Raw genomic sequence first — 56050 nt, forward strand, 5'->3', positions numbered from 1 at the left:
GTCGGTCTGTTCATGCAACCCAGCTACCATGCTGGATTCACGAGATGAGTCCCTCACAGGATTTGTGCAACAGAGCCCCGGCAAAGTAATCTTGAAGTACCCGGCTATTTGATCAAACCGACGAAATCACGGGGTGCTCGGGTCCCGATTAGGCAAGATGCAAAGGGGGGCGATGTCTGACGATAATCTTTTTCCGGCTTATACCTATTGTTGAAAAATTTCGACGATGCGCCGGACAAGGCAGATCAGGATCTTGCAACGACGGCTGTTTTATATAAACCCCGGAATTATGCTTTAAATATCAAATCGAAAAGACTAGGTGCCTGGCATCTTCGGGATGAACCATCGGCAGGCATATAAACATTGCCAATTCGAAACAGATTGCCGATCAGTCGATCATGCCCAACCTGCTGGATGGTGTTCTATTGCCTCCTTCCCGGGTCGCGCATGATGCCTGACACAGGACCGGCGCATCGACCTTGATGTGATTGGGACGGGCCGGCGCCATGGCGGAACAGCCCGAACAGATCACCGACAGTTGAAGCATGGCACCCCAGGGGTCTTGCCGACCGGCAGCCGCTCTTGATCGCCTACTTTTTTCCTTGCCGGACGCGCACGGCGAGGGGCGGCTTGACGCTGTCTTGACCGGACCGGCGCTCAGGGGCAATCTGGAGACCGTTGCCGAGCGATGTTTTTTTGCGCGTCACAGGAACATGTCCGGGTGGTCATGGTTACGGGTTGCATCCTGGTCGTGCTGCGGGCCTGTCGTCCGCGGTTTTTCCCGCTGCCTTCCACCATCGGTCCCGGAACCGAAATATATGGAATATTTTCAATTCATATTCAACAGTTCGCCGTCGCCCCCTTGCAGCTAATTAATTGCCAAATTCTTAATCGGGGTTTTTAATCGGTGATATGTCTCGGAGGGAAAGCTCATGTCTCGTGACCCCGCCTACAAGCAGTTGCTGACCTTGATCAATGCACGCAGCCAGCAATGGCTGCGCAACCAGATCGAGCTTCTGCCCCTGCTGTCCGAACCGGCTGATCCCCATCTGCCCGATCTGGCCGATATTGCCGTTGCCGCGCATATATGCACCGGCCTGCGCGGCAGCCCGGCACCGCTTCAGACCTTCATCCGCAGCCGCGTCACGCCCGATTTCACGCGTGATTTCATCGCCAGCCTTCGGGAACGGTCCCAGGCCGACTTCCGGTCCGGCGCCGCGCTTCTTTGCCTTTCGCCGCAGGCGGGGACGATGCGGATCAGCTTGCCCGCCATGTCGCCGAGCGAACGCCTGGCCCTGTCCAGCGACCCGAACACCGCTTTTTTTGCCGAGGCCGAGGCGGCTCTGCGCAGCCCGATCCCCGAGGAGCGCCTGACCGAGCAGGACATCGACGGCTATGCCCATGTTCTGATGCTGTGTTACCGTTTCGGGGCCGAGCGTCCGCGCTTTGCCGATGTCCGCACCTATGGCGAGGCCTTTGCGACCTGCCTGCGCCTGGCCGACTGGGCCGCCCGGAAGGGTCTGCTGATGCCCTTGGCGCAGATGTGTTATTGCCTGTGCCTGATCGACCCGGACCACGACGTTGCGCCGCTGCTGGCCGACGTGATCGCAAGCCAGCGCCCGGACGGATCCTTCCCCGCCCGGATCGGCTTCGGCACCGCCGACCAGGATCGGGCGGCGCTGCGCCCGACCCTTGCCGCGCTTGTGGCCCTGCACATGGCCGTTCACCGGCGCTGGCACAATCCCCGGCCAAGCCTGCCGTTGGCGGCCTAGAACAGTCCCTCGATCTGGCCCAGGCCGTTCAGGCCGATGGTTTCGGCTGCCGGATGGCGGGGCAGGCCCGGCATGGTCATGATCTGGCCGCAGATGGCGACGACAAAGCCCGCGCCCGCGTTCAGGCGGACCTCTCGGACCGGGATGACATGGCCTTCCGGCGCGCCGCGCAGGTCGGGGTCGGTCGAAAAGGAATACTGCGTCTTCGCGATGCAGACCGGCAGGCGGCCATGGCCTTGTTCCTCCCACAGATCCAGCTGGGCGCGGATGCCGGGCAGGGCCTCGACATGCGCGGCGCGGTGGATGCGGGTGCAGATCGTTTCGATCTTCTGCCACAAGGGCATCGAGTCGGGGTAAAGGGTGTGGAAATCGGCCTCGCCGCCTTCCACCAGCCCGACGACCTGCCGGGCCAGTTCCTCGGCCCCCGCGCCGCCCTTGGCCCAATGGTGGCACGGGATCGCGGCGGTGCCGTGGCGGGCGCAGTAATCCTGAAGCGCCGCGATCTCGGCGGGGGTGTCGCCCGCGAAGTGATTGACGGCCACCGCCAGCGGCAGGCCGAAGCCGCGCAGGTTTTCGATGTGGCGCCCCAGGTTCGCGCAGCCGCGCGTCACGGCGGCCACATTCTCGGCCGCCAGATCCTCCTTGGCGACGCCGCCGTTCATCTTCAGCGCGCGGATCGTCGCCACCAGCACGGCGGCGGCAGGCGACAGGCCCGCCAGGCGGCACTTGATGTCCAGGAACTTCTCGGCCCCCAGGTCGGCGCCGAAGCCCGCCTCGGTCACGACATAGTCGGACAGGCGCAGCGCGGTATCGGTGGCGATCACGCTGTTGCAGCCATGCGCGATATTGGCGAAGGGGCCGCCATGAACCAGGGCCGGGTTGTTTTCCAGCGTCTGGACCAGGTTCGGCTGCAAGGCGTCGCGCAGCAGCACGGTCATGGCGCCGTCGGCCTTAAGATCGCGGGCCGTGACCGGGCGGCGGTCGCGGCCATAGGCCACGACAATGCGGCCAAGGCGGGCGTGCAGGTCGTCGAGGTCGCGTGCCAGGCACAGGATCGCCATGACTTCGGACGCGACCGTGATGTCGAAGCCCGTCTGGCGCGTGAACCCGTTCGAGGCGCCCCCCAACCCCACGACGATGTCGCGGAGCGCGCGGTCATTCATGTCCATCACGCGCCGCCAGGTGATGCGGCGCGTGTCGATGTCCAGGGCGTTGCCCCAATAAATGTGGTTGTCGATCATTGCGGCCAGCAGATTGTGGGCCGCCGTGATCGCGTGGAAATCGCCGGTGAAGTGGAGGTTCATTTCCTCCATGGGCACGATCTGGGCATGGCCGCCCCCGGCCGCGCCGCCCTTCATGCCGAAATTGGGGCCGAGGCTCGCCTCTCGGATGCAGACGGTGGCGCGCTTGCCGATGCGGTTCAGCGCGTCGCCCAGGCCGACGGTGGTGGTGGTCTTGCCTTCGCCCGCAGGGGTGGGGTTGATGGCCGTCACCAGCACCAGATGGCCGCGCGGCCGGCCGGCCAGTCCGGCCACCGCGTCATGCGCGATCTTGGCCTTGTCCGGCCCGTATCGCAGGATGTCGTTTTCGCCCAGACCCAGCCTGGCGGCGATGTCGGCGATGGGCAGCTTGCGGGCGGCGCGGGCGATCTGGATGTCGGTCGTCATATGGCAGGGCATGGCCCGGCGGGCCTGGCCTGTCAACACGGGGCTTGCGCGGGCCGGACCAAAGGGTCAGTCGTTGCGCACAAGTTCGGCCCGGACAGCGGCGCGCAACTCGGGCAGCAGGCCGGATGCGAACCAGGGGTTGCGTTTCAGCCAGCCGGTGTTGCGCCAGGACGGGTGGGGCAGGGGAAAGACCGCCGGCGCATGTTGGCGCCAGGATGCCACCGCCGCGGTCACGTCCCGCAGGCCAAGATGCCAGCGGATCGCGTGGCCGCCGACCAGCAGCGTCAGCCGGGGGCGCAACCGTTCCATGACCTGCTTGCGCCAGGTCTGCGCGCAAAGCGGCGGCGGGGGCAGATCCGACCCGCGCGCGTCATAGCCCGGAAAGCAAAAGGCCATGGGCACGATGGCGATGCGGTCCAGGTCATAGAAGACGGACGGGTCCACGCCCATCCAGTCGCGCAGCCGGTCGCCGGACCGATCGGTGAAGGGCCGCCCGCTGTGATGCACCCGCATCCCGGGCGCCTGGCCCACCACCAGGATGCGCGCGGCTGGCCGGAACCAGACCACGGGGCGAGGGACGTGGGCGGTGGCCGTGGCGGCAAAGCGTTCCTCGCAAAGGCGGCAGGCGCGGATCGACTGTTCAAGCGGGTTCATGGGGAACAGATAGTGAAAATGCGCCGTGTTTGAAGGGTGACAAACCGGCGCGGGGCAGGCATTACCGCAAGGGGAAAACTGGACAGTCCGCTCGCCCGGGACTAGTGTCGCCTGCGCCGGGCGATCCTGCCCCGAGGGCCGTGCGGCGGCAGGGATGACTGATGCTGGAATTCGACAATGTTTCGAAATCCTTCTGGACGGGAATGCGCCGCAAGGTGATCCTCGATCAGGCTTCGTTCCGGGTCCAGCTTGGCAATTCCCTGGGTATCCTCGCGCCCAACGGCACCGGCAAGACGACGCTGATCAACATGATGTGCGGGCTGGAGAAGCCGGACGAAGGCACGATCCGCCGCACCTGCCGCATTTCCTTTCCCCTGGGCTTCATGGGGGGCGTCGTCACGAAGCATTCCGCGAACGAGAACGCGCGATACATCGCCCGCATCTATGGCCTCGACCCCGATTACGTGTCGGCCTTCACGCGCTGGCTGACGGACATCGACGAATATTTCGACATGCCCGTGGGCACCTATTCGGCGGGAATGCGGCAGCGGTTCACCTTCTCGCTGCTGCTGGCGCTGGAATTCGACATCTACCTGATCGACGAAGGCATGCCGCAGACGACCGACGTGGAATTCAACCGCAAGGCGGGCGCGGTTCTGTATGACCGGCTGAAGACCGCAACCGTGGTGATCGTGTCCCACCAGCCCGCCACGATCGAGAAGTTCTGCCGGTCCGCCGCCATCCTGCGGAACGGACGGCTGTATTCCTTCGAATCCCTTGCTGAGGCGAAACAGTATTATGACTACACCGCCTAAGGTCCGCCGGTATCACGCTTCGGCTGCCGAATCCGTGCGGCCCGACATGGGCGGCGAAGCCGCCTGTCCGGGGGGGCAGCCCTTTTCGGACAGCAGCATCCGCATCTCGGTCCGCAAGAAGGCCGAGCCGCCGGGCACGCCGCCGCAGAACGATGACCGCGAACGCTTCATGCGCACCGATCCGGTCGACGAGGGTTTGTTGTCCCAGGTCAAACCGCCCGATCCGCCCATGCCCGCGTCCGGGACGGACCTGAGCGGGCAGTTGGCGGCGATCCGCGCCGAAAACCTGTCCGAGCGGCAGCTGCGCATCGCCCGCCGGATCGCCGCCCTGCACCAGATCGAGGTCGCCTCGGACGAGGAGGCGGTGCTTCGCCTGCGCCAGCGGGGCATCGACCCTTCGCACCGCGCGGCCCTGGGACAGATCCTGTCCAGCGAGGGCAGCCGCGCGCAGGCCAGGCCGGCGGCGAACACGCCGGCGGTGATGCCGAAAAAGCCCGCCGCGCCCGCGCCCCGCCCGGCAACCGAGGTCGGGCCGGCCAAGCCCGACCTGCCCTCGCGCGAGGTTCTGACCGAGGAAAAGCGCGCGGCCGAGATCTTTCGCATCCAGCGCGACATCGCCAGACGCAGGCGCCGGCGGATGTTCCTGCTGGGGATGCGGCTGCTGGCCTTCGTGATCCTGCCGACCGTCCTGGCGGGCTGGTATTACTTCCGCGTGGCCACGCCGCTTTATGCAACGGTGTCGCAGTTCCGCATCCAGTCGGCGGAAGGGCAGGGGTCTTCGGGCGGCGGCGGATTGGGGGGCCTGCTGTCGGGATCGCAGCTTGCCACCAACACCGACTCTGTCGCGGTGCAAAGCTATCTGACATCGCGCGACGCGATGCTGCGGCTGGACGCGGACAAGGCCTTCCGGGCGGCTTACCAGGATCCCGGCATCGACCCGGTCAAGCGTCTGCCCTCTGACGCCACGAACGAGGCGACGTTCGAGCTTTACAGGAAATCGGTCAAGATCGGCTATGACCCGACCGAGGGGATGATCGACATGGAGGTGATCGCCCCCGATCCCCAGCAAAGCCACGATTTCTCGCTGGCCCTGATCGCCTATGCCGAAGATCAGGTGGACCAGATGACCTCGCGCCTGCGCGACGACCAGATGGAGGGCGCGATCGCCATTTATCAGGATGCCGAATCCAAGGTGCTGGCGGCGCAGCGCCGCGTGCAGGAATTGCAGCAAACGCTGGGCGTCCTGGATCCGGTGGCGGAAGGGACGGTGGTGATGAACCAGGTTTCGGCGCTTGAAACGCAGCTTGCGACCAAGCGGCTGGAACTGGGACAGGTGCTGTCCAACCCGCAACCCCTGCAAAGCCGCGTGGCTGCCCTGCGCGGCGACATCACCCGGCTGGAGGAGATGATCGCCGAGACGCGCACACAGCTGACCGAAGGCGACGGCAAACGCAATTCGCTGGCGCTGATCTCGGGCGAGCTGCGGATCGCGGAAAGCGACCTCCTGACGCGCCAGGGCCTGCTGGCAACGGCGGCGGCGCAGATGGAGGCCGCGCGGATCGAGGCCAACAAGCAGGTCCGCTATCTGTCGCTGTCCGTCGCCCCCGTGCCGCCGGACGAGGCGACCTATCCCAAGGCCTTCCAGAATACGCTGGTGGCCTTTCTGATCTTTTCGGGTATCTATCTGATGCTGTCGCTGACAGCCTCTATCCTTCGTGAACAGGTATCCACATGACCCCGCCCAAGCATATCCGCATCCGCGATCTTTCCTGCGGCAACGATCTACCCCTGGTGGTCATCGCCGGACCCTGCCAGCTGGAAACGCTGGACCACGCCCTGATGATCGGGGAACGGATGGCGGAAGCCTGCGCCAAGGCCGGGGCGGGCTTTGTCTTCAAGGCCAGCTATGACAAGGCGAACCGCACCTCGTTGAAGGGCCGCCGCGGGATCGGGATCGAGGAAGGCCTGCAAATCCTGTCGATGGTCCGCGAACGGCTCGGCTGCCCGGTGCTGACCGACGTCCATGACGCCGAACAGGCCGTCCAGGCGGCGCAGGCTGTGGACGTGATCCAGATCCCGGCCTTTTTGTCGCGCCAGACCGACCTGCTGCTGGAGGCGGGACGGACAGGCGCGGTGGTCAACATCAAGAAGGGTCAGTTCCTGGCACCTTGGGACATGCCGAACGTGGCCGACAAGGTGGCCTCGACCGGCAACGACAAGATCCTGCTGACCGAACGCGGCGCCAGCTTCGGCTACAACACGCTGGTGGCCGACATGCGGTCGCTGCCGATCATGGCGCGGACCGGCTATCCGGTGATCATGGACGCGACCCATTCAGTGCAGCAGCCGGGCGGGCAGGGCGGATCCTCGGGTGGGCAGCGCGAATTCGCGCCGGTGATGGCGCGCGCGGCCGTGGCGCTTGGCGTGGCGGGCGTCTTCATCGAGACGCATGAGGATCCGGACCGCGCCCCGTCGGATGGTCCGAACATGATACCGCTGGAGCGGATGCCCGCCCTGGTGGAATCGCTGATGGCCTTCGACCGGCTGGCCAAGGCCAATCCCGTGATGGGCTAGGCGGCGCGGCCTGCCGCATCCGCCGATGCCCAAGCCCATTGAAAGTTGTATCCGCCCAGCCAGCCCGTGACATCGACGCATTCACCGATAAAGAACAATCCCGGGACTTTGCGGGCCTGCATGGTCCGCGCATCCAGGTCCCGGGTGTCGATGCCGCCCAGCGTCACCTCGGCCGTGCGATAGCCTTCGGTGCCGACGGGGCGGATCTGCCAGCGGTTGATCCGCGCCCCAAGCGCCTCCAGCCGTGCATTGGGCTGGTCGGCCAGCCGGGCCTGCGCCAGACCCATGTCCTCGGCGATGGCGGTGGCAAGACGCGCGGGCAGGGTACGGCCAAGGGCCGAGGCGACATTGACCCGGCCCGCTTGTCCGCGGGCAGTCTTCAGCTCTGCCGCGATGTCGCGGCCGGGCGCAAGGTCGATTTGCAGGCTTTCGCCTTCCTGCCAAAAGCTGGAGATTTGCAGGATCACCGGCCCGCTGAGCCCGCGATGCGTGAACAGCAGCGCATCCCGGAACCGGCCGCAGCCGTGGCGGATCTCGGCCTCGACCGAGACACCGGCCAGCGGACGGCACAAGGCCAGTTCCTGTTCGGCAAAGGTCAGGGGCACCAGGGCGGCGCGGGTCTCGACCAGGCGCAGGCCGAACCGGGCGGCGATGTCATAGGCGATGCCGGTCGCGCCGATTTTCGGGATGGACTTGCCGCCGGTGGCCACCACCACCTGGCTTGCCCCGATTGTTCCGCCCGAGGTTTCGACGACAAAGCCCGTGCCGTCATGCCGGATTCGGTGCAGGGCGGTCTGCATCCGCAGCGCGGCGCCCTTCATCCGGTCCAGCAGCATCCGGGTGATCTGCGTCGCCTTGCCGTCGCAAAAAAGCTGTCCTTGCGTTTTTTCGTGCCAGGTGATCCCCGCCCGGTCCACCAGTCCCAGGAAATCGGCGGCGGTATAGCGCGAGAGCGCGCTGGCCGCGAAACGCGGGTTGCGCGACAAAAAGCGATCCGGCGCCGTCGCGAGGTTGGTGAAATTGCACCGTCCTCCGCCCGAAATGCGGATCTTCTCGCCCGGCTCGCGGGCATGATCCAGCACCACCACACGCCGGCCCTGCCGCAGGGCCGAGCCCGCGCAGAACAACCCCGCCGCCCCGGCGCCCAATATCAGCAGATCGACCTGTTCCATGGGGGCCGCATAAAGTGCCGCCGCCAGACAGACAAGTTTTGTGATTTTTCGGCTTGCACCCCCGCGCGGCCTTGGCTATTCACCCTCCCACAGTTGGGGCGTGGCCAAGTGGTAAGGCATCGGTTTTTGGTACCGTGTACCGTAGGTTCGAATCCTACCGCCCCAGCCAATATCATCTAGATCATTGTTTTTGCAGGCTTTTCAGCCCGAGATGATTTCGAACCGCGTCACATCCACCATGCCGCGGTCGGTGATCTTCAGGGCGGGGATGACCGGCAGCGCCAGAAAGGCCAATTGCAGGAAGGGCTCCTCCAGCGTGACGCCCAGGCCTTTCGCGGCCTCGCGCAGCAGGATCAGGCGGTCGCGAACGGCTTCGAACGGGTCGAGGCTCATCAGGCCGGCGATGGGAAGGGGCAGTTCCGCCAGAATCCTGCCGCCTTCGGCCACGACGAAGCCGCCCTCGATCTGCGACAGGCGGTTCGCGGCCAGGGCCATGTCGTCGTAACCGATCCCTGCCACGGCGATGTTGTGGTGGTCGTGGCAAACGGTCGAGGCGATTGCGCCGCGCCGGAGGCCGAAGCCTTGGACAAAGCCCGTGGCGATGTTGCCGTTCCTGCCATGGCGCTCGATCACCGCGATCCGGGCCAGATCGCGCGACGGATCGGGGCGCTTGTCGCCGTCCTCGGGCGCGATGTCGTGGGTCAGGTGGTCGGTGATGATCTTGCCTTCGACAATGCCGATCACGGGCGTGTCGCGCCGATTGCCGGGGCAGCGGAAGTTCTGCGCCGCGATGGGGGGCGCCTTGACCGAATGGCGGCCGATGGGGGCCAGGTCGCCGCGCCCGGCAAAGGCCGCATCATCCACCACGCGCCCGCCGCACAGGACCAGCCGCGCCCGGCAGCTGTCCAGGCTGTCCAGCGCCACGATGTCGGCGCGCAGGCCCGGCGCGATCAGCCCGCGGTCCTTCAGCCCGAAGGCCTCGGCCGCCGACAGCGATGCCGCGCGATAGACCGCCAGCACGGGGCTGCCGCGCCGGATCAGCTCGCGGATCATGTGGTCCAGATGGCCGTGTTCGGCGATGTCCAGCGGGTTGCGGTCGTCCGTGCACAGGCACATGTAGGGCGCGGTCACATCGGTCAGCACCGGCTGCAAGGCCGCCAGATCCTTGCTGACGGACCCCTCGCGGATCAGCACGCGCATACCCTTGCGCAGCTTTTCCAGGGCCTCGGCGGCGGTGGTCGCCTCGTGTTCCGTGCGGATTCCCGCCGCGACATAGGCCGACAGGTCGCGTCCCGACAATTGCGGGCAATGGCCGTCGATGTGGCCGCCCGCGAACAGCCGCAGCTTGGCCATGGCCGAAGGATCGCGGTGGATCACGCCGGGATAGTTCATGAACTCGGCCAGCCCGACGGCCGAAGGATGGCCCATGACGGCGCGCAGATCCTCGGCCTCGATCCGCGCGCCCGACGTTTCCATCTCGGTCGAGGGAACGCAGGAGGACAGCTGCACCCGCAGATCCATCAGCGTGCGCTCGCTCGCCTGCTGGAACCAGCGGATGCCGTCCAGGCCGATGACGTTGGCGATCTCGTGGGGGTCGCAGATGGCGGTGGTGATGCCGCGCGGCGTGACGCAGCGGTCGAATTCGAAGGGCGTGACCAGGCTGCTTTCGACATGCAGATGCGTGTCGATGAAACCCGGCACCAGCGTCAGGCCGGTCACCTCGACAACCTGGCGGGCTTCGTAGTCCGCGCCCAGGCCGACGATGCGGTCGCCGCAGATGGCCACGTCGCCCGCGATCATCGTGCCGGTGATCAGGTCGAAGACCCGCCCGCCCCGCAGCACCAGGTCGGCGGGTTCATCGCCACGGGCTTGCGCAATGCGCCGTTCCAGATCGTCCATGGGGCCTCCGTCCGTTTGCGTCAGAAGACCTGACACAAGGCGCGGCGTCCAGAGGGTCATGGGAAATGGCCCATACGGAGAAATTCGGATCCCGGGCTTCTGCCTCCGCAGCGCGCAGGTCCGGCACCGACGCCATGGACGATGAGAATCCCGTTTTCTGTCGGACAGCCATGTCGTCGTCCCGGTGCGGGCACTCGTTGCCACGGCGTCCAGGGAACGACGCGACCGGTGCGGCGCGGTGCTGATGGCCGGGGCGGTGTCGAAAGGCGCGCGGCATTGGCGGGTCTGGTGGAGGGCGGATCATCACCCTTTCCAAGCCGATCCAAACCGGCTAGATCACCCCGAGAAGTCCTTACAACATGCGGCACGCTTTGCGGCACGGAACGAAAAGCCGCACCTTCCCAATCGTTGGACAGGCACAGATGTGGCAGGTGCGATGACGGACACCCGCTCCGCCATGGTTCCCGTGCCCGCCTTTCCGTGATCCGCCAGAAGATGGTGTCCGATGAGCCGCGACGGTTGCGCAATTCCCTTCATCACCCATGACGATGCCGCAGGACGGTTGGACTGGCCGGGCGCCGTCCAGGCGCTGCGGGCCGGGCACCTGCTTCCCAGGGCCGAGATCGCGGACGCGTTTCTTGGCCCCTCGACGGCCACGATGATGACCCGGTCGGCATTCATCGACGGCCTGGGCTATGGCGCGAAGCCCTTCACGGTGTTCGACGGCAATGCGGCGCGGGGCCTGCCCACCGTGCAGGGGGCGATGCTGGTCTTTGACAGGAACAACGGCCGCCTGCGGGCGATCGTCGAAAGCGGGCTGGTGACGGCCTACAAGACGGCGGCGGACTCGGTGCTGGGGGCCAGCCTGCTGGCCAGGCCCGGCAGCCGGCGCCTGCTGATCGTGGGCGCGGGCGCGGTGGCGGCCAGCCTGGTCCACGCTTATGCGGCGGTCCTGCCGGGGATCGAGCAGGTGACGGTCTGGGCGCGCCGCCCCGAGCAGGCGCAGGCCCTGCTGGACGGCGTCGACAGCGCGGCCCGCCTGGTTGTCGCGACCGACCTGCAAGCGGCCGTGGGCCAGGCCGACATCATCGCCACCACCACCATGGCCCGCGACCCCGTGATCCGGGGCGATTGGGTGCGTCCCGGCACCCATGTGGACCTGATCGGCGCCTACAAGGCCGACATGCGGGAAGCCGACGACGCGCTGATGGCCCGGGGGGCGCTGTTCGTGGACAGCCGGGAAACCACTGCTCATATCGGCGAGCTGCTGATGCCCCTGGCCTCGGGCGCGATCACGCCCGCCAGCATCGGGGGCGATCTTTACGACCTCGTGCGGCCCGGCGCGCGCGGGCGGCAGTCGGACGATCAGGTCACCGTCTTCAAGAACGGCGGCGGCGCGCATCTGGATCTGATGATCGCGTCCTGGATCATCGACCGGCTGGCGTGATCAGCCGAAGGTGAAGTTCTGCTCCACCACCGCCTCCATCGAGACATAGCTCGACGTGTTGCTGATATGGGGCAGCCCCGAGATCTTTTCGGCCATGATGCGCCGGAAATCGGCCATGTCGCGCGAGCGGACCTTGATCAGGTAATCGAAGCCGCCCGCGATCATGTAGCATTCCTCGATCTCGGGAATGGCGCGGACTGCGGCGTTGAACTGTTGCAGCGCGGCTTCGCGCGTGTCGCTCATGCTGACCTCGACATAGGTCACATGGGTCAGGCCCAGTCTCACGGGCGACAGGATCGCGCGGTATCCGGTGATCAGGCCGATCTCCTCCAGGTGCCTGATGCGCAGGGCGACGGGGGTCTTGGACAGACCCACCTTGCGGGCCAGTTCCGCGACCGAGATGCGGGCGTTGCGGGTCAGTTCGGCCAAAATCTTCTGGTCCAGGGCATCAAGCTTGGCATTCATCCTGAAAACGTCCCGCGAAATGTTCCATCGAACCAGAAAGCCCGATGTTTTCAGGCGCACCGCCTGCCGGAACTATGATAAACACGTCCGATCAGTCAAGGAGTCAGGCCATGTCTTCCGTCAGCCCCAGCGTCTTTTCCACCCAGGCCAAGTTTGCTGACGAGGCGCGGCTTCTGGAACGCCTTGTCGCGCAGGCCGCCCTGTCGCCCGATGCCCGCGCCGTCATCACCGCCCGCGCCGCCGATCTGGTGCGTCGCATCCGGGCCGAGGCGCGCCCCTCGCTGATGGAGCATTTCCTGGCCGAGTACGGGCTGTCCACCCGTGAAGGCGTGGCCCTGATGTGCCTGGCCGAGGCGATGCTGCGCGTGCCCGACAAGATCACCATCGACGCCCTGATCGAGGACAAGATCGCCCCGTCCGACTGGGGCAGGCACCTGGGCGAGGCCTCGTCCAGTCTTGTCAACGCCTCGACCTGGGCTCTGATGCTGACGGGCAAGGTTCTGGACGACGACCAGGCGGGCACCCTGCGCCGCATGGTCCGCCGGTTGGGGGAACCTGTGATCCGCACCGCCGTGGGACGCGCGATGAAGGAGATGGGCCGCCAGTTCGTGCTGGGCCAGACCATCGCCGATGCCCTGGACCGGGCGAAGACCCGCGAAAAGCAGGGCTTCACCTACAGCTATGACATGCTGGGCGAGGCGGCGATGACGGCGGCTGATGCCGCGCGCTACGACCGCGCCTACGGCGACGCCATCGCGGCCATCGCCAAGGCCTGCGACAAGGGGTCGGTCGAACGGAACCCCGGCATCTCGATCAAGCTGTCGGCGCTGCACCCCCGCTACGAGGTCGCGCAGGAGGCCCGCGTGATGCGCGAGCTGGTGCCGGTGGTGCTGCGGCTGGCCCAGCAGGCCAAGGCCGCGAACATGGGCATGAACATCGACGCCGAGGAGCAGGACCGCCTGGTTCTGTCGCTGAAGGTGATCGAGGCGGTGCTGTCCAACCCCTCGCTGGCCGGGTGGGACGGGTTTGGCGTGGTGGTGCAGGCCTATGGCAAGCGCGCGGGCCAGACCATCGACTGGCTTTACGAAACTGCGCGGCGGCTGGACCGGCGGATCATGGTGCGGCTTGTCAAGGGCGCCTATTGGGACAGCGAGGTCAAGCGCGCCCAGGTCGAAGGCCATCCGGGCTTTCCCCTGTTCACCAGCAAGACCGGCACGGATGTCAGCTATATCGCCAATGCCCGCAAGCTGATCGGCTACGGCGACCGCATCTATCCGCAGTTCGCCACCCACAACGCCCATACCGTCGCCGCGATCCTAGAGATGGCGGGCGACATCCGCTTCGAATTCCAGCGCCTGCACGGCATGGGCGAACGCCTGCACGACATCGTGCTGCGCGAAACGGCGGGCCGCTGCCGCATCTATGCCCCCGTGGGGGCGCATCGCGACCTGCTGGCCTATCTGGTGCGGCGCCTGCTGGAAAACGGCGCCAACAGCAGCTTCGTGAACCAGATCGTCGATGAAAGCGTCAGCCCCGAGGAGGTCGCGCGCGACCCCTTCGACGCGCTGGCGACCGCCAAGGCCCCGGCCTCGCTGCTGGCGCCGGCCGATCTTTACGGCGCCTCGCGCCGGAACTCGGCCGGGTTCGACCTGTCGGACGAACAGACGCTGGCCCGGATCAACGCCGCCCGCGACGTGGCCATTCCCGACGCGGCGCCGCTGACGGTCCGCGAACCCTCGGGCACGGTGCAGGACGTGACGAACCCCGCCACGGGCGGCAAGATCGCCTCTGTGACGATGGCGGATGCCGCCACCGCCGCCCGCGCCATCGACGATGCGCGCCCCTGGGACGCGCCCGCCGCCGAGCGCGCCGCCGTGCTGCGCCGCGCCGCCGATCTTTACGAGGAAAACTTCGGCCCGATCTTCGGCATCCTGGCGAAGGAAGCCGGCAAGACGCTGGCCGACGCCGTGGCCGAACTGCGCGAGGCCGTGGACTTCCTGCGCTACTACGCGGCCGAGGGCGAGACGAACCCCGGCGCCCCACGCGGCATCATCGGCGCGATCAGCCCGTGGAACTTCCCCTTGGCGATCTTCACCGGCCAGATCGCGGCGGCGCTGATGGCGGGCAACGCGGTGATCGCCAAGCCCGCCGAGGCGACCCCGATCATCGCCGCCCTGGGCGTCAGGCTGCTGCACCAGGCGGGCGTGCCCGTCTCGGCGCTGCAACTGCTGCCGGGACGCGGCAGCGTGGTTGGATCGGCGCTGACAGCCGATCAACGCGTCAAGGGCGTGGTCTTCACCGGCTCGACCGCGACGGCCCAGACCATCGCCAAGAACATGGCCGAGGCCCTGACCCCCGGCACGCCGCTCATCGCGGAAACCGGCGGGCTGAACGCGATGATCGTGGACAGCACGGCCCTCCCCGAACAGGCCGTGCGCGACATCGTGAACGGCGCTTTCCGGTCGGCTGGCCAGCGTTGCTCTGCCCTGCGCTGCCTTTATGTGCAGGAAGACATCGCCCCCCACGTCATCGAGATGATCAAGGGCGCCATGGACGAACTGGTTGTGGGCGACCCCTGGGATCTGGCGACCGATGTCGGGCCGGTGATCGACAGCACGGCGTGCGACGACATCGCGGGCTATGTCGCCGCGAACGGCAACCGCGTCATTCACAAGCTGCCGGTGCCCGCGCAAGGCACCTTCGTGCCCCCGACCATGCTGCGCGTGGCGGGCATCAACGATCTGGAACGCGAGGTCTTCGGCCCCGTGCTGCATGTCGCGACCTTCAAGGGCAACCAGCTGGACCAGGTGGTGGCCGACATCAACGCGCGCGGCTTCGGCCTGACCTTCGGCCTGCACACCCGCATCGACTCGCGCGTGCAGGAGGTCAGCGACGCCATCCATGTGGGCAACATCTATGTCAACCGCAACCAGATCGGCGCGGTGGTGGGCAGCCAGCCCTTCGGAGGCGAGGGGCTGTCGGGCACCGGTCCCAAGGCGGGCGGCCCCCGCTATGTGCCGCGCTTCTTCGCGCCGCAAGCGCCTGCGACGGCGGGTGGCGACTGGCGGGGACAGGCCGACGAGGGGCGCATCCGCGCCCAGTTGGCCGCCCATGTGTCGCGCAAGATCGACGAACGCCTGATGCCCGGCCCGACCGGAGAGCTGAACCGCCTGACCGCCCATACCCGTCCGCCGGTCCTCTGCCTCGGCCCCGGGGCCGAGACCGTGACGGCCCAGGTCGCCGCCGTCGCGGCGCTTGGCGGCGATGCGGTTGCCGCGGACGGCCCCCTGCCGCCCGAAGCCTTGACCCGTCTGCCCGCCATGGCCGCCGTTCTTTGGTGGGGCGACGAGGCGGAGGGCCGCGCCTATGCCCAAGCTCTCGCCGCACGGGAAGGCGAGATCGTGCAACTGGTCACCGGATTGCCCGACCTGGCGCATGTGGCCCATGAACGTCATCTTTGCGTGGACACCACTGCGGCAGGCGGAAACGCGGCGTTGCTGGCGGGCTGAGGACATGGCTGCCGCGGAGGCGCTTTCCTGACCTGCGCGGCCAGGGAACCGCCTTTGCCTTGGCTGTTCCGCCAGCAGAACCGAGCTGCCTGCCGGACATCGGACAGACCGGAAGCTGTCGGGCCTGTACCGGCAGCAAGGCGCGGGATGATCGGGCAGGGCCGTCCCGCTGTGCCTGATCGCGGTCGGTTTGCCGATCTCGCGCCTGAGTTCCGCCACAAGCCAAAAGGACGCAGCCGAACCCGACCCGATGCGGCGTATCGAACGGCGCGGACCGAAGTTGAACTGCGCCTGTTCGCTGAGCCAGAACTGAACGACCGAGACATCGTTTTGAAGATGTTGGCCCTGACGCTGGACGGCCTGGATTGGGCCAACGACAGCTTCAGCCACGGCCGAAAGATCGCCAGGCGCTCGACCGCGCAGCGGCAGGGCGCGTGAAGATCATGGAGAAAACGGACCGGCTCGATGCGCGGGACGTGGAAACCAATCTCTGCGTCATGCTGCTGATGCTGCAATCCGCGAACCGCGAGACGCAGGATTCCTTGAAAATGTTTCAGGACCGGGGCGACGTGCACGGCTTCTTCCCGCCTGAAGGCGAACAACAGGCTCATCAGGCGGCCATAGACCGCACCCCGAACCTTTCCGCCTATACGGGCATGTTCCCGATGGTGAAGGATTCCCTCGGAAACGCCCTTCGGATCATCCGGCCCGTGGTCGTGATGGATGAAGGCCACCGCGCCATTTCCGATCTCGCCTTCGGCACGCTCTACGGGTTCAACCCCTGTTTCGTGCTGGAACTGACGGCCACGCCGCAGGATGTGCAGCCGCGCGGAGGCCGCAATCCCCGCGAAGGCCGCTATGCCAATGTGCTGGTGGAAGTGACGGGGCGCGAGCTGGACCGCGAGGGCATGATAAAGATGCCGCTCAACCTCGACCCCCGGCAGGGCAATGACTGGAAAGCAACGCTGAACGCGGCGCTTGCAAAGCTCAACGCGCTCGATGTTGAAGCCCGAAAACTGCAAGCAAATACGGGCCGCTATATTCGCCCGATCATGCTGGTCCAGGTCGAGCGCACAGGCGTGGATCAGCGCGAAAGCGGCCATATCCACGCCGAGGACGTGAACGAATGGCTCTTGACGGCAGGTTTCGATCAGGCGGAAATCGCGATCAAAACCGCGCAGCAGAACGATCTCAACGATCCGGAAAATCAAGACCTTTTGTCGCCCACCAACCGGGTGCGGGCGATCATCACGAAACAGGCGCTGCAAGAGGGCTGGGATTGCCCATTTGCCTACGTGCTGTGCAGCCTTGCGGCCAGCGCCAACCTAAAAGCCATGACTCAGCTTGTCGGCCGTATTCTTCGGCAGCCCGGCGGGCTCAAGACAGGCGTTGAAGCGCTCGATGAGTGCCACGTCATCACGCATCACGCGGGTACTGCTACGGTCGTCGATGCCATTAAAGACGGCCTCGAACGGGACGGCCTTGGCGATCTCGTCTTGCGCGTGACACAGGACGACAAGAGCGTGATGGGCAAAACTGCCCGCGCCATCCAGCGCCGCCCGGCTTTCGCCTCCACGGAAATCTACCTGCCCAAGGTGATGGTGGTGGAAAGCGGCGACGCGCGCGAGCTGAGCGGTGGAACAGCTTTGTCGATCAAGTCATCGATACCTGCCCCGGCATCTCTCCGGAACAGATTGATCAAGTGGCTGGCATTCTTGCTAATTTGGAGGCGTCGTCGTCCCGATACAGCTTGCTGGCGCGACTGCATGGCCTTCAACCAGGCGAGCTGGACCAGTTGGACGGCATTCTCGCAGATTGGAGCGTCGCGACCGCTAAGCTGGCGCTAGATGAAATCCAGAATCGACTGAAGCTGATCGGCGAACTGCACGAAAAGCTTCGCGATGAACGCGCCGATGAAGTCCGCGAGCTTCAGCCTCTCATTGAGCGGAGTCTATGGGTATTCGGTCCTGAGTTCGAAAGCATCGAGTTTACGTCCAATCGCGGCATGTCGGAGGTTATCAGACGGTTGCTTGGCGGAACCGCACAGGGCAGCCTGAACCGGCCCGACTTCGTTATTCTACCCGATGGCAGTGTAGGACTGTTTGCCCGCCCTGCGTTCGATGAGCAGCACGAAGTTATTGGCGTGGAGCACTTGATTGTTGTCGAGTTGAAGCGGCCCGGCATTCCTATCGGCATGGATCAGAAGAACCAAGCATGGAAGTATGTCGTTGAATTGCAGACTCACGGATTAATTGACGATTCTACGCGTGTGACCTGTTTTGTCCTGGGATCGCGACTAACACCGCGTGAAGGCGTCCGCGAGGAAGGGCGGACCAAGATTATCCCCATGGCGTATGAAACATTTATCCGACGTGCCGAAACTCGGATGCTTAATCTGTATGCACGGCTTTCCGAGGCACCGTTCCTGCGACAAGCTGGCTTGGATGTCTCCAGCGGCCCGACGCTGCTGACTGGCATTTGCTTCTGCGCCAAATGCGGGGGCGCGATGACGCTGCGCACCGGCCAAGGCAGCACGGGAGCGACTTACCGCTATTACACCTGCTCGACCAAGGCGCGGCAGGGCAAGACCGGTTGCAAGGGCCGCACGATCCCGATGGACAAGCTGGACCATCTTGTCGCCGATCATATCGGGGATCGCCTTCTCCAGCCCAAACGGCTGGAAACTGTCCTCGCCAGCGTCATCGACCGGCGGCAGGAGCGAGCCGAGCGCCGCCGCGAGTATCTTGCCGAGCTGAACCGGCGAATCACGGACGCCGACCAGCGGCTCGGCCGGCTCTTTGACGCTATCGAAGCCGGCATGGTGGATAAGGACGACGCGATGGCGAAAGAGCGGATGGCGAGCCTAAAGGCTTTGCGGGATCAAGCTGCCGCCGACGCGGAACGCACACAGCTCGCGCTCGACAGTTCAGGCAATCAGGGCATCAGCCCTGACATGCTCAAGGGGTTTGCCCTTAAGGCCCGTGAACGCATACGCCTCGACGATGGCGGCTACCGCCGCGACCATCTGCGCGCACTGGCGCAGCGTGTCGAGGTCGCCGACGACGAGGTTCGCATCATGGGATCGAAGTCGGAACTGCTGCGAACGCTGGTCGCCGGTTCAAGCGTAGAAACGGCGGCGTTCGGCGTTCATAGTTCTGTTCTGAAATGGCGCACCCGAAGGGATTCGAACCCCTGGCCTCTGCCTTCGGAGGGATTACGACTAGCTCCGTCGATTACCGAAAGGGGCACGCCATGATGCGCTATGTTACTGTAAATAAAAAGGAATTTGATTTCCTTCGCCGACAAGCCTATCCTTCTGTTCGCCACGGTTTTCGCCCTGCTGCTTACGTGGTGCTTACGCGGGTTTTCGGGCATGTGACGGAGGAAGTCCATGGCTAAACTTACAAAACGCGTCGTCGATGCGGCGGAAAGCCGTCGCAGTGATTACGTGATCTGGGACGATGAGCTACCCGGTTTCGGGCTTCGTGTCTTCACATCAGGCAAGCGCAGCTATGTGATCCAGTATCGCCAGGGAGGACGGTCGCGGCGCTACACCATCGGCCTGCATGGTATCTGGACGCCAGAACTGGCCCGCCAGGAGGCCAAGGTCCAACTTGGCAGGATCGCGCGCGGCGAAGACCCGGCCGAGGAAAAGCAGCTCGATCGCAAGTCCATGTCGGTCAAGGAACTCTGCACTCTTTATCTGAATGACATGAACGCCGGTCTCATCATGGGGAAAGGCGGCCGTCCAAAGAAGCACAGCACGATTGTGACCGATACCGGGCGGATCAACCGGCACATCATCCCGCTCTTGGGCAGTCGGCGGGTGCGTGACTTGACCAAATCCGACGTCAACAAGCTCCTCAAAGACGTCATGGCGGGTAAAACTCGGATTTCGGTCAAGACCGATAAGCTTAGAGGCAGGGCCATTGTCCGCGGCGGTCCTGGGACTGCCGCTCGAACCGTCAGCCTTCTCGGCGGTATTCTTACCTATGCCGTCGATGCTGGGATCATCGAGCGGAACCCGGCGCATGGCATCAAGAAACCGAAGGATAACGTCCGCAAGCGTCGGCTGTCCGAGGCGGAGTATCGCCTACTTGGTGTCTTGCTGCGCAAAGCAGCGCAGAACGAGAATTATGCCATGACCGTCGAGATCATCCGCCAGATCACCATGACGGGTTGCCGCCGATCGGAAATGATCGGGCTAAGCTGGAGCGAAGTTGACGCCCAAGCCAGTTGCCTGCGCCTTGAAGACAGCAAGGAAGGCTATTCCATTCGGCCCATCGGGCTGCCTGTCGTGGAGTATCTGGAAGAGCGCGCCAAGTCGCGTATCGGCACTTATGTGTTTCCCGGCCGTGATGAGGACAGAGCGTTCGGCAGCTTCCCCAATCACTGGAAGAAGATCTTCACGGACTCCCCGCTTGCCGATGTCACTCCCCACGTTCTTCGCCATAGCTTCGCGAGCATAGCGAATGATCTCGGGTTCACGGAGATCACCATCGCCGCTCTCGTCGGTCACGCCAAGGGGTCTGTCACGAGCAATTACATCCACACCGTCGACACGGCCCTCATCATGGCGGCCGACACGATTGCTGGCTACATTCAGGGCCTGCTCGATGGCATCGAGTTCAAGCAGACCGCCTACGCGCTGGATCGGGACTCCCGGAAGACGTCGCTCGCGCGCTTCCTTCAGAAGGCAGCAGGCAACGACGACAGAACCGCCGACGTGGCGCAGCCTCTGGCGGCTTGAGGATGGCGGAAACGGCTGGCGGATCGTGGGTCAGCCTTGAAATTGGGGCGCCTCCAATATATATTCCGACACATCGGAAGATTTATTGGTTGGAGGCGTCCATGCCCGCGACTGAAATGCTGAAGGCCACGGAGGCGGCCGTGGTCGCCCGCGTCAGCCTGCGCGATGTCAATCGCGTCATCGACGAGCGCATCCTGCCCGAAACGCTGGTCTCGGTCGAAAACGGACGTTTCGTGCTAGGGGCCGCCTGCACCCTGATCGCCTTCTATTTCGAGAGCGCCAAACGGCTGACCTCGGAGGAACGCCTGTTCGCCATCCGCTCCGCCGAGCCACGGTTGCGGCGCTGGAACCGCGCAGCCACCGAGGCCATGCTGAAAGCCGACTGGACCGTTCGCCACGACTTCCTGACCATCGACCTTCTGCCCTTCTTCGAGCGTTCCGTCGCACGGCTGGAACGGCTGGACGCCGCGCGCGAGGTGGTCACCATCTCCGATGACATCATGGGCGGCACCCCGGTCATCAGCGGCACGCGCGTTCCGGTTCACGACGTCGCGGCCGCATTGGCGGCGGGCGTCCCCGCCAAGGAGATCCTTGAGGATTATCCGTCTCTGACCGAGGACAGGCTGGAATTGGCCGCGCTCTATGCGGAGGCCAACCCCCTTCGCGGACGGCCGAAGCCGCTCATCGCCAGACTGCCCGAAGGTGCGCGCATCCTCTCGGATCATCGCGTGCCGCGCAGGCGAGCCGGATGAAGTTCCTGATCGACGAATGCCTCAGCCCGAAGCTGACCGAGCTGGCTCACCAGAGGGGGCATGGGGAATCGTCCCATGTCGTCTGGCTGGGCCGCTCGGGCGCGAAGGACTGGGATCTCATCCCCCTCATCGTAACCGTCCGGCGTGACCGCTATCCGTTCCAGCGCCACGGCATCAGGTCATCGACCTTGGTGATCTTGTAGTCGGGAATGCGGGCGAGAGTGTCAGCGAGCCAGGCGTGGGGATCGACGGCGTTGAGCTTGGCCGTTTCGATCAGGGTGTAGGCGATGGCAGCGGCGTTGCCGCCCGCCTCGGAGCCGACGAAGAGGTAGTTCTTCCGCCCGAGGGCGATGGCGCGCATGCCGCGTTCGGCGGTGTTGTTGTCCAACTCCAGGATGCCGTGGTCGAGGTAGGGGCGCAGGCGGTCCATTCGGGTCAGGGCATAGCGGATGGCGGCCGCGAGCGGGGATTTGCCCGAGATTTCCGTCAGTCTCATGGCCAGCCATCGCTGCAGATCGTCGAAGACCGGGGCGGCGTGAGCTTTGCGGAGTTCCGTGCGGCGGTCTGGCGGCGACCCTCGGGCTTCTTTCTCGACGGCGTAGAGCTGTGCGATCCGGCCGATGGCCTCTCCGGCGATCGGGGAGCCCTGCGACCGATGGATATCGACGAACTTTCGCCGGACATGGGCCATGCAGGCGACCTCGCGGATGGTGCCGGAGCGGTAGAGATCCTCGAACCCGGCATAACCGTCGGCGTGCATCCAGCCGCGGAAGCGGGCGAGGTGGTCCTTGGGATGCTGGCCCTTGCGGTCACCGGAGAAGCGATACCATGCCGCCGGTGGGGCCTGCCCGCCCCAAGGGCGTTCGTCGCGCGCATAGGTCCAGAGCCGGGCGGTCTGGGTCTTGCCGGTGCCGGGCGCCAGCATGCTGATCGGCGTGTCGTCGGCGAAGATCGCCTCGGCTGAGAAGACATGGCGCCCGATGGCGTCGGCCAGCGGCTCCAACAGGGCCGTGCTCTTGCCCACCCAGTCGGCCAGGGTGGACCGGTCCAGGTCGAGACCTTCGCGCTCGAAGATCTGGCTCTGGCGGTAGAGCGGAAGGTGGTCGGCATACTTGCTCACCAAGACATGGGCGAGGAGGCCCGGCCCCGGGCGACCGCGCTCGATCGGGCGCGAGGGCAGTGGGGACTGCACGAAGCGTTCACAGCACGAGCAGGTCAGCCGAGGGCGGACAAGCCGGTTCACGATGAACCGCCCGGGAACGTATTCCAGCTCTTCCGTCACATCTTCCCCGATCCGGCGCAGGCGCCCGCCGCAATCGGCACAGGCATCTGTGCTCGGTGTCAGCTCCACCTCCATTCGCGGGATGTGGTCCGGGATCGGACGACGCTTGGGTTTGTCCTTCTCCTCGATGTCCGGCAGCTTCATCCGCGCGGTCATCGCGGCGGCGGCGATCTCGCTGGTCTCAAGGGCCAGCTGCAACTGTTCCGCCGTCTCGGACGACGCACCAAACCGGTGCGCCCGGTGCCCGGCCAGCTGATGCCGGAGCTTCTCGATCAGGATCGCCTGGGCCTTCACCTCGGCCAGAAGCCGCGCGGTGAAGCTGCGCAGCTCCTCGGGGTCTTCCGGCAATGTCAGGGCCTGGGTGAGCATGCGGAAAGTTTATCCCACTGTATTACTTGTGGGAATCACTGATTGCAGGCGCCGTGGACTATCCCGCCGCCAGAGGCCGCCACGTCCGTTCCGGTGCCCGCCAGTCGATGCCTTCCAGCAGCATCGACAGTTGCGCAGGCGACAAAGCCACCTTGCCCTCCTTGGCCGAGGGCCAGACGAACCGACCCTTCTCCAGCCGCTTCATGAACATGCACGCGCCTTGGCCATCCCACCAGATCACCTTCACCAGATCGCCCCGACGGCCACGGAAGACGAACAGATGCCCGGCGAACGGGTCCTGCTTCAGCACCGCCTCGGCCTGCGCCGCCAGTGCCGTGAACCCCTTGCGCATGTCGGTGGCGCCCGCCGCCAGCCAGACCCGCGTGTTCGCCGGAACCGGGATCACGCCGTCACGCCCCGGATCAGCCGCGCCAGAGCCTCGGGATCATAGCTCCCGCTGATGCGCATCCGGTGCCCGCCCGCCAATTCGATCTCGATGTGGTTGTGGGCGGCAGGTGTTGCCCGGGCAGACCTGGTCTCCGCGACAATCTCCACAGGCAGAAAGCGCGCCTCCTCTGACGGGGGAAGAGCCGAGGCGGGGTCCGGCGCGTAACGGCGATCGCGCAGCCACTTGAAGATCAAGTTCGCATTCACCGCGTAGCGCCGCGCCACCTGGGCGACCGATACCCCCGGCGCCGCCGTCTGGAAGCAGATCGACCGCTTCTCCTCATCCGTCCAAAGCCGCTTCGTCCGACGCGCCACGTCATCACCACAGTGTCCACTATCAATGGTGGACACTATCCCGCACTCTCACACCGCGGCAGAGCGGTTAGACCGGACGGTTACCCCTCATCATCGAGGACGACTGGACCTTCGTGACCCGCAATTCCGTCGATTTCCGGGGCGCAGCCTCGCGCCCCGGCGAGAAAGGGCAATATGCCCGTGTCGATCTGCATGCCGGCCTGGTCTGCCTCAATGGCCCCGAGGGTATGACGCGAGCCCTCCAGTTGGAGTTGTTCGAGCAAGCCCTGCTCGAACTTGACGCCGATCCAGACCTTGTGAACCAGGTGCTTGAAGTCACGCTGGAGGACGATGACCATCTGCGTGTTATCCGATATGCGCTCCCCTCGGAGCCGGACCAGAGAACCTGACGGGAGCGCGATCAGCGCTCACGCGGCCAAGCCGCGTGCATGTCGTCGATCACATAGGCATGGGCATGGCGTCGACCATGCCCAGCTTCTGCGAGATGCGGATGGTCGGCCGACAGATCGGCATGACCGTGTTCAAGCACCTCTGGATCGTCGGCAGGCCAGACGGCGAAGCCGATGCCGATCGCGACAGCGGCCAGCGCGGCCAGAATGATCGCCGTCATCGGCAGGCCGAGCGTCGCGCCGGCCCACCCGGCAAGCGGATAGGCGATCAGCCAGCAGGCATGGGAAAGCGCGAACTGCGCGGCGAACAGCGCCGGCCGGTCTTCGGGATTGGCCGAGCGCCGGAGCAGCCGGCCGGATGGCGTCTGTGCCGTGGAATAGCCGACACCGAGCAGGAACCACAGCGGCAACAGCCAGCCGTAGCCCGGCAGCGCCGCCGCCGCCAGTGTTCCCACCGCCAGCAGCGATGCGCCACCGAGCATCGCCGTTCGATCTGGAATCGAGTCCAGCAGCTTCGGCAGCGCAAGCGCCGCGACCATCGAGCCGCCACCGAACGCCGCGAGGGCCAGGGCCATCGCCTGGTTGTCGAGGCCATAGACAGCCTGCACGTAAACGACCGTATTCACGATCACCAGCGCGCCCGCCGAGGCGACTGCGAGGTTGATCGCCAGCAGCCCGCGCAGGCGCGGCGTCGCCAGATAGATGCGGATGCCGCGCGTCGTGCGGTCGTAGATACCACGAGGTTTCGACGGTTTCGGACTCGGCAGGACGACCGAGATCACCAGAGCCGCCGAGACGAGGAAGCCGATCACCGTGCCGGCGAATAGGCTATGGAACGAGATGAAGGCGAGAAGTGCCGCCGCCAGCATCGGACTGACGACGCTTTCCAGATCGTAGGCCAGCCGGGAGAGCGACAGCGCGCGCGTGTATTCCTTCTCGTCCGGCAGGATGTCGGGGATCGTCGCCTGGAAGGTCGGCGTGAAGGCGGCCGAGGCCGATTGCAGCACGAAGATCAGAACATAGACCTGCCAAATCTCGGTGACGAAAGGCAGGAAAACGGCAACGGCGGCGCGGACGAGATCGAGCGCCACCAGCATGGCGCGCCGCGGCACACGCTCGGCGAATGCCGATGCGACCGGCGCGACACCGACATAGGCGATCATCTTGATGGCGAGCGCGGTCCCCAGCACCGCGCCGGCCTCCGCCCCCGCCAGTTCGAAAGCCAGCAGGCCCAGCGCCACCGTCGCAAGGCCGGTTCCCACCAGTGCGATGACCTGTGCCAGAAAGAGGTGGCGATAGGTCCGGTTTTCGAGGATCGCCAACATCACAGATACTTCGCTATTTCCTTGAACTCGTCGATCGACTGCCGCCGATCACGCCCGAGCGGCCCGACCACTTCTTCGAGGCAATGGTCGAGGTGATCCTGAATCAGTGTCTTCTTGGCCTGGGCGATAGCCTTCTCGACGGCATGGAGCTGCTGGGCGATGTCGAGGCACGGCCGCCCGCCCTCGATCATCTCGATGACGCCGCGAAGATGACCATCGGCGCGCTTCAGCCGCTTGACGATCTCCGGGTGGGATTGGTGAGTTTGGGATGGCTTGGTCATCGTCATATCCTATCCCCCTGTAGGGGATATACCAAGATGGTCGAACGTCGAAAGCAGGTTGCTCGTTTGGCTATAGCGGCAGGTGAAGTCAGGTATTGCTTACTTGCACTTCTACGCTTTTGCGGTTGTCGGTTCTTGCGGGGGAAAGCCTTCCCCCTGGCCGGCACTGCGTTGCCGGCACACCCCCTTCTGCGGGGAGACCCCGCAACGCCCCCTGGGTAGGTCTCAGCCGGACTCAGTGATGTGGTGGACGCGCTCGCCTCGCGATACACTGTCCCAATGCCTATACTTCATCTCATCTGTGGGCTTCCCGGCTCGGGCAAGACCACATTGGCACGGCAGCTTGAGAATCAGGGAAAGGGGCTTCGCCTCTCTCCCGATGAATGGATGTCCACGCTCGGATTCCAGCTCTACGACGAGGGCGGCCGCGCGCGTGTCGAGCAGTTGCAATGGCGTCTGGCCCAACGCCTTCTGGCCGCCGGAAACGACGTCATTCTGGAGAACGGCTTCTGGTCAAGAGAGGAGCGCGATTCCTACCGGGCGGTTGCGCAGTCGCTCGGCTGCGAGACCCGGCTTCACTATCTCGACGTCCCCGTCGAGGAGTTGCAGCGTCGGATCATCGCCCGCAACCGCGATGCGCCTGCCGATGCGGCTGTCGATCCGAACGATCTTCTCGCTTGGTCGAAGATGTTCGAACCGCCGACCACGGACGAACTTGCGGTTGGGCACGGCACCGCGCCGCCGTGATCGGCGGCAGCGCCGCTTTAGAGTGAGAGTGCAGACGGGGTTTGCCGTGACGGGTTGAGGGCTGGAGAAGAGGTCTCCGGCGCCCGTCGCGGAGAACCGCGATGTCCAGATACGACCATACCCCCCGTTCCGGCGCGGATCGGGCGAACCTTTACGACGAGATCACCGACAAGATCATCGCCGAGCTTGAGGCCGGGCGCTTTCCTTGGGTCCAGCCCTGGGGCAAGGCCACGGCCCAGGCCCCGCTCGGCCTGCCGCAGAACGCCAGCACCGGCCGCGCCTATAGCGGCATCAATATCCTCATCCTGTGGGGCGCCGTCGTCCAGCACGGCTTCCCCGGACAGGGCTGGCTCACCTTCCGCCAGGCGCTTTCGCTCGGCGGCAATGTCCGCAAGGGCGAGTGCGGCACAACCGTCGTCTATGCCGATCGCTTCACGCCCGAGGACGAGAAGCGGCGGGCGCGAGAGACCGGCGAGGAACCGGGGAAGATCCCGTTCCTGAAGCGGTTCACGGTGTTCAACACCGCGCAGTGCGAGGGCCTGCCCGAGGACATTGCCGTGGCCATGCCGCCTCCGCCATCCGGACTGGTCGAGCCGAGGGTCGAGGCGCTCATCAAGGCGACCGGCATCGACTTCCGCATCGGCGGCGACCGCGCCTACTACGTCCCGGCCCTCGACCATGTGGTCGTTCCGCCGCCGCAAGCCTATTTCGAGCCGATCAACTGGCACCGGACGGCCCTGCATGAGCTGGGTCATGCGACAGGCCATGCGTCCCGGCTGAACCGCGATTTTTCCGGTTCCTTCGGCACCAGGAAATACGCTTTCGAGGAGCTGGTGGCGGAAATCTCGGCCGCCTTCTGCTGTGCCTCCCTCGGCATTGTGCCGACCGTCCGCCATGCGGATTACATCGCCTCCTGGCTCGAAGTGCTGCGCGAGGACAACCGGGCCGTCGTCCGCGCTGCCTCGCAGGCGAGCAAAGCGGCCGACTGGATTTTGTCCTTCCTGCCAGATGCGGACGGGCTCGGTGCGGCCGACGATGAGCGGGAGGCAGCATGATGAACGCGCTCGCCTTTCCCGGCTCGATCCCCGATCCTGCGCAGGCGGCCGAGATCCGCCTGCGTGTCCTCAGCCTCGGCGCCGGCGTCCAGTCGACCACGCTCGCCCTCATGGCTGCCCATGGCGAGATCGGCCCGATGCCGGATTGCGCGATCTTCGCGGACACCGGCTGGGAGCCGAACGCGGTCTATGAGCATCTTGCCTGGCTGGGATCGCCGAATGTCCTGCCATTCCCCATCCATATCGTCTCGGCCGGGGATATCCGCGCCGATCTGCTCACCGGCGCACGCGGCGAGCGGTGGGCCTCGATCCCCGCCTTCACACGCACGGTCGCGCCCGCTGGGACTGAACTACCCGTCTATGATGAAGACGAGAACGGCGAACCCGTCATTGTCGGTTCCCGCGTCCTGGCAGGTGAGCGGATCAGCATTGGCATGATCCGCCGCCAATGCACCAAGGACTACAAGATCACCCCAATCCGGCGGAAGGTGCGCGAACTCCTTGGCATTGCGGGGCGCCGCTCGCCCGGATCGCCAGTCGCCGAGCAATGGATCGGGATTTCTCTCGACGAGGCGTTGCGCATGAAGCCCTCGTTTGAGGACTGGCAGGTCAACCGCTGGCCCCTGATCGAACGGGGCATGACCCGCCAGGACTGCCTGCGCTGGCTGGAGCGGCATGGCTATCCTCTCCCGCCCAAGAGCGCCTGCATCGGCTGCCCGTTCCATTCCAATGCCTATTGGCGGCATATGCGTGACCACGATCCCGAAGGGTGGACCGATGCCGTGTCGGTCGATGCCGCCATCCGCACGGGCTTCCGGGGCATTCGCGGCGAGGTCTATCTTCACCGTTCCGCCGTCCCGCTCGATCTGGCCGATCTTTCGACAGCCGCCGATCATGGCCAGCTCGACCTCTGGCCGAACGAATGCGAGGGCATGTGCGGGGTGTGACTGCTGAAACTCGCCGATGCACATAGCCGGATTTCCGGCTTTGCGATTTTCCGGCTCGCAGCGCCGCCCTTCTGGAGACAGAGGGCGGCGCTTTGGGTCGTGGCGGGTTGGGTGCCGGGAGAGAGGCTCCCGGCGGCCCGCCACGGAGAACGCAGATGCCTGCTATTCAGTCACCCACGCCCCTGAAAACCTTCCTCATCTGCCATGGCGCCGAGAACGAGTTCTGGCTGTGCAAGGCCGCGGACCGGAATCATGCCGTCGAGCAGTTTGAAGCCGCCGCGACGGACGGCGACATCAACGAGGTATTCGAGTGCGTCCCCGCCATGAACCGCTACTTCGTCCGCCAGCGGCGGGCGATGTGGGTCTGCTTCGTCCAGGAGGTCGAAGCAGAGGATGAGGATGCCGCGGTCGATGCCTTCTACCAAGGGTTCGATCCGCAGCACTTCTTCATAGAGGGCGCCCTTCAACACGCTGATCATGGCCCCGCCACGGTCTTCGACCGGCGGGAATACCCGAACGCGAATGTTGCCGAGGCCGACTGACGAGCTGTTCCAAAGCTGAATAGCCCGTGTCCTTGCGACAGCGCTGCCCTCTTAGAGTAAGAGGGCGGCGCTTCGCTTCGTGACGGGTTGGAGGTCGAGAGAGAGGCTCACGACCGCCCGTCGCGGAGATGACCACCATGGCCCGAGCTGCCAAGAAAAAGAAGCCCGCCCTTCAGATGATCGAGTTCTCGCGGGCGCGCGATATTCCGTTCAACCGCATCCGACTGTCGGATAGCAACGTCCGCGAGATCGACGTGGAGGCCGGCCTGGACGACCTGACCCATGACATCGACCGGCGGGAAGATCTCGTGCAAGGTCTCAATGTCCGCGCCGTATTCGACGAGGACGGCAATGAGACCGGCGATTTCGAGACACCCGCAGGCGGCCGCCGCTACAGGTCCATCGCGCGCCTTGTGGAAGCCGGTCGCTTCCCGGCCGAAGGGCTTGTGCCTTGCATCGTCAAGAAGGCCGACGCCAAGACCTCGGCCGTCGACGACTCGCTGGCCGAGAACCTGCTGCGCCTCGCCCTGCATCCGCTCGACCAGTTCAAGGCGTTCAAGCGGATGTTCGACATGGGCATGTCGAAGGAGGAGATCGCCGACGCCTGGCGGACCACGCCGCGCTACATCATGCAGCGTCTGCGCCTCGCCACCGTCGCGCCGACACTACACGATGCCTATGCGCGCAACGAGATGACGCTGGCGATGCTGGAAGCCTTCACCGTCAACCCCGACCACGAGCGCCAGCATCAGGTCTGGGAGCGCATCAGCACGTCGTGGCAGAAGGAGCCCTGGCAGATCCGCAATATGCTGACCGAGACCACGGTTCCGGCCGCCGATAAGCGCGCCCGCTTTATCGGCGTCGAAGCCTATGAGACAGCGGGCGGCCCGGTGCTGCGCGACCTCTTCTCCGAGGAAAACGGCGGCTGGTTGCAGGACGTCACGCTCCTCGACCGCCTGGTCGACGAGAAGCTGCGCGCCATTGCCGACGAGATCGCCGGTCAAGGCTGGAAGTGGATCGACGCGGCGGTCGAGCTGCCCTACGGCCACACCAACGGCCTGCGCAAGCTGGCCGGTGTGACCCAGGAACTGACCGAAGAGGAGCGCGCCACGCGCGAGGCGCTGCGCGACGAGTATGACGAACTCGAAGCCAAGTATGCCGAAGCCGACGACCTCCCCGATGAGGCCGATCAGCGTCTCGGGGAGATCGAGGCCGAGCTGGAAGCCTTCGAGAACCGGCCCGTCACCTTCGCGCCGGAAGACATCGCCCGTGCCGGTGTTTTCGTCAGTATCGGCCGCGAGGGCGAGTTGATCGTCAGCAGCGGCTACGTCCGCCGCGAGGATGAGCAACCCGAGACGGTCGATGGCGAGGATGCCGGAGAGGGCGCGGACCCGTCCGACCCTGATGCCGTGCAGCGCGCCGTCATCACTGTCGGCGGCGAGCCGGTCCCGGACGCCGACGAGGAAGAGGACGATGCTGTCAAACCGCTGCCCGAGCGGCTGGTGACGGACCTGACCGCATGGCGGACGCTGGCGCTGCGCAATGCGCTCGCCGAGAATCCGCACGTCGCCATGACGGCCCTGCTGCACAAGCTGGTTCTCGATACCTTCGAGCGCACGTCCACCTCGGGAACGAGCCTTTATGCCGCCGTGCGTCACATCTATCTCCCGGCCGATGCGACCGGGCTCGCGGACAGTGCCGCCGCGAAGATGATCGACGAACGCGCGGACGCCTGGCGGGGCGACATTCCCTCCGGTGATGACGACAGGCTCTGGGGCTGGATCGACGGCCTCGACGATGCCAGCCGCCTGGCGCTGCTCGCCCATTGCGTCAGCTTCGGCGTCAACGCGCTCTATGAGCGGCCGAACCCCTATTCGGGGAATGGCATCTCGCAGCACGGTCTCGACCGCCGCATGGCCGAGGCCGAACGGCTGGCGCAGGCCACCGGCCTCGATCTTGTCGAAGCCGGCTGGAAACCCACGGTCGAGAACTACCTCGGCCGCGTGACCAAGACTCGCATCCTCGAAGCGGTGCGTGAAGGCGCCGGCGATCGCGCGGCCGATCTCATCGCGCATCTCAAGAAGGGCGACATGGCGAAGGAGGCCGAGCGGCTTCTGGCCGATACCGGCTGGCTGCCGGAGCCGCTGCGCCCCACCGTGGACGCGCAGGCCGTGGATGGCTCAGCCGATCAGGACGAGAATGGCATGGCGTTGCCCGATTTCCTCGCCGGTGACGATGAGAACGCGGCCGATGCCGCCGACGATCCGGTGGCCTTGGTCGCCGCCGAGTGACGCGCACCAGCGGGGCGGTCTCGGTCGCCCCGCTTACTCCCCACCCCATATAGGCTCGGCCCCGGCCGGGCCTTTTTTTTCAGGAGACAGGATCATGCCATCCGACAACCATCCCAACCCCGGCCAGCCCATTCCTCAGACTGTTCATGTCGCCCTTTATGAACATCGCTATGGAACCGATGTGCGCGCTTTTCTCGACAGCGAAGAGGCGATGCACTGGCGCACAGAGATCGCCAAAGAATGGTGGACTGACGCCTTCGATGACGATCTGCCGCCCGACGACCAGATCGGCGACGTGTATTTCGAGCGCATGTTGGAGCGCGACGAGTTCTTTTGGACGAAGGCGTGTGAAATCAAACGCGATCCTCCTGATTCCACCGATCCGGACAGCCCCGTTCCAAGCGCCGATGGTGGTGGCGCATGATCATGACGGTTGATGAAATCTTCGCTGACGACCGCCGCAACCCTCCCATGGAGCGATCGCTTCCGTGGGAGGAAACGCGCGGCGGCGTCACCGTCTTCGTGGAGCCGAAGCCTCATTGGGCCGAGGACATGCGCGCCTTCCGGCTCGATAGGTGCGAATATTGCCGCTATGCGGACTGGAGCGCGCACGGCGCCCGGACACGGTTCTACGGTCATATCGACACGTCCGGCGACGACGTGATGATGGAGGCTCGGGCAATTATCGCCCGCGAGATCGCCGATGGGCTATGGGACTGAGCAGCCCTTACGCCTGTGCCTGGCGCAGACCGGGCCATCGGGGTATCGCCGCGCAGCCAGCGACGGATCGAGGTCCAGCGTCACCATTGCGCCGTCAGCTTCTCGCAGCGGGACAGCGGATTCCATCTCCAGCCTGAAACACATCCTGAAGATCAGCCCGGCAACGAGGCTGGCGCGGCGGGGCATCTATGACGGGATTCCCGGCATCCTGTCAGAGGCGAAGCACCACCCCCGCTTCCATTCGCGAACCTTGGTCCGACCGTCTCTTTGTCAATCAACCCACGAGGGGTCGGCTTACGCGAGCGTGCCGCCCTCGCGGATTCGGACGAGCCGAACGCGCGAGGGTGATTGCAGATCCGGTCGGACACTTCGGGCGCCTGTCGCGCGGGGGATGGTCCCCCGCCTCCCAAGACAGGAGCCGGAACCCATGTCCTATGCAGATGCCACCGCCTTCGCCGCCAGCCTCGCCACCACGCTGATGGTTTCCATCGTCGTGTTTCAGGCCGGAGATGGAACCCACTCCGCCATGCCGGCCGACGAGTTCGACGGCGACGAGGAGATGGTGAAGCTGGAACTCGATCCGTGGAGCTGAGGCGCGAAAGCGCCTCACTCCCAAGGCCCGGTGCCCAAGCGCAGTCGGGCCTTCTCCCGACAATCGCCGCCGATTGCCGCTTGCGTGCCGGACGGCATTGCGATCTCGACCCGCATCGGAAAGAACCGTCGGCGATCACGCCGATTTCGCTCCATCAAGATGAAAGCCATTCGCCATGCTCAGCCATATTGTCGTTTCCATTCTGCTCTGCACGGCGTCATGCGAACCGGCCGAAATCCGCGTCTGGGACGGCGATTCCATTCGCTTGGGCACGACGCGGCAATCTGAGGCCGTCCGGATCTTCAACATCGACGCCCCCGAGATCGAGGGGCAATGCGCGTATGAAACCGACCTCGCGCTGCAATCGAAGATCAGGCTGGCCGAGCTTCTGAAAGGCCAGCGGATCGAAATCCTGCACCAGGGAACCGACCGCTATGGCCGGACCCTGGCGGCGATCCGCGTCGAGGGACGAGACGTCGGAGACATTCTCGTCAGCGAGGGACTGGCCCGAACCTGGGCGGGACGCCGCGAACCGTGGTGCTGATCCACCCCGACAACAGGAGAGTGAGAGGGTGGGTCGGTTGGCCGTGACGGGTTGCAGGTGGAAGAGAGGCTTCCGCCGCCCGTCGTGGAGCAAACCCCATGACCCTTTCCCACCACCCCGGTTTTACCCTGGTCGGCGACGTCATCACGCGCGAGGTGTTGCCCCGGCTGCGCTACGCCCAAAAGCTGCCGTTGCGCCTCTCCTGCATGGGCACGGCCGGTTACGAGGGCCTCGACGAGGCCGATGAATTCGACCGCACGGTCGTCATCGGTCAATCCGCATCCGCCGAAGAAGCCATGATCCTTGCCAGCCAGCGCGTCGCGCGCGGCGACATTCGTGTCAGCGCGGACGACACGCTGCGCTTTCACCCGCGTATCGTCGTCATTCAGGACGGCGATCTCGGCCTGGTTCTCGGTGGCGAGATCCGGGCAGGAATCGTCCTCTGGCAGCAGCCCGTCGTCTCCGACGTGGAGGCCCGCCGCATCATCACCGAAGCCAGCCGCTTGCGCGGGCTGGCCTTCGCCGCCTCCGGTCGGGTCGATCACAGCGCAGCCCGCGATCATCGTTATCGCGCCAGCCTGCTCGAGGCCCGACTGGTCGATCCCTACTGGCGCGAGACCGCGGCGGAGCTTCTCCATCTGCCCCAGGCCGCCTGACACCTTCTTCCACATCTTCGCCCGGCCGCGCGCCGGGCTTTCTCGTTTCAGGAGTCCGACATGGCTAACTATTTCACCCATTTCTCCTGCCTGCTCGACGTAGGCACCCCGGAAAACGCCGCCCGCGCGCTCGACCTCTACAACGCACTTTCAGAGGAAAACGCTGCCGAAGACCCTCCCTCGGAAGGATTCATTCTGTCGATCCAGCCTGAGCATGGCGGCACCCAGCTCTGGATGCGCGACGATGAGACCGGCGATCCCGAGCATGTGATCCAGTTCGTAAAACGCTGCGCGGCCGCGTTCGGCCTGTCGGGCCTCTGGGGCTTCCAGTATGCGACCGCCTGCTCGCAAGCCAGGGTCAACGCCTTCGGTGGTGGCGCGCATGCCCTCGATCTCGCCACCGGCGAGACCGTGGACTGGATCTATAGCGGCAGCTGGCTGGAGATCGTCCTGGACGGAGGTGATCCCTATGCCTGAGATCATCGAAACCACGGTCTATCGGCTCGACGAGCTTTCCGACACGGCGAAGGACAAGGCCCGCGCCTGGTATCGCGAAGGCGGGTTCGACTACGACTGGTATGATGCGGTCTATGAGGATTTCCAGCGGATCGCGGAAATCCTCGGCATCCGCTTCAAGACCCGCACCGTGCGCCTGTATGGCGGCGGCTCGCGGCGGGAGCCGCGCATCTTCTTCTCAGGCTTCTGGTCACAAGGCGATGGCGCTTGTTGGGAAGGGTTCTACTCCTATGGGAAGAACGCCTCGGCCGAGATTCGATCCCATGCACCGCAGGATACGGCCCTGCACGGTATCGCCGATGCCCTTCAGGCAATCCAGCGACGCAATTTCTACCAGCTTCGCGCCGAGGCCAGCCATCGTGGTCGCTACTACCATGAGTATTGCATGGCGATTTCCGTCGAACGCGACAGCCAGACATATCAGGACATGACCGCCGATGCCGAGGAGATCGTGATTGAGGCGCTGCGCGATCTGGCCCGTTGGCTCTACCGCCAGCTTGAGCGCGAATACGACTACCTCTCCTCGGGTGAGGCGGTGGATGAGACCATCACCGCCAACGAATATACCTTCACCAAAGCCGGACGCCGTTTTGGCTGACCCCGACAAGCGCTCCGCCTCTCGGCCGGGCGCTTGTTTCATGCCTGCTTACGCCACGGCTTGAGAGGGAGAGAGCGACCGGAAGGGATTTGAGCCGGTGCGGTCGAGAGAGAGCGCCGTGCGGCTCGGTCCTATTCCGCTCTCCCAAGGAATCTCCGATGAACATGATCTCTGCTTCCGCGGCGGCCTCCGCCGCCGCGCCGCTTCCACTCGACCATGACGCCGAGACGGCTGCTTCCACCTTCACCGCTGCCGGTTTCCTGCTGCCGCATCTCGAACGCGGTCAGCGTGTCGATGCCGCAACCCTGCGCGGCGCCATGGAAGCGGCCTTCGGCGCTTCCGATGCCACCGGCGCCTGGAACTGGAAGACCGCCTATGATGCCTGCGAGGCGGCGACCGTCCTCTTCCTGCGCAAATACGGCGCTGCGCTTTTCCGCAGAGCCGGGTCATCGGCGGCTATCCTGCCGCAGCTCGGCAAGATCGCCGGGCTCCTGCCGACGCATACACGCCGGTCGGAGGAAGCCCAGACCTTCCAGCAGTTCTCCACCCCGATCCCGCTTGGCTTTGCGGCGGTGACGGCGGCGGCGATCACTCCTGCCGACCGGGTGCTGGAGCCCTCGGCCGGCACCGGGCTCCTCGCCATTCTGGCCGAGATCGCCGGCGGCACGCTGCTCCTCAACGAACTCGCCGAGATGCGCGCCGGCCTGCTTTCCTCTCTCTTTCCGGCCCTCTCCGTGACCCGCTTCGACGCCGCCCAGATCGACGATCACCTCGATCCCGGCCTGGTCCCGACCGTCGTGCTGATGAACCCGCCGTTCTCGGTCATGGTGAATGTCGAGGGCCGCATGGCCGATGCCGCCTTCCGCCATGTCGCCTCGGCGCTGGCGCGCCTTGCGCCCGGCGGGCGGCTTGTGACCATCACCGGGGCGAGCTTCGCCGCCGACAATCCGGCATGGACCGCCTCCTGGACCCGGCTGCAGGAGCGCGGCCGCGTCACCTTTTCCGCCGCAGTCGATGGGTCGGTCTATGCCAAGCATGGCACCACGATCCCAACCCGGCTGACCGTCATCGACAAGCTGCCCGCCGACGACCCTGCGGTGTTTCCGACAGCAATCGGAGTCGCGCCGGACGTGGCGACGCTGATGGGCTGGCTGGCGGATCAGTTGCCCGCGCGGCTGCCGGTCGATCCCGGCGTTGCCGTGCCGATCGCGCGGCCTGCCGTCCCCCGCACCGTGCGCGGCTATGTCAACCGAACGGCGAGGGCTGCGCCCGCCGCGCCGCTGGCCGAGCCGGAGGGGGTGCCGCTCGCCTATGAGACCGTCGATTGGGCACCGGCCGAAGACGGCCGCCTCTCCGATGCGATCTATGAGGAATACGGTCTCCAGACCATCCGCATCGCCGGCGCGCAGGCGCATCCGACCCAGCTCGTGCAATCGGCGTCGATGGCGAGCATCGCGCCGCCGAAGCCGAGCTACCGGCCGATGCTGCCAGCCGACATTCTCGGCAAGCTGTCCGAGGCGCAACTGGAAACCGTGATCTATGCCGGCGAGGCCCATACGGGCTTCCTCGCCGGGGCCTGGACGGTCGATGACACGCTCGACAGCCTGTCCGCCGCGCCGGAGGAGGCCGAGGGTGCCATCCGTTTCCGCCAAGGGTTCATGGTCGGCGACGGCACTGGTGTCGGCAAGGGCCGGGAATCCGCTGCCATCATCCTCGACAACTGGATGCAAGGGCGGCGTAAGGCGGTCTGGATATCGAAGTCGGACAAGCTGCTGGAGGACGCACAAAGGGACTGGAGCGCCCTCGGCATGGAGCGGCTGCTGGTCACGCCGCTGTCGCGCTTCCTACAAGGCAAGCCGATCACTCTGGGCGAAGGCGTCCTATTTTTAACCTATGCCACGCTGCGCTCCGACGACCGCGGCGAAAGGGTTTCGCGCGTCAAACAGATCGTCGAATGGTTGGGCTCCGACTTCGATGGGGTCATCATCTTCGACGAGGCGCATGCCATGGCCAACGCCGCCGGCGGCAAGGGAGAACGCGGTGATGTCGCCGCCAGCCAGCAGGGTCGCGCCGGGCTGCGCCTCCAGCATGCCCTGCCGCAGGCCCGCGTCGTCTATGTCTCGGCCACCGGCGCCACCACCGTCCACAACCTCGCCTATGCGCAGCGCCTGGGCCTCTGGGGCGGCGAGGATTTCCCGTTCTCGACCAGGGCGGAATTCGTCGAGGCGATCGAGGCCGGTGGCGTCGCGGCAATGGAGGTGCTGGCCCGCGACCTGCGCGCCCTCGGCCTCTACACCGCCCGTTCGCTGTCATTCAAAGGCGTGGAATACGAGCTGCTCGACCATGAGCTGACCCCGGAGCAGATCCGCATCTACGACAGCTACGCCGATGCCTTCGCCATCATCCACAACAACCTGGATGCCGCGATGCAGGCCGCCAACATCACCGGCGGCGACGGCGGCTCCGGCACGCTGAACCGGCAGGCCAAATCCGCCGCCCGCTCGGCCTTCGAGAGCGCCAAGCAGCGCTTTTTCGGGCACCTGCTCACGTCGATGAAAACCCCGACGCTGATCCGCTCGATCACCAGCGATCTGGAGGCGGGCCATTCCTCCGTCATCCAGATCGTTTCGACCGGCGAGGCGCTGATGGAACGGAGGCTCGCCGAGATCCCCACCGAGGAATGGGGCGACCTGAAAATGGACCTGTCGCCGCGCGAATATGTCCTCGACTACCTCGCCCATTCCTTCCCGGTCCAGCTCTACGAGCCGTTCACGGATTCGGAGGGCAACCTGTCGTCTCGCCCGGTCTATCGCGACGGCCAGCCAGTCGAAAGCCGGGAGGCCGTGGCGCGGCGCGACGAGATGATCGCAAGCCTCGCCAGCCTGCCGCCGGTCCCCGGCGCGCTCGACCAGATCATCCAGCATTTCGGCACTGACACCGTGGCCGAGGTCACTGGCCGCTCGCGCCGGATCGTTCGCAAGCGCAGCGTGACCATCGACCGGCTGGTCGTGGAGAATCGCGCCGGTTCGGCCAATCTCGCCGAGACCCAGGCGTTCATGGATGATGGCAAGCGTGTGCTGGTGTTCAGCGACGCCGGCGGCACCGGGCGCAGCTACCACGCCGAACTCTCGGCGAAGAACACCCGGCTGCGCGTCCACTATCTCCTCGAAGCGGGCTGGAAGGCCGATGCCGCCATCCAAGGGCTTGGCCGCACGCACCGCACCAATCAGGCGCAACCGCCGCTGTTCCGGCCGATCTCGACCAATGTGAAAGCCGAGAAGCGATTTCTCTCGACCATCGCCCGCCGCCTCGACACCTTGGGTGCGATCACGCGCGGCCAGCGCCAGACCGGCGGTCAGGGCCTGTTCCGCCCGGAAGACAATCTGGAGAGCCACTACGCCCGCGACGCGCTGCGCCAGCTCTATCTCCTGCTGGTGCGGGGCAAGGTCGAGGGATGCAGCTTGGAGCGGTTCGAGGCCGCAACGGGGCTGAAGCTGATGGACTCGAACGGCATCAAGGATGATTTGCCGGCGATCACCACGTTTCTCAACCGTTTGCTCGCCCTGACCATTGAGCTTCAGGGCGTGCTGTTCACCGCCTTCGAGCAGCTTCTGACCGCGCGGATTGAGGGCGCCATCGCCTCGGGCACCTATGATGCCGGACTGGAGACGCTGCGCGCCGAAAGCTTCGTGGTGGCGGACCGGCAGGTGATCTACACCCATCCGCGCACCGGGGCCGAGACCAGCCTGCTGACTATCACCGAACGCAAGCGCAACCGGCCGGTGACGCTCGACGCCGCCTTGGCCGAACTCGATGATCCGCGTGCGAAGCTGCTGATCAACGAGCGCTCGGGTCGCGCGGCGGTGCAGATCCCCAGCACGAGCGTCATGCTGGATGATGGCGAGATCGAGCGCCGCGTCCGCCTGATCCGGCCGATGGAGGCCCATAACGTCCCGGTCAGAATGATGGGCGAAACCCATTGGGTCGAGGCCGACCGGGACGTCTTCGCATCGGCTTGGGAGGCCGAGGTTGCAGAAGTGCCGGAGTTTGCCGACAGCACCCTGCATATGGTCACGGGCTTGTTGCTGCCGATCTGGAAGCGGTTGCCCAATGACTCCACCCGCGTCTATCGGCTCCAGTCTGACGCCGGCGAGCGCATCATCGGCCGGAAGGTCTCTCCAGCCTGGGCCGCGAACGCGACCAAGACCGGAACCGCATCGGTCACGCCGGATGATGCCTTTGCGGCGCTGATGGAAGGTCGGACGATCCTCGATCTCGCCGAGGGCCTTCAGCTTCGGCGGGTCCGCGTCATGGGCGCGAACCGGATCGAACTCTCCGGCTTTACCGACATGATGCGTCAGCGCCTCTCGGCCTATGGCCTCTTCCACGAAATCATCTCATGGAAGCTGCGCATGTTCGTTCCGGTCGATGGGACTGGCCCTGCCGTTCTCGGCAAGGTTCTCGACCGCTGGCCGGTCGAGCGCATCGGCGAGCGGGAGGCAGCATGATGCCCCGTCACGATGTCTCGGAACTGGCGATCCGTCTCGGTCGGGAGGCCGAGGCGGTCTGCCGCCATTATCTGTCGTCCGGCCAGCGCGCCGGACGATACTGGCTGGTCGGCGATGTGCAAAACACGCCTGGGCGATCCATGTTTGTCCGCCTCACCGGGCCTGAATCCGGCAAGGGCGCGGCGGGGAAGTGGACCGACATGGCCACTGGGGAGCATGGCGATCTGCTCGACATCATCCGGCAATCGCTTGGCCTCGTCGACTTCAAGGACGTGGCCGAGGAAGCGCGCCGTTTCCTCGCTCTCCCGCATCCCGAACCGGAGAAGACGAAGACGCCGACCGGCAGCACGTCCAGCGTGGCGTCCGGTTCGCCTGAAGCGTCTCGCCGCCTCTTCGCCATGGCGCAGCCGATCGGCGGCACGCTTGCGGAGATCTACCTGCGCGGGCGGGCGATCACCCGCCTCTCGGGCACCGCCGCGCTGCGCTACCATCCCCGGTGCTATTACAGGCCCGATGAGCATTCGCCCACCGAGATCAGGCCGGCACTCGTCGCCGCCGTCACCGATCTCTCCGGCCACCAGACCGGCGCGCATCGCACCTGGCTCGCCCCGGACGGTTCCGGCAAGGCACCTGTCGAAACACCGCGGCGGGCGATGGGCGACCTTCTCGGCCACGCAGTCCGCTTCGACACTGCCGCTGAGGTTCTCGTAGCCGGCGAGGGCATCGAGACCGTGCTGTCGCCCCGTCAGGTTCTGCCCCACATGCCGATGCTGGCGGCGCTTTCAGCCGCTCACCTCGCTGCCATCCTGTTCCCGCCGTCCCTGCGCCGGCTCTATGTCCTGCGCGATCGCGACCCGGCCGGGGACGGCGCAAGAGACAGCCTCGCCTCCAGAGCAGCGAGCTTCGGGATCGAGGCGGTCACGCTCACGCCGGTCGAGGGCGACTTCAACGATGATCTGCGACGCCGTGGCGCCGATGCCCTCAGGGCGGCCCTGAAGGATCAGCTTCATCCCGAGGACATCCGCCGTTTCATGGAGCGGTGAGGATGTAATCGTTCTCGGAGGCGCGGCCCAACTCGTCGCCTGCCGGTTTCGTTCGCTGGCCATCGGCAGGCGCATCCTTCGTCGGAGAGGCCCGCACCCACGGCCTTCTGAGAGGGCGATCGGCGCACAAACGGGCCGGGCAGGCAATGGCCGCTTTCGGACTATTTTCCGCCGGCGGGGACGAGCCCCGCCTTTGCATCGCGAAAGTCAAAATAGTCCGAACCCGGCCATCGAGGCCCTCGCGGAGTGGGCGAGGGCTGCCAACCCGTCCCGCCCGTGCGCGTCGACGCCTGCGAAGGCCGCGATGGGCGCGGTCTCCAGACAAAGGACGCTCCCGATGACGAACGAAACCTATTCCGCAGGCGACGAGCCGGTCCACACCTCCTCCCAGACCGATCACGCCCTCACCGAACTCCAGCTCTACGGCTGGCGTCCTTTCCAGGACGAACCCGATCCCAGGCCGCTGCCCGAAGGCAATACCGTCGCCAGTGCCGTCACCGACATCTTCGACGCCCTCGTCGCGACGCTCGGCGACACCCGCTTAGAGCCCGATCTCGAAGAGCTGCTCTGGGGGACGGTCAATCTCTTTCACCGCGCCGCCAGCCGGGTGGAACGCGATCTCGACGACAACGAGCAGGCGCAGCGCCGGATGCAGCGGGAACAGGACGGCAGCGAGGTGAAGTCGGTCGAACTCGAACGCCTCACGGCAGAGGGACAGACCCTCATCGAACGGCGCAACAGCATGGAACTCTTCCGCGATCTCGCCGCCGAGGCTTTCGAACACCACACCGGCAGCGCCTGGCGGCCGCGCAGCGGCTCGATGGTCAACCATCGCAACCTGACCGCCGCGATGATCGACAGCCGCGACTTCCTTGCCGCGAAACGCCGCGCCGAGACCGAGGTGATGCTGCCTGCCGGTCCCAAGGTGGCCGTGACCGGCGGCGCCGGTTTCAACGATCACCGGCTGATCTGGGGGCGGCTCGATCAGGTCCATGCCAAGCACCCGGAGATGGTCTTGCTGCACGGCGGCACCCCGAAAGGCGCGGAACTGATCGCCTCCCGCTGGGCAGACCACCGCAAGGTGCCGCAGGTCGCCTTCCGGCCCGACTGGACGAAGCACGGCAAGGCCGCACCCTTCAAGCGCAACGACGCGATGCTGGATGTGCTGCCGGTCGGCATCCTCGTCTTCCCCGGCACCGGGATTCAGGAGAATCTCGCCGACAAGGCCCGCAAGCTCGGCATCCCGGTCATGAAGTTCGACGGCGGCGCGTAAGCGCCGCCGTTCGGCGGCTTTCAGCCGCCAAACCTTGACAGGAAGCGAGGTCGAGCCTCTATTGGAGCATCCTTGTAGAACCGGCGAAGCAGAATAGTCGCAGGCGGAGCGCATCTCCCGGCAGCCTGTCGTGATCCTCAACCGTTCGCTGGAGGTTTCCATGACGTTGATCCTGCTCGCCATCTCTTTGACCATCACGGCCTGCGTGATCGCCTACAATCTCGCGATCTACGCTTTGCCCGTCATGTCGGCCATTACTGCCGCGCAATACGCGTGGGGCGCGGGAGCCGGCGTCCTGATGTCCGGTTTCGCTGCGCTCGGTGCGGCCCTGCTGTCCATCGTCTTGGTGATCGCGGTCCTGGGCTTTGCCAAGAACCCTGTTCTTCGCCTCATCGCGCTTGCCCTCTTCGCGGTGCCCGCCGTCATAGCTGGCTACGCGCTCGTCTATGGCGTCACGAAGAACGCCATAGACTCGACCCTCGCGCTCAACCTTCTGGGCGGCGTGGGCGGCCTGGTCATCGGCGTCTCGGCCATCATCAATCTGAACGCGCTCGGCGAGTCGGTGTTCTCGCGCTGAGCCGGCGCGCGCGATCCCGCAGTCTCATGGAAACCCGACGGCTGGACCACCGGGCTCCGGGCTTCCTGCTCAGAATAGGAAATCATGTCATCGCGGTCACGCTGCCGTCTTTCTCGACCTGCTTTGCCCGGCTCTGGAAGCCGGTCATCGGCGTGAATCCCGCTGACGCCGTGCAGTCGATGGCCAGCCGCATCCTTCCACTTCATTTCGTGAACACAGCCGCAATCACCTTCAAACCCTTGCCGCAATACTGCCGGACCTGACCTCGTGCCATTGATGCAGGTGATGCGATGCCGGTTCCGCGCTCCAGACCCGATAGCCCTTCTCGTCACGGGCCACACAGCCTTCCAGCGGGGCGTGAACATGACGGGGAAGTGGGTTAGATCGGGATGCCCGGTGGCATGGATACGGGTTCCAAGGGCCAGCACGCTGCTGCTACCGGCAGGGATGCCAGTTCTGCTGCGCGTCCCCGATTGGCTCTCGAAGGCACCAATCCCTCCGACTGACTGATCCCCTAAGTCCGTTCGGTTTCCACCAGCAACCCCGGCGGCTCCGGACCGTGTTGCCGCGCGAGCGCGGCTGCCCGCCCCACTCCGGGCCTTAGGGGCGAGCTGCCGCAAGGGCGGCAGTTGCGGGAGTCTCCCGACGGCCTTGGCCGGGTCTCGTCGGAGGGATGGTCCCTCCGAGGAGCAACGGAGACTTACAATGCAGAACATCGTCATCCTCGCCGGCAACATCGGTCAGGCCCCCGAAACCCGCACCACCCAGGGCGGCACCTCGATCACCCACTTCAGCCTCGCCACGTCGCGCCCCAAATACTCGGAAGGCCGCGTGGTCCGTGACGAGAAGGGCTATCGGGTTCAGGACACGGAATGGCACCGCATCACCTGCTTCAACGGCCTCGGCAAGACGGTCCAGCAGTATTGCGACACGGGCATGAAGGTTCTGGTTCGCGGCCGCATCCACTACACGAAGTGGAAGGATGCGGAGGGCAACGACCGCTACGGCTGCGAGATCATCGCCGAGACCGTCGATTTCCTGAGCCGGGCGAAGCAGACCGAGAACGACGACGGCAAGTTCATCGACGACGATGACATCCCGTTCTGAGCGGGAAGCCAGAGGCCCGGCGGCGCAAGCCGCCGGGCCTTCCATGTTTACGGTGGGTCGCGCCCGCCGGCTCAGCGCAAGATTCCCCACCGGAACGCCATGCGCCTTCGCGCCCGGCGCTCCGATTTCCTTGCCGGAGAATCGGATCATTTCCAAAAACAGGAAACCACTTTTTGGTCCGATGCTCCCCGAATGAGTAGGGGGCAAGCCGCCCCTCTCAAACTCGCCCCATGAAGGTGCAGGGCTACGCCCCGCCCCCTCCAACTCCCTACCCATGGAGGGGAGACCCCTCCAAACCTCCCCTTTGGCGTTGCGCTGAATAATGTCGCGACCCCTGGTCGGGGCCGCGGGCTCCTCTCTCTCTGACTTCGGATCATGCACCAGCCACTCCGGCGTCAAGGACTTCGCGGTCCCCCAATTTTCAGCCGACGCCCAAGAACATCGTCAGAAAATCGGCTCCACCACTCGCCGCCGCTGGCGGTCGGCTTACGCGATCCCTGACCCCTCGCGGCAACAGTGCAGGCTCCTCCCGTCAGAACGAAAGGAGAAACAAATGTCTGATCTCGATTTCCTCAATCTCTCAAGAAAGCTTGGCCGCATCAGAACCAGGGTGCGCAAGAACTACTTCAGGTGCGACACTCGCTTTTCGCAGTCCCTCCATGAAAAGCTGCTTCTTGCCCTCAACGGCCATCTCAAGACTTGCCGCGAGGGCGCAAAGGTCCAGCGGCGGCTACGGAACGAAAGCGATCCGACGGTGCGCGAGTCCCTTGAACAGACCCTCGGCGACTGCATGGGCGATCTCGAATCCGGCGGCCGGGGGTTCTATCCTTGGCATCTGCTGGATGCCGTCGATGGTGACCCGGACTTCGGCGGATACCACCACCCCGTTGCGGCCATGTGGTGCAATGGCCCGATCCCGGAATGGATGACCGTCGAGGACAAGCATCTGTCCGGCCTTGGTCCCATCCTCCGGCAGATCGCTGCCCAGACAGGTATCCGCTTCACCACCTATCTCTGCGATGCCAGCATTGGCCCCGATGGCGCGGGGCAACTCGACCCCGAGATCTACGAGCGCCCGGTCAGCAACTTCCGATACCGATACCGATAGCGAGGTGGCGGGCGGCGGAAGCCGCTCGCCACCTTTTCCCCTGTCGTAATAGCCATACCGACCGGATCGACCGCTCGGCAGGGCTTATGAAAGGGGGGCAAGCCGCCCCTCTCAAACTCACCCCATGAAGGTGCAGGGCAAAGCCCCGCCCCCTCAAACTCCCCCACCCATGGAGGGGAAACCCCTCCAAACCTCCCCTTCGGTTCCACCGAATATTGTCGCGGCCCCTAGTCGGGGCCGCGGGCTCTTCTCTCTCTGACTTCGGATCATGCACCAGCCACTCCGGCGTCAAGGACTTCACGGTCCCCCCAATTTTCAGCCGATACCCAAGGGCATCGTCAGAAAATCGGCTCCCCCGCTCGCCGCCGCTGGCGGTCGCTGCGCGATCCCTGACCCCTCGCGGCTACGGTGCCCGACCCTCCCGTCAGCGAGAGAAAGGAGCATGACATGACCGAACAAAAGATCATCCGTATCGACGGGGGCAGCGCCGAATACTGGCGCGATCGCAAGCAGGCTTTCGGGCTTATCCGCGATGCCGAGCTTGCCGCAAAGCGTCTGGCCGAGGCGCCGATGTATCTGCACGGCGGCTACGACGAGGATGGCGACGTTATCCCCATCGAAAACCTCGGTCCCCACGACGATATGGAGGACGCGATCTGGGCCATCGAGGCCGATCCGACTGCGGTGAGCATCCTCGTTGCGCAGGGGCGCACGAGCATCGGCGGTCACGAGATCGGGGCTGTGGTTCGCGGTTTCGAACCGGACTACGGGCACATCGAGGACCCGGAGAGCAATCCGCTCTGGGGACCGGATACCGACTGACCCTTCGACGAGAGGCGGCGAAAGCCGCCTCTCGTCTTTGCTTCGTCGTCAAAGCCCTGCCGGCCGGATCGACCGGCCCGCAGGGCTGATGAAAGGGGCACGCCCCTCTCAACGCTCTCCCATGAAGGAAGGGGCAAGCCCCCTCCTTCAAACATCCTCCCCAAGGGAAGGGCTGAAGCCCCTCCCTTGAACCCTCCCATGGGAAGGAGGCGACGGTTCCCTCGCCCTCCTTCCCAAACCCATCCTCCTCTCCCTGGGCCAGGCCATTCTGGCCGCGCCGATACGCTGTCGTATGTCCGACCGAATCAGATGGCTGCCTATCCCGCCACTGCGAGGTTGATCACGACGATTCCAGCCGAATTTCGAGTGGAATTTGAAGGCAGAGCGACTATTATAGTCGTAGTTCTGGAGTGCGTGCAGGTCTCGGTGGGAGGTGATCATGTATGATCACCGCTCGCCAATCACGGGCCGCACGCGCGTTGCTGGGTTGGACACAGGAGACGCTCGCTGACAAGGCCCAGGTCGCATTGACCGCACTCAAACGCCTCGAATCCCAAAATGGGCTTGAGGTGTTCGAGACGACTCGCGATCAGGTTCGCCGCGCTCTCGAAGCGGCCGGCATCGTTTTCCTGTCAACGGATAAGGGCGAAGGCGTCTTGCTCCTGCACGAGCGGAGCCCGACGCCGGGTTAGCGTCGTGGCCTGCGCATTGACCCGTTGCCCATAAAAAGAATGGCTATCTCCCGCCGGAGATGGTTAACAAATACGTTATCCGATCGTGAGCGACTGATGGGACAAGCGACACAGACATTTCTTGACGAACCACCGTCCAGCCAAACGCTGACACCATATGATCGAGAACACATGAAGCTCTATATGCGCCTGCTCGACGCAGCGCGCGATGGCGCCGACTGGCGCGAAGCGGTTCGAATCCTCTTCAATCTCGATCCAGAGCGTGATCCCGAGCGTAGCCGCCGCGTTCATGACGCGCATCTCGCACGAGCGCGTTGGATGACCGAGCGCGGCTATCGCGAACTGGTCCGCGAAAGTCAGCACCGAACATCATAGCGATGCGCGGGACGCATCACCTGTTGATCCCGACCCAGCTTCCTCAATTCAACCCGAACGGGAATCGTAGAGTCTCTCCAACTTCCTGAGCTGTGACGTGGGAGGCTCCGATGACACCCAACGCATCTACCTGGCGTTCTTCGGCAGACTACGAGCATCTGGATGTGCTGACGCCATCCGATCTGGCTTGGGAGTGGCTCCGCCGCAACGATGCCTATGACGCTGATTTTGAGGCATCGGCCTCTGGCCAGGGAGATCCCGAACCGCTGACCGAACGAATCCGGCAGCGGTGGGGACTCCGATTTCCCCGTCGATCCGCTGGCTGCGCCACCTGACGCCAAGGTATTATGGCTTCCGCAGGAGGACACGAGCGTCGTCATACTGGCGAACGCGCCATCGGAATTTGACGAGCAAATCGGTCTCGCAGCTACCGTGATCTGGCGCGCCCATCCTCGCTCGCAACCTACGGATGAGGACTACCGGCTCGATATTGGCAACGGACAGCATCTGCAGATCCTCGACTGCACGGCCGGCGACGACAGGATCGCCGTCGCCATCGTTCCGCTCGGCCTGGACGGCTTCGACCGGATCGAAGCCGTCCGCCGCTTCCTCTCCGCCCTACATGGCCGCGCCATTCCTCCCGATACGCGGCTGACCCGGCAGCAGCGCATACGCCTGCGACGGATGCTTCGCGCCTTTGACGGACACAGGGCGGGCGCCACACAGCAGGAAATCGCGCAAGTCATCCTGAAGATCGGGCCGCTCGACCGCGATGAATGGCAGGCGTCTTCGGCCCGCCACACGATCAAGGCGCTTCTGCGCGACGCCCATTCCATGGTCGCGGGCGGCTATCGAAAACTCCTGCGTCATCGTCGCCAACGCTAGCGTAGTTCGACGCCTGGGCTGGTGGGCGATTTCGATACCCATCAACTTCGCCCTGCAACTCGCCGGCCTCCCTCCGCCACCGTGGTCGTTGTCCCGCCGCTGACTCGCAGTGGCCGTTCCCAACAGCCCGGAGGCCCGATCATCCCACATGAACCCGTCGTTTTGCCGCCGCGCTTCCTGCGCACCAAGGAGGCTGCGGATTTTCTCAGCCTTTCGGCCCGGACGCTCGAAAAACACCGCACCTACGGGACCGGCCCTGCCTATCGCAAGCTCGGCGGCCGGGTTGTCTATGCCATCGACGATCTCGAAGCCTGGACCGAGCGCGGTGCGGTAACCTCCACCTCCGATCCCCGTGGCTCCGTGCTGCCCGCCAAGCGCCACGCCCTTCCGACCGGCCCGCAGGTCGGGCGCTCCGCCCGCTGATCGCACCCAGTTCCCTTCATGGTGGCGCGACGTCGATCCCTTTCCGAGCGCGGGCAGCTCGACCTGTTCAGGGCGCTCCCCGGCGACTTCGCGCCACGAGACGCGCAGGATCTCATGGCCTATCCCTTCTTCTCCCTCGGCAAGTCAAAACGTGTCGCGCCCATCGACTTCGCCGCCGGCAATGTGACGATCCGGGTCGAGGCGGTCCCCGATCATGGCATGGCGACGATCTGGGATGCGGACATCCTGATCTGGGCCGCCAGCCAGATCGTCGAAGCCCGTGATACCGGGCTTCGGACGTCCCGGCTGATGGCCGCCACGCCTTACGAAATCCTCACCTATGTCGGGCGCGGCACGTCGCTGCGCGACTACCAGCGCCTGAAGGCCGCACTCGACCGGCTGCAATCGACCACCATTTCCACCTCGATCCGGCAACCAGCTGAAGGCCGCCGGCATCGCTTCTCCTGGATCAACGAATGGCAGGAGCGCACCGACCGCAACGGCCGCCCCGATGGTATCGAGATGATCGTGCCGGACTGGTTCTATCAGGCCGTCCTCGACGACGCGCTCGTGCTGACCATCGACCGGACCTATTTCGACCTGACCGGCGGACTCGACCGATGGCTCTACCGCCTAGTGCGTAAGCACGGCGGCCGCCAGCGTGAGGGTTGGCGCTTCGACTTCCGCCACCTCCATCAGAAGTCCGGCAGCATGTCGCCATTCAAACGCTTCGCTTTTGAGTTGCGCGACATCATCCGACGCCAGCCCTTGCCGGGCTACCGGCTCTTTCTGGAAGCCGAGATCGGCGGGCGCATGCTGCTCGCCTTCGAGCCGACACCGGCCTGTGGAAAACCTGTGAATGGCCTCGTGCTATCGGGAACCCGGACTATCGTGCTATCGGGAACCCAAGGCTCGTGCTATCGGGAACCGAAATCGGGCTTAACGCCCGAAGACCACTCGCAAAATCGCGCCCTTAACTTAGAGTCTAACAAAGACTCTAACCTTGAAGAGCGCGTGCGCGATGTGGAAAACCTCATCCGCGACACCGCCAGAAGCCTCAGCAGAGCCGCTAGGAACGGCGCATCTGCCACGCCACGCGCTTCCCAGCCGGCCCCTCAGCCCGGCGGAACCGAGGCTTCCGAAGGTTCCGACACACCCCGCCTTCCTCTCGACTTGCCGGGAGGCGGCCAATGATCATCGCACTCCTCAACCAGAAGGGCGGTGTCGGCAAGACCACGCTGGCGCTGCATCTCGCCGGAGAACTGGCGCAGGGCGGAAAGCGCGTCACACTTCTCGATGCCGACCCGCAGGGTTCGGCGCTCGACTGGTCACAGCAACGCGCACGCGAGGGCCTGCCTCGACTGTTCGGCACCGTCGGCCTCGCACGGGACACACTGCACCGCGAGGCACCGGAGATCGCCCGCGATGTCGATCACGTCGTCATCGACGGACCGCCGCGTGTCGCCAGCCTCATGCGCTCCGCGCTCCTCGCCGCCGACCTGGTGCTGATCCCGGTGCAGCCGTCGCCCCTCGATGGCTGGGCCTCGGCCGAAATGCTGGCCCTCCTCGCAGAGGCCCGCATCTATCGGCCCCAACTCGTCGCCCGCTTCGCGCTCAACCGCTGCGGCGCGCGCACCGTCATCGCCCGCGAAACGGCCGAAAGCCTTGCAGATCACGACCCGCCCGTCCTTGCCACCACTGTCGGGCAGCGCGTCGTCTTCGCCGACGCTGCACAGTCAGGTCGTCTCGCAGGCGAGATCGACCGCCAATCTCCTGCCGCGCGTGAAGTCGCAGCGCTCACCGATGAGATTGCGCGGCTGGGCATCGGGAGGGTCGGCCAATGACCATCCTGACCGGCGACTGCCGCGAAGAAATGCCCTGGCACGCTCCCTACGACATGATCCTCGCCGATCCGCCCTATGGCGACACCTCGCTCGCCTGGGACCGGCGCGTCGAGGGCTGGGTCGCGCTGGCGCGCGCCGCCCTCAAGCCGACCGGCTCGCTCTGGGTTTTCGGTTCACTTCGTTCCTTCATGGCGACCGCCGACCACTTCGCCAATGCGGGTCTGCGCATCGCGCAGGAGGTGATCTGGGAGAAGCAGAACGGCACCGGCTTTCACAATGATCGCTTCAAGCGGGTGCATGAGCTGGCCGTCCAGTTCTATCCGGCAGAGACCGCCTGGCGCGACATCTACAACGACGTCCAGACCACGCCCGACGCAACGGCCCGCACGGTGCGGCGCAAGCAGCGTCCACCCCATACCGGCCAGATCGACGCCGGCCATTACATTAGCCATGACGGCGGACCGCGCCTCATGCGCTCGGTCATCTACCTGCGCAACTGCCACGGCCGCGCCATCCATCCGACCGAGAAACCGTCGGCGCTCCTGGAAATCCTGATCCGCACGAGCTGCCCGGAAGGCGGACTTGTCGGTGACTGGTTCGCCGGTTCCGGCGCAGCCGGGGAAGCCTGTCGGCTTTCCGGCCGGAGCTATCTCGGCTGCGAGATCGACGCCGACATGGCCGATCTCGCCCGCGCCCGCATCGCCACCGTGCTGCCGTTCCATGACGGAGCCCCGTCATGACGGCCGGCACGGACAAGCGCGGCTTCGCTACGCGCCCAGCCGATCCCGATGGCTGGATCAAGGCTGGCGATGGACGGCCAGCGCGCGATGGCGCCGCAGCCGCCCATTCCGCCCGGCTGACGATCGACATCACGCCCGAGCTTCGCGGGCGGATCAAGATCGCCGCGTTCGGGCGCGGCACCACCGTCGCGGACATGCTGCGTGACCTGCTTGCGCGCGAGTTTCCCGACACAGCGGGAGACCGCCCATGATCGGTATCGATGCCCATGATGGCGATCTGACCCGCGTGGAACTGACCTGGGTGGAGGGCAGGACCGAATACTGGATCAGGTTCGGCCATGAGGCGGGAACGCAGATCCTCGACCGCAACCGGCGCGTCGTTTCTTTCGGTCCTGGTTCGGTGTTCGCGTTCGTCCGCTGGGCGGCGAACGACCACGGCACGATCATTTCGCGCCTCGACATCCTGCGCGCGGTTGCGCCGGGCGAATCCTATCAGACGCTGCCCTTCGTCCGTCCGGGCGGCGAAATCCTGCTGAAGATCGAAGGCTGGCCGAAGGTTGAGGCCGTCCTTCGCCATGTCGACGGGATCGAGGCCATTGGCGTCGATCCCGCCCAGGTCGATCCCGATCACTGGCGGCATGTCGCCCACTGGATGAACGCAGGCGAAGCGCCGCGTCCTTACACCGCCGAGCGCCATCAGGCATGGCTCCGGCGCCGGGAGATCGCCCCATGACGCGCTTTCGCTATGTCATGGTGACGGCGGCGGCCACGCTGGGGATCGCCATCGCCGGATTCGTTCCGACCGCGCCAAGGCTGCTCTGGAACGCATCGGCCAGCGTGCCGATCGGGTTCTACACCGTCGCGCCCGCTGATCGGATCGAGATGCCCGATCTGGTCGCCGTCATGCCACCTGAGCCGTTCGCGTCCTACATGGTGGACCGCGGCTACGTCGCGCGCGACGTGCCGCTTCTGAAGCGCGTGATCGGCCTGCCCGGACAGCGCGTCTGCCGCGCCGGCCGCGCCATCGCCGTCGATGGTGTTCCGCTCGGCGAAGCACGCGACCGCGACAGCCTCGGCCGAGACCTGCCGGTCTGGCAGGGCTGCCGCGTCATCGCCGAGGGCGAAGTCTTCCTGATGAACCCGGACGTCGGCGACAGCCTCGACGGCCGCTATTTCGGCCCGTTCCCCGCCTCGGCGGTGATCGGCCGCGCGATCCCGCTTTTCACCGACGAAGACGGCGATGGCCGCTTTGTCTGGCGCGCGCCGATGCGGTGACGGCGCGTCCGCTGCGGGGCGTGCGAACGGCCCGCGTCTTCTCCACCGCATAGCAAAGGAAACCTCCCATGGCACAGATCGGCCAATTTACCCGCACCCCGTCCGGCTATTCCGGGCATGTCCGCACCCTCACGCTCGACGCGGAGTTGACCTTCGTTCCAGCAGAGAACGCCGAGGCGGAGAATGCGCCCGCCTACCGCATCCACCTCGGCGACGAGGACGGACCGGAAGTCGGCGCGGGCTGGAAACATTCCGGGGAACGCGCCGGGCCGTTCGTTTCGGTCCTGCTCGACGATCCCGTCTTCCAGCAGCCGATCCGCGCCCGCCTGTTCCAGGCGGACGAGGACGGACGCGACTGGGGCTTGCACTGGACCCGCCAAAAGAAGCGCGACGAGCAGGAATGACCATGCTCATCTCCTGCATTCGTCTCGCCTCCGGGAGATACGGCGTCCGCCGCCGCATCATCCTCTCTCTTCTTTCCGGCCTGTTCGTTTCAGCCATCACCACGCCGCCCGTCCTAGCCCAAGCTGCGATGCCCGGTCATGTGGTTGCCGCGCATCCGCACGACGCCCACATTGCGGAAGCCTCGCAACGCTTCGGCATCCCGACGACATGGATCATCGCCGTGATGCGCACTGAGAGCGCGGGCGACGTGCGCGCAATTTCGTCCGCCGGTGCGATGGGACTGATGCAGGTCATGCCCGACACCTGGGCGGATCTGCGCATCCGCCATGCTCTCGGCCGCGACCCCTTCGAGCCGCGCGACAACATCCTCGCGGGCACGGCCTATCTCCGCGAGATGTGGGATCGCTACGGCAATGTGGCCGCGATGCTCGCGGCCTACAATGCCGGTCCCGGCCGTTACGACGAATACCGCGCGACGGCTCGTCCGCTTCCGGCCGAGACACGCGCCTACGTCGCCGCGCTGACACCGATCCTGCTCGGCGAGCGACCGTCGGGGGGCAGCTCGTCGGTTGTTCCACCGCTCGATTGGCGCGAGGCGGCGATCTTCGTGGCGGGAGAAATCGGCGCTACCGCTTCCGATCCGGCTTCACCCGACCCCACGCCTCGCGACGCCCCTTCATTCGTCCCGGCAGCACCGGAAACGCTCACGGCCTTGCAGCCGGAGGGGCTGTTCGTCGCTCGCAGTGCCGGTGAGGACCAGCCATGAGCGGCTCCGTGCGGTTTCGCATCCTGTCGACCGCTGGCGTGTCATGGAGGGCGCGGGGGGTGGCGGCAGGCACCACGACCGGAAGATGGCAGGATAAAAGCGCGCACGGTGCGGCTCGGTCGGTCGGTTGTTTTTGTTCATGTTTTCGGCGCGTTCCGCACCGTGCCGCGCATTCGCGCACCGTGCGCCTCGCGCCCATCCTCCTGAATTTCCTTACTGTCTTGCACCGTGCGGGGCTGTGTCATGTCCGATGAACACGAGTTCCGCATAAGGCCGGGGCGCATCCGCTCGACCCGCGCTCAGCAGACCCGGCCCTTCATCGCGCAGGCGCTCGCCGCCGCGAAGAAGGCCGGCGGTGGCGTCTCTCGATCCGGCCGCGTGACTTCCGGCAATCGCTCCCGCTTCGGGCGCGGCCAGCGCGCCAGCGTCCAGGCCAATCGTCTCATCACCACCCGCACACGCGGCGCCGTCGTCAAGGCGCGCGTGGTGCGCAACATGGCATGGTCCGCGCCGCTCGGAACGCATCTCGATTATCTCCGCCGTGACGGCGTGACCCGAGATGGCGAGAAGGCACGGCTGTTCGGGCCGGGAACGGAGGATGCCGATGGTCGCGCCTTCGCGGAGCGGTGCGGCGATGACCGGCATCATTTCCGGTTCATCGTCTCGCCCGACGACGCGCCGGATATTTCCGACCTCCGATCATTCACGCGCGATCTTGTCGGCCAGATGGAAAAGGATCTCGGGACGCGCCTCGACTGGGTGGCGGTCGATCACTGGAACACCGCGCATCCGCATGTCCATCTGATCGTGCGCGGTGTTCGCGACGATGGGCAGGACCTCGTGATCTCCCGCGACTACATCAAGGAGGGGATGCGGGACCGGGCGCGCGATCTCATCACCCAGGAGCTGGGGCCGCGCACCGATCTCGACATTCACCGTGCGCTAGAGGCCCAGATCGAGGCGGAACGCTGGACCCAGCTCGACCGGCAGCTTGTCCGTGATGCGGGAAAATCCGGCATCGTCGATCTTGCCCCGCTCGCCAGCCGACCGCAGGACGAGTTCCATACGCTGAAGGTCGGGCGGCTGCGCACCCTCGAAATCCTCGGCGTCGCCGGGCAGATCGGCCATTCGCAATGGTTCATCAAGCCCGAGGCCGAGACGGTCTTGCGCGAACTCGGCGAGCGCGGCGACATCATCAAGCGCATGCACCGTGCCCTGATCGCGCGCGGCATCGAACGCGGCTCGGCCAGCTATGTCCTCGCCGGCGAAAGCCTCGACGTTCCCGTCATCGGCCGCCTGGTCGAGCGCGGCCTTGACGACGAGTTGAAGGGCACGGCCTATGCCGTCGTCGATGGCGTCGACGGACGCACCCACCACATCAAGCTCCCTCATCTCGATGCCGCCGGTGACAGCCCGCCCGGCTCAATCGTCGAGTTGCGCGCCTATGAAGATGCGCAAGGTGCGCGCCGCGTCGCGCTCGCTGTCCGCTCCGATCTTGATCTCGGTGCGCAGGTGGGGGCCTCGGGCGCGACCTGGCTCGACCGCCAGGCCATCGCCCGCGAGCCGGTTCCTCTCTCGGATAGCGGCTTCGGCGCCGAGGTCCGTCAGGCACTGGACGAGCGGGCGGAGCATCTGATCGGCGAGGATCTCGCGGAGCGGCAAGGCGGGCGCGTCGTCTTCGCTCGCCGGCTATTGAACACGCTGCGCAGGCGCGAACTCGACAGTCTCGGCGAGAAGCTCGCGGCCGAGACCGGCATGTCCTTCGAGCGCGCCGCCAGCGGCGAATATGTCGCCGGCTCCTATCGCCAGCGCTTCGCGCTCGCCTCAGGCCGCTTCGCCATGATCGACGATGGCCTCGGCTTCCAGCTCGTGCCCTGGTCGCCCTCCATTGAGAAGCAGATCGGCCGTCACGTCTCCGGCATCGCCCGCGACGACGGCGGTGTCGATTGGGACTTCGGGCGCAAGCGCGGCCTCGGCCTCTGACCTCAATCGGAAAGGAACCAACCCCATGTCCGCCACCAAGATCCTCTGGGGACAGATCAGCGTCGTCTTCCTCATCATCCTCGCCACCACCTGGGGCGCCACCCAATATGTCGCCTGGAGCCTTGCCTATCAGGCGCAACTCGGGCCGCCCTGGTTCGAGCTGTTCGGCACCCCGATCTACTATCCGCCCGCACTCTTCTGGTGGTGGTATTTCTATGAAGCCTATGCGCCGCCGATCTTCGCCAAGGGCGGGATCATCGCGGCCTCGGGCGGCTTCATCGCCATCGCGGTCGCCATCGGCATGTCAGTCTGGCGCGCGCGCGAGGCGAAGAACGTCGCCACCTATGGCTCGGCGCGATGGGCGGAGAAACCCGAGGTGAAGGCGGCCGGCCTGCTCGATCCCGATGGTGTCGTCCTTGGCCGGTATGATCGCGAGTATCTGCGCCATGATGGACCGGAGCATGTGCTGTGCTTTGCCCCGACACGTTCGGGCAAGGGCGTCGGCCTGGTGGTGCCGACGCTGTTGACCTGGCCCGGCTCGGCCATCGTCCACGACATCAAGGGCGAGAACTGGCAGCTTACCTCGGGTTTCCGGGCACGCCATGGCCGCGTGCTGCTCTTCGACCCAACCAACCCAAAGTCCTCGGCCTACAATCCGCTGCTCGAGGTGCGCCGCGGCGAGTGGGAGGTGCGCGACGTCCAGAACATTGCCGACATCCTCGTCGACCCCGAAGGCTCGTTGGACAAAAGGAATCACTGGGAAAAAACCAGCCATTCGCTCCTCGTCGGCGCCATCCTTCATGTCCTCTATGCGGAGCCCGACAAGACCCTCGCCGGCGTGGCACGATTCCTCTCCGATCCGAAGCGCCCGGTGGATTCCACCCTGCGCGCCATGATGGAAACCGCGCATCTCGGTGACGCAGGACCGCACCCCGTCATCGCCAGCGCCGCGCGGGAGCTGCGCAACAAATCCGAGAACGAGCGGTCCGGCGTGTTGTCGACGGCGATGTCGTTTCTCGGCCTCTATCGAGATCCGGTCGTGGCCGAGGTCACGCGCCGCTCAGACTGGCGCATCAGCGACATTGTGGGAGGCGATCAGCCGACCACGCTCTACCTCGTCGTGCCGCCCTCC

Annotated in this window: 58 protein-coding genes and 1 tRNA gene (1 of these 59 cut by a window edge); 49 read left to right on the plus strand and 10 right to left on the minus strand. The window is 65.5% G+C overall.

Features of this window, described 5'->3' with window-relative positions; all coding sequences use genetic code 11:
• Positions 1 to 932: 932 nt before the first annotated feature.
• A complete protein-coding gene (locus tag ACFOM8_RS08335; protein ID WP_377761013.1) occupies positions 933 to 1772 on the plus strand; it encodes a hypothetical protein in 840 nt (279 codons plus the stop codon).
• On the opposite strand, the gene ACFOM8_RS08340 is transcribed toward ACFOM8_RS08335, so the two are convergent.
• Complete coding sequence (locus ACFOM8_RS08340; protein ID WP_377761014.1) at positions 1769 to 3439, minus strand: formate--tetrahydrofolate ligase; 1671 nt, start codon at positions 3437 to 3439, stop codon at positions 1769 to 1771. The genes ACFOM8_RS08335 and ACFOM8_RS08340 overlap by 4 nt on opposite strands.
• Positions 3440 to 3505: 66 nt before the next feature.
• Positions 3506 to 4093 carry a uracil-DNA glycosylase family protein gene (locus tag ACFOM8_RS08345; protein ID WP_377761015.1) on the minus strand — a complete coding sequence of 196 codons (588 nt, stop codon included), beginning with the start codon at positions 4091 to 4093 and terminating at the stop codon, positions 3506 to 3508.
• A gap of 161 nt (positions 4094 to 4254) precedes the next feature.
• Here ACFOM8_RS08345 and ACFOM8_RS08350 point away from each other — a divergent pair, with 161 nt between their 5' ends.
• The 3 genes from ACFOM8_RS08350 to kdsA are packed head-to-tail and all read left to right on the plus strand — an operon-like array spanning position 4255 to position 7482.
• A complete protein-coding gene (locus ACFOM8_RS08350; RefSeq protein ID WP_377761016.1) occupies positions 4255 to 4908 on the plus strand; it encodes an ABC transporter ATP-binding protein in 654 nt (217 codons plus the stop codon).
• Positions 4892 to 6643, plus strand: a complete 1752-nt coding sequence (locus tag ACFOM8_RS08355) for a capsule biosynthesis protein (RefSeq protein WP_377761017.1) — start codon at positions 4892 to 4894, stop codon at positions 6641 to 6643. Before ACFOM8_RS08350 ends, ACFOM8_RS08355 begins: the two co-directional genes overlap by 17 nt.
• Complete coding sequence (kdsA, locus tag ACFOM8_RS08360) at positions 6640 to 7482, plus strand: 3-deoxy-8-phosphooctulonate synthase (RefSeq protein WP_377761018.1); 843 nt, start codon at positions 6640 to 6642, stop codon at positions 7480 to 7482. Before ACFOM8_RS08355 ends, kdsA begins: the two co-directional genes overlap by 4 nt.
• Here the strand turns inward: kdsA and ACFOM8_RS08365 are convergent.
• Complete coding sequence (locus tag ACFOM8_RS08365) at positions 7479 to 8654, minus strand: BaiN/RdsA family NAD(P)/FAD-dependent oxidoreductase (RefSeq protein WP_377761019.1); 1176 nt, start codon at positions 8652 to 8654, stop codon at positions 7479 to 7481. The two genes, kdsA and ACFOM8_RS08365, sit on opposite strands and share 4 nt — an antisense overlap.
• A gap of 94 nt (positions 8655 to 8748) precedes the next feature.
• Here ACFOM8_RS08365 and ACFOM8_RS08370 point away from each other — a divergent pair.
• Positions 8749 to 8823, plus strand: a tRNA-Gln gene (locus tag ACFOM8_RS08370).
• 32 nt (positions 8824 to 8855) lie between these two features.
• Here the strand turns inward: ACFOM8_RS08370 and ade are convergent.
• Positions 8856 to 10553 (minus strand): adenine deaminase, encoded by a 1698-nt coding sequence (gene ade, locus ACFOM8_RS08375; RefSeq protein ID WP_377761020.1) that lies wholly within the window; start codon positions 10551 to 10553, stop codon positions 8856 to 8858.
• A gap of 505 nt (positions 10554 to 11058) precedes the next feature.
• Here ade and ACFOM8_RS08380 point away from each other — a divergent pair.
• Positions 11059 to 12000 carry an ornithine cyclodeaminase family protein gene (locus tag ACFOM8_RS08380; protein ID WP_377761021.1) on the plus strand — a complete coding sequence of 314 codons (942 nt, stop codon included), beginning with the start codon at positions 11059 to 11061 and terminating at the stop codon, positions 11998 to 12000.
• Here ACFOM8_RS08380 and ACFOM8_RS08385 read toward each other — a convergent pair whose 3' ends face one another.
• Positions 12001 to 12465: an Lrp/AsnC family transcriptional regulator gene (locus ACFOM8_RS08385; RefSeq protein WP_377761022.1), complete on the minus strand. Its 465-nt coding sequence runs from the start codon at positions 12463 to 12465 to the stop codon at positions 12001 to 12003.
• A gap of 110 nt (positions 12466 to 12575) precedes the next feature.
• Between ACFOM8_RS08385 and putA the strand changes: the two genes are divergently transcribed.
• The 8 genes from putA (at position 12576) to ACFOM8_RS08425 (ending at position 21679) form a co-directional block, all read left to right on the plus strand.
• Positions 12576 to 15974 (plus strand): bifunctional proline dehydrogenase/L-glutamate gamma-semialdehyde dehydrogenase PutA, encoded by a 3399-nt coding sequence (gene putA, locus ACFOM8_RS08390; protein WP_377761023.1) that lies wholly within the window; start codon positions 12576 to 12578, stop codon positions 15972 to 15974.
• Between the two features lie 147 nt (positions 15975 to 16121).
• A complete protein-coding gene (locus ACFOM8_RS08395) occupies positions 16122 to 16412 on the plus strand; it encodes a hypothetical protein (RefSeq protein WP_377761024.1) in 291 nt (96 codons plus the stop codon).
• Positions 16409 to 17821, plus strand: a complete 1413-nt coding sequence (locus ACFOM8_RS08400; RefSeq protein WP_377761025.1) for a DEAD/DEAH box helicase — start codon at positions 16409 to 16411, stop codon at positions 17819 to 17821. The genes ACFOM8_RS08395 and ACFOM8_RS08400 overlap by 4 nt, the downstream gene beginning before the upstream one ends.
• On the plus strand, positions 17725 to 19230 hold the full coding sequence (locus tag ACFOM8_RS08405; RefSeq protein ID WP_377761026.1) for a recombinase zinc beta ribbon domain-containing protein: 1506 nt from the start codon (positions 17725 to 17727) through the stop codon (positions 19228 to 19230). Before ACFOM8_RS08400 ends, ACFOM8_RS08405 begins: the two co-directional genes overlap by 97 nt.
• On the plus strand, positions 19227 to 19373 hold the full coding sequence (locus tag ACFOM8_RS08410) for a hypothetical protein (protein WP_155043630.1): 147 nt from the start codon (positions 19227 to 19229) through the stop codon (positions 19371 to 19373). The genes ACFOM8_RS08405 and ACFOM8_RS08410 overlap by 4 nt, the downstream gene beginning before the upstream one ends.
• Positions 19366 to 20724, plus strand: coding sequence for a tyrosine-type recombinase/integrase (locus ACFOM8_RS08415; RefSeq protein ID WP_080620466.1), 1359 nt, complete (start codon positions 19366 to 19368; stop codon positions 20722 to 20724). Before ACFOM8_RS08410 ends, ACFOM8_RS08415 begins: the two co-directional genes overlap by 8 nt.
• A 140-nt stretch (positions 20725 to 20864) precedes the next feature.
• Positions 20865 to 21476, plus strand: a complete 612-nt coding sequence (locus ACFOM8_RS08420) for a DUF433 domain-containing protein (protein WP_377761027.1) — start codon at positions 20865 to 20867, stop codon at positions 21474 to 21476.
• Positions 21473 to 21679: a DUF5615 family PIN-like protein gene (locus tag ACFOM8_RS08425; RefSeq protein ID WP_089389002.1), complete on the plus strand. Its 207-nt coding sequence runs from the start codon at positions 21473 to 21475 to the stop codon at positions 21677 to 21679. Before ACFOM8_RS08420 ends, ACFOM8_RS08425 begins: the two co-directional genes overlap by 4 nt.
• On the opposite strand, the gene tnpC is transcribed toward ACFOM8_RS08425, so the two are convergent.
• Genes tnpC through tnpA form a run of 3 tightly spaced genes read right to left on the minus strand, consistent with a single transcriptional unit; the run spans position 21628 to position 23889 of the window.
• Positions 21628 to 23127 carry an IS66 family transposase gene (gene tnpC / locus ACFOM8_RS08430; RefSeq protein ID WP_035746780.1) on the minus strand — a complete coding sequence of 500 codons (1500 nt, stop codon included), beginning with the start codon at positions 23125 to 23127 and terminating at the stop codon, positions 21628 to 21630. The two genes, ACFOM8_RS08425 and tnpC, sit on opposite strands and share 52 nt — an antisense overlap.
• Positions 23128 to 23185: 58 nt before the next feature.
• Positions 23186 to 23533, minus strand: coding sequence for an IS66 family insertion sequence element accessory protein TnpB (gene tnpB, locus ACFOM8_RS08435; RefSeq protein ID WP_035746778.1), 348 nt, complete (start codon positions 23531 to 23533; stop codon positions 23186 to 23188).
• Complete coding sequence (tnpA, locus tag ACFOM8_RS08440; RefSeq protein ID WP_226341152.1) at positions 23530 to 23889, minus strand: IS66-like element accessory protein TnpA; 360 nt, start codon at positions 23887 to 23889, stop codon at positions 23530 to 23532. The genes tnpB and tnpA overlap by 4 nt, the downstream gene beginning before the upstream one ends.
• Positions 23890 to 24002: 113 nt before the next feature.
• Between tnpA and ACFOM8_RS08445 the strand changes: the two genes are divergently transcribed.
• Positions 24003 to 24278: a hypothetical protein gene (locus ACFOM8_RS08445; protein ID WP_205963182.1), complete on the plus strand. Its 276-nt coding sequence runs from the start codon at positions 24003 to 24005 to the stop codon at positions 24276 to 24278.
• An 11-nt stretch (positions 24279 to 24289) separates the two neighbouring features.
• On the opposite strand, the gene ACFOM8_RS08450 is transcribed toward ACFOM8_RS08445, so the two are convergent.
• Both ACFOM8_RS08450 and ACFOM8_RS08455 read right to left on the minus strand, forming a co-directional pair.
• Complete coding sequence (locus ACFOM8_RS08450) at positions 24290 to 25603, minus strand: MFS transporter (RefSeq protein WP_080620471.1); 1314 nt, start codon at positions 25601 to 25603, stop codon at positions 24290 to 24292.
• Positions 25603 to 25884, minus strand: coding sequence for a metal-sensing transcriptional repressor (locus ACFOM8_RS08455; protein WP_080622743.1), 282 nt, complete (start codon positions 25882 to 25884; stop codon positions 25603 to 25605). Before ACFOM8_RS08455 ends, ACFOM8_RS08450 begins: the two co-directional genes overlap by 1 nt.
• Before the next feature lie 279 nt (positions 25885 to 26163).
• On the opposite strand from ACFOM8_RS08455, the gene ACFOM8_RS08460 reads away from it, so the two are divergent.
• From ACFOM8_RS08460 to ACFOM8_RS08625, 34 genes are all read left to right on the plus strand, one after another.
• Complete coding sequence (locus ACFOM8_RS08460; protein WP_080622744.1) at positions 26164 to 26631, plus strand: AAA family ATPase; 468 nt, start codon at positions 26164 to 26166, stop codon at positions 26629 to 26631.
• 101 nt (positions 26632 to 26732) lie between these two features.
• Positions 26733 to 27686: an ArdC family protein gene (locus ACFOM8_RS08465; RefSeq protein WP_080620472.1), complete on the plus strand. Its 954-nt coding sequence runs from the start codon at positions 26733 to 26735 to the stop codon at positions 27684 to 27686.
• Positions 27683 to 28633 carry a hypothetical protein gene (locus ACFOM8_RS08470; protein WP_230382924.1) on the plus strand — a complete coding sequence of 317 codons (951 nt, stop codon included), beginning with the start codon at positions 27683 to 27685 and terminating at the stop codon, positions 28631 to 28633. Before ACFOM8_RS08465 ends, ACFOM8_RS08470 begins: the two co-directional genes overlap by 4 nt.
• Positions 28634 to 28788: 155 nt before the next feature.
• Positions 28789 to 29175, plus strand: a complete 387-nt coding sequence (locus ACFOM8_RS08475) for a hypothetical protein (RefSeq protein WP_080620473.1) — start codon at positions 28789 to 28791, stop codon at positions 29173 to 29175.
• 137 nt (positions 29176 to 29312) lie between these two features.
• Positions 29313 to 31466 (plus strand): ParB/RepB/Spo0J family partition protein, encoded by a 2154-nt coding sequence (locus ACFOM8_RS08480; RefSeq protein WP_080622746.1) that lies wholly within the window; start codon positions 29313 to 29315, stop codon positions 31464 to 31466.
• Positions 31467 to 31560: 94 nt separating this feature from the next.
• A complete protein-coding gene (locus tag ACFOM8_RS08485; RefSeq protein ID WP_080620474.1) occupies positions 31561 to 31890 on the plus strand; it encodes a hypothetical protein in 330 nt (109 codons plus the stop codon).
• On the plus strand, positions 31887 to 32186 hold the full coding sequence (locus ACFOM8_RS08490) for a hypothetical protein (RefSeq protein ID WP_080620475.1): 300 nt from the start codon (positions 31887 to 31889) through the stop codon (positions 32184 to 32186). Before ACFOM8_RS08485 ends, ACFOM8_RS08490 begins: the two co-directional genes overlap by 4 nt.
• Before the next feature lie 427 nt (positions 32187 to 32613).
• Positions 32614 to 32778, plus strand: coding sequence for a hypothetical protein (locus ACFOM8_RS08495; RefSeq protein WP_164871400.1), 165 nt, complete (start codon positions 32614 to 32616; stop codon positions 32776 to 32778).
• Between the two features lie 175 nt (positions 32779 to 32953).
• Entirely contained in the window at positions 32954 to 33322 is a 369-nt protein-coding gene (locus tag ACFOM8_RS08500) for a thermonuclease family protein (RefSeq protein WP_080620477.1), read from the plus strand.
• 98 nt (positions 33323 to 33420) lie between these two features.
• A complete protein-coding gene (locus ACFOM8_RS08505; protein WP_080620478.1) occupies positions 33421 to 33978 on the plus strand; it encodes a hypothetical protein in 558 nt (185 codons plus the stop codon).
• A 60-nt stretch (positions 33979 to 34038) separates the two neighbouring features.
• On the plus strand, positions 34039 to 34455 hold the full coding sequence (locus ACFOM8_RS08510) for a hypothetical protein (protein WP_080620479.1): 417 nt from the start codon (positions 34039 to 34041) through the stop codon (positions 34453 to 34455).
• On the plus strand, positions 34448 to 35092 hold the full coding sequence (locus ACFOM8_RS08515) for an antitoxin of toxin-antitoxin stability system (RefSeq protein WP_080620480.1): 645 nt from the start codon (positions 34448 to 34450) through the stop codon (positions 35090 to 35092). The genes ACFOM8_RS08510 and ACFOM8_RS08515 overlap by 8 nt, the downstream gene beginning before the upstream one ends.
• A gap of 158 nt (positions 35093 to 35250) precedes the next feature.
• Entirely contained in the window at positions 35251 to 39600 is a 4350-nt protein-coding gene (locus ACFOM8_RS08520; RefSeq protein WP_080620481.1) for a strawberry notch family protein, read from the plus strand.
• A complete protein-coding gene (locus ACFOM8_RS08525; RefSeq protein WP_080620482.1) occupies positions 39600 to 40643 on the plus strand; it encodes a DUF7146 domain-containing protein in 1044 nt (347 codons plus the stop codon). Before ACFOM8_RS08520 ends, ACFOM8_RS08525 begins: the two co-directional genes overlap by 1 nt.
• A 337-nt stretch (positions 40644 to 40980) precedes the next feature.
• Positions 40981 to 41916: a DUF2493 domain-containing protein gene (locus ACFOM8_RS08530; protein WP_080620483.1), complete on the plus strand. Its 936-nt coding sequence runs from the start codon at positions 40981 to 40983 to the stop codon at positions 41914 to 41916.
• A 160-nt stretch (positions 41917 to 42076) separates the two neighbouring features.
• Positions 42077 to 42493: a hypothetical protein gene (locus ACFOM8_RS08535; protein WP_080622747.1), complete on the plus strand. Its 417-nt coding sequence runs from the start codon at positions 42077 to 42079 to the stop codon at positions 42491 to 42493.
• A 705-nt stretch (positions 42494 to 43198) separates the two neighbouring features.
• Positions 43199 to 43600 (plus strand): single-stranded DNA-binding protein, encoded by a 402-nt coding sequence (locus ACFOM8_RS08540; RefSeq protein ID WP_080620484.1) that lies wholly within the window; start codon positions 43199 to 43201, stop codon positions 43598 to 43600.
• Between the two features lie 553 nt (positions 43601 to 44153).
• A complete protein-coding gene (locus tag ACFOM8_RS08545; protein WP_080620485.1) occupies positions 44154 to 44708 on the plus strand; it encodes a hypothetical protein in 555 nt (184 codons plus the stop codon).
• 447 nt (positions 44709 to 45155) lie between these two features.
• On the plus strand, positions 45156 to 45530 hold the full coding sequence (locus ACFOM8_RS08550) for a hypothetical protein (protein WP_080620486.1): 375 nt from the start codon (positions 45156 to 45158) through the stop codon (positions 45528 to 45530).
• A 443-nt stretch (positions 45531 to 45973) separates the two neighbouring features.
• The gene (locus tag ACFOM8_RS08555) at positions 45974 to 46222 is read left to right on the plus strand and encodes a helix-turn-helix domain-containing protein (RefSeq protein WP_080620487.1); all 249 of its coding nucleotides are present in this window, start codon (positions 45974 to 45976) and stop codon (positions 46220 to 46222) included.
• A 96-nt stretch (positions 46223 to 46318) separates the two neighbouring features.
• Complete coding sequence (locus ACFOM8_RS08560; protein ID WP_080620488.1) at positions 46319 to 46597, plus strand: DNA -binding domain-containing protein; 279 nt, start codon at positions 46319 to 46321, stop codon at positions 46595 to 46597.
• 110 nt (positions 46598 to 46707) lie between these two features.
• Positions 46708 to 46932: a transcriptional regulator domain-containing protein gene (locus tag ACFOM8_RS08565; RefSeq protein ID WP_080620489.1), complete on the plus strand. Its 225-nt coding sequence runs from the start codon at positions 46708 to 46710 to the stop codon at positions 46930 to 46932.
• 97 nt (positions 46933 to 47029) lie between these two features.
• The gene (locus ACFOM8_RS08570) at positions 47030 to 47482 is read left to right on the plus strand and encodes a DUF2285 domain-containing protein (protein WP_226341155.1); all 453 of its coding nucleotides are present in this window, start codon (positions 47030 to 47032) and stop codon (positions 47480 to 47482) included.
• Positions 47483 to 47644: 162 nt separating this feature from the next.
• Complete coding sequence (locus ACFOM8_RS08575) at positions 47645 to 47905, plus strand: helix-turn-helix transcriptional regulator (protein WP_449301489.1); 261 nt, start codon at positions 47645 to 47647, stop codon at positions 47903 to 47905.
• A 114-nt stretch (positions 47906 to 48019) separates the two neighbouring features.
• Positions 48020 to 49099, plus strand: a complete 1080-nt coding sequence (locus ACFOM8_RS08580; RefSeq protein WP_230382923.1) for a replication initiator protein A — start codon at positions 48020 to 48022, stop codon at positions 49097 to 49099.
• Positions 49096 to 49749: a ParA family partition ATPase gene (parA, locus tag ACFOM8_RS08585; RefSeq protein WP_080620493.1), complete on the plus strand. Its 654-nt coding sequence runs from the start codon at positions 49096 to 49098 to the stop codon at positions 49747 to 49749. Before ACFOM8_RS08580 ends, parA begins: the two co-directional genes overlap by 4 nt.
• Positions 49746 to 50489, plus strand: coding sequence for a DNA-methyltransferase (locus ACFOM8_RS08590; protein WP_080620494.1), 744 nt, complete (start codon positions 49746 to 49748; stop codon positions 50487 to 50489). Before parA ends, ACFOM8_RS08590 begins: the two co-directional genes overlap by 4 nt.
• Positions 50486 to 50740 (plus strand): ribbon-helix-helix protein, encoded by a 255-nt coding sequence (locus ACFOM8_RS08595; protein ID WP_080620495.1) that lies wholly within the window; start codon positions 50486 to 50488, stop codon positions 50738 to 50740. Before ACFOM8_RS08590 ends, ACFOM8_RS08595 begins: the two co-directional genes overlap by 4 nt.
• Positions 50741 to 50775: 35 nt before the next feature.
• Positions 50776 to 51222 (plus strand): DUF2840 domain-containing protein, encoded by a 447-nt coding sequence (locus tag ACFOM8_RS08600; protein ID WP_425320185.1) that lies wholly within the window; start codon positions 50776 to 50778, stop codon positions 51220 to 51222.
• Positions 51219 to 51764, plus strand: a complete 546-nt coding sequence (locus ACFOM8_RS08605) for a S26 family signal peptidase (RefSeq protein ID WP_080620497.1) — start codon at positions 51219 to 51221, stop codon at positions 51762 to 51764. The genes ACFOM8_RS08600 and ACFOM8_RS08605 overlap by 4 nt, the downstream gene beginning before the upstream one ends.
• A 68-nt stretch (positions 51765 to 51832) precedes the next feature.
• Positions 51833 to 52168: a DUF736 domain-containing protein gene (locus ACFOM8_RS08610; RefSeq protein ID WP_080620498.1), complete on the plus strand. Its 336-nt coding sequence runs from the start codon at positions 51833 to 51835 to the stop codon at positions 52166 to 52168.
• A gap of 2 nt (positions 52169 to 52170) precedes the next feature.
• Positions 52171 to 52935 (plus strand): lytic transglycosylase domain-containing protein, encoded by a 765-nt coding sequence (locus tag ACFOM8_RS08615; protein ID WP_080622748.1) that lies wholly within the window; start codon positions 52171 to 52173, stop codon positions 52933 to 52935.
• Between the two features lie 243 nt (positions 52936 to 53178).
• Positions 53179 to 54918 (plus strand): relaxase/mobilization nuclease domain-containing protein, encoded by a 1740-nt coding sequence (locus tag ACFOM8_RS08620; RefSeq protein WP_080620499.1) that lies wholly within the window; start codon positions 53179 to 53181, stop codon positions 54916 to 54918.
• Positions 54919 to 54943: 25 nt separating this feature from the next.
• On the plus strand, positions 54944 to 56050 hold the 5' portion of the coding sequence (locus ACFOM8_RS08625) for a conjugal transfer protein TraG (RefSeq protein WP_089389005.1). The gene runs 879 nt beyond the window's last position; the window shows 1107 of its 1986 coding nt (coding positions 1-1107); its start codon is at positions 54944 to 54946; its stop codon lies off the right edge, out of view.

It is taken from the genome of Paracoccus angustae (assembly GCF_042648745.1).
Taxonomy (GTDB): Bacteria; Pseudomonadota; Alphaproteobacteria; order Rhodobacterales; family Rhodobacteraceae; genus Paracoccus; species Paracoccus angustae.

Bases quoted from the DNA above. Each gene is read 5' to 3' on its own strand.
- ACFOM8_RS08335 (WP_377761013.1), top strand. From the start codon at position 933: ATGTCTCGTGACCCCGCCTACAAGCAGTTGCTGACCTTGATCAATGCA.
- ACFOM8_RS08340 (WP_377761014.1), bottom strand. From the start codon at position 3,439: ATGACGACCGACATCCAGATCGCCCGCGCCGCCCGCAAGCTGCCCATC.
- ACFOM8_RS08345 (WP_377761015.1), bottom strand. From the start codon at position 4,093: ATGAACCCGCTTGAACAGTCGATCCGCGCCTGCCGCCTTTGCGAGGAA.
- ACFOM8_RS08350 (WP_377761016.1), top strand. From the start codon at position 4,255: ATGCTGGAATTCGACAATGTTTCGAAATCCTTCTGGACGGGAATGCGC.
- ACFOM8_RS08355 (WP_377761017.1), top strand. From the start codon at position 4,892: ATGACTACACCGCCTAAGGTCCGCCGGTATCACGCTTCGGCTGCCGAA.
- kdsA (WP_377761018.1), top strand. From the start codon at position 6,640: ATGACCCCGCCCAAGCATATCCGCATCCGCGATCTTTCCTGCGGCAAC.
- ACFOM8_RS08365 (WP_377761019.1), bottom strand. From the start codon at position 8,654: ATGGAACAGGTCGATCTGCTGATATTGGGCGCCGGGGCGGCGGGGTTG.
- ade (WP_377761020.1), bottom strand. From the start codon at position 10,553: ATGGACGATCTGGAACGGCGCATTGCGCAAGCCCGTGGCGATGAACCC.
- ACFOM8_RS08380 (WP_377761021.1), top strand. From the start codon at position 11,059: ATGAGCCGCGACGGTTGCGCAATTCCCTTCATCACCCATGACGATGCC.
- ACFOM8_RS08385 (WP_377761022.1), bottom strand. From the start codon at position 12,465: ATGAATGCCAAGCTTGATGCCCTGGACCAGAAGATTTTGGCCGAACTG.
- putA (WP_377761023.1), top strand. From the start codon at position 12,576: ATGTCTTCCGTCAGCCCCAGCGTCTTTTCCACCCAGGCCAAGTTTGCT.
- ACFOM8_RS08395 (WP_377761024.1), top strand. From the start codon at position 16,122: ATGATCGGGCAGGGCCGTCCCGCTGTGCCTGATCGCGGTCGGTTTGCC.
- ACFOM8_RS08410 (WP_155043630.1), top strand. From the start codon at position 19,227: ATGATGCGCTATGTTACTGTAAATAAAAAGGAATTTGATTTCCTTCGC.
- ACFOM8_RS08415 (WP_080620466.1), top strand. From the start codon at position 19,366: ATGGCTAAACTTACAAAACGCGTCGTCGATGCGGCGGAAAGCCGTCGC.
- ACFOM8_RS08425 (WP_089389002.1), top strand. From the start codon at position 21,473: ATGAAGTTCCTGATCGACGAATGCCTCAGCCCGAAGCTGACCGAGCTG.
- tnpC (WP_035746780.1), bottom strand. From the start codon at position 23,127: ATGCTCACCCAGGCCCTGACATTGCCGGAAGACCCCGAGGAGCTGCGC.
- ACFOM8_RS08450 (WP_080620471.1), bottom strand. From the start codon at position 25,603: ATGTTGGCGATCCTCGAAAACCGGACCTATCGCCACCTCTTTCTGGCA.
- ACFOM8_RS08455 (WP_080622743.1), bottom strand. From the start codon at position 25,884: ATGACCAAGCCATCCCAAACTCACCAATCCCACCCGGAGATCGTCAAG.
- ACFOM8_RS08460 (WP_080622744.1), top strand. From the start codon at position 26,164: ATGCCTATACTTCATCTCATCTGTGGGCTTCCCGGCTCGGGCAAGACC.
- ACFOM8_RS08465 (WP_080620472.1), top strand. From the start codon at position 26,733: ATGTCCAGATACGACCATACCCCCCGTTCCGGCGCGGATCGGGCGAAC.
- ACFOM8_RS08470 (WP_230382924.1), top strand. From the start codon at position 27,683: ATGATGAACGCGCTCGCCTTTCCCGGCTCGATCCCCGATCCTGCGCAG.
- ACFOM8_RS08475 (WP_080620473.1), top strand. From the start codon at position 28,789: ATGCCTGCTATTCAGTCACCCACGCCCCTGAAAACCTTCCTCATCTGC.
- ACFOM8_RS08480 (WP_080622746.1), top strand. From the start codon at position 29,313: ATGGCCCGAGCTGCCAAGAAAAAGAAGCCCGCCCTTCAGATGATCGAG.
- ACFOM8_RS08485 (WP_080620474.1), top strand. From the start codon at position 31,561: ATGCCATCCGACAACCATCCCAACCCCGGCCAGCCCATTCCTCAGACT.
- ACFOM8_RS08490 (WP_080620475.1), top strand. From the start codon at position 31,887: ATGATCATGACGGTTGATGAAATCTTCGCTGACGACCGCCGCAACCCT.
- ACFOM8_RS08495 (WP_164871400.1), top strand. From the start codon at position 32,614: ATGTCCTATGCAGATGCCACCGCCTTCGCCGCCAGCCTCGCCACCACG.
- ACFOM8_RS08500 (WP_080620477.1), top strand. From the start codon at position 32,954: ATGCTCAGCCATATTGTCGTTTCCATTCTGCTCTGCACGGCGTCATGC.
- ACFOM8_RS08505 (WP_080620478.1), top strand. From the start codon at position 33,421: ATGACCCTTTCCCACCACCCCGGTTTTACCCTGGTCGGCGACGTCATC.
- ACFOM8_RS08510 (WP_080620479.1), top strand. From the start codon at position 34,039: ATGGCTAACTATTTCACCCATTTCTCCTGCCTGCTCGACGTAGGCACC.
- ACFOM8_RS08515 (WP_080620480.1), top strand. From the start codon at position 34,448: ATGCCTGAGATCATCGAAACCACGGTCTATCGGCTCGACGAGCTTTCC.
- ACFOM8_RS08520 (WP_080620481.1), top strand. From the start codon at position 35,251: ATGAACATGATCTCTGCTTCCGCGGCGGCCTCCGCCGCCGCGCCGCTT.
- ACFOM8_RS08525 (WP_080620482.1), top strand. From the start codon at position 39,600: ATGCCCCGTCACGATGTCTCGGAACTGGCGATCCGTCTCGGTCGGGAG.
- ACFOM8_RS08530 (WP_080620483.1), top strand. From the start codon at position 40,981: ATGACGAACGAAACCTATTCCGCAGGCGACGAGCCGGTCCACACCTCC.
- ACFOM8_RS08535 (WP_080622747.1), top strand. From the start codon at position 42,077: ATGACGTTGATCCTGCTCGCCATCTCTTTGACCATCACGGCCTGCGTG.
- ACFOM8_RS08540 (WP_080620484.1), top strand. From the start codon at position 43,199: ATGCAGAACATCGTCATCCTCGCCGGCAACATCGGTCAGGCCCCCGAA.
- ACFOM8_RS08545 (WP_080620485.1), top strand. From the start codon at position 44,154: ATGTCTGATCTCGATTTCCTCAATCTCTCAAGAAAGCTTGGCCGCATC.
- ACFOM8_RS08550 (WP_080620486.1), top strand. From the start codon at position 45,156: ATGACCGAACAAAAGATCATCCGTATCGACGGGGGCAGCGCCGAATAC.
- ACFOM8_RS08555 (WP_080620487.1), top strand. From the start codon at position 45,974: ATGATCACCGCTCGCCAATCACGGGCCGCACGCGCGTTGCTGGGTTGG.
- ACFOM8_RS08560 (WP_080620488.1), top strand. From the start codon at position 46,319: ATGGGACAAGCGACACAGACATTTCTTGACGAACCACCGTCCAGCCAA.
- ACFOM8_RS08565 (WP_080620489.1), top strand. From the start codon at position 46,708: ATGACACCCAACGCATCTACCTGGCGTTCTTCGGCAGACTACGAGCAT.
- ACFOM8_RS08580 (WP_230382923.1), top strand. From the start codon at position 48,020: ATGGCCTATCCCTTCTTCTCCCTCGGCAAGTCAAAACGTGTCGCGCCC.
- parA (WP_080620493.1), top strand. From the start codon at position 49,096: ATGATCATCGCACTCCTCAACCAGAAGGGCGGTGTCGGCAAGACCACG.
- ACFOM8_RS08590 (WP_080620494.1), top strand. From the start codon at position 49,746: ATGACCATCCTGACCGGCGACTGCCGCGAAGAAATGCCCTGGCACGCT.
- ACFOM8_RS08595 (WP_080620495.1), top strand. From the start codon at position 50,486: ATGACGGCCGGCACGGACAAGCGCGGCTTCGCTACGCGCCCAGCCGAT.
- ACFOM8_RS08605 (WP_080620497.1), top strand. From the start codon at position 51,219: ATGACGCGCTTTCGCTATGTCATGGTGACGGCGGCGGCCACGCTGGGG.
- ACFOM8_RS08610 (WP_080620498.1), top strand. From the start codon at position 51,833: ATGGCACAGATCGGCCAATTTACCCGCACCCCGTCCGGCTATTCCGGG.
- ACFOM8_RS08615 (WP_080622748.1), top strand. From the start codon at position 52,171: ATGCTCATCTCCTGCATTCGTCTCGCCTCCGGGAGATACGGCGTCCGC.
- ACFOM8_RS08620 (WP_080620499.1), top strand. From the start codon at position 53,179: ATGTCCGATGAACACGAGTTCCGCATAAGGCCGGGGCGCATCCGCTCG.